General features: G+C 55.9%; 52 protein-coding genes and 2 pseudogenes. 22 read left to right on the top strand and 32 right to left on the bottom strand.

The window, feature by feature from the left end; translation table 11 throughout:
- The 4 genes from AC2FNB_RS07905 to AC2FNB_RS07890 form a co-directional block, all read left to right on the top strand.
- Positions 1–1,400, top strand: a 1,400-nt coding sequence (locus tag AC2FNB_RS07905) for an ABC transporter ATP-binding protein (protein WP_496745528.1), incomplete at its 5' end; no start/stop codon positions are given.
- 39 nt (positions 1,401–1,439) lie between these two features.
- Positions 1,440–2,672 carry a class I SAM-dependent RNA methyltransferase gene (locus AC2FNB_RS07900; RefSeq protein WP_496745527.1) on the top strand — a complete coding sequence of 411 codons (1,233 nt, stop codon included), beginning with the start codon at positions 1,440–1,442 and terminating at the stop codon, positions 2,670–2,672.
- Entirely contained in the window at positions 2,669–3,478 is an 810-nt protein-coding gene (locus AC2FNB_RS07895) for an ion transporter (RefSeq protein WP_496745525.1), read from the top strand. The genes AC2FNB_RS07900 and AC2FNB_RS07895 overlap by 4 nt, the downstream gene beginning before the upstream one ends.
- Before the next feature lie 63 nt (positions 3,479–3,541).
- A complete protein-coding gene (locus tag AC2FNB_RS07890; protein WP_496745523.1) occupies positions 3,542–4,060 on the top strand; it encodes a L,D-transpeptidase family protein in 519 nt (172 codons plus the stop codon).
- Positions 4,061–4,068: 8 nt separating this feature from the next.
- Here the strand turns inward: AC2FNB_RS07890 and AC2FNB_RS07885 are convergent, their stop codons facing one another.
- The 7 genes from AC2FNB_RS07885 to cysQ all read right to left on the bottom strand — a co-directional run bounded on the left by AC2FNB_RS07885 (position 4,069) and on the right by cysQ (position 12,063).
- On the bottom strand, positions 4,069–5,502 hold the full coding sequence (locus tag AC2FNB_RS07885; RefSeq protein ID WP_496745522.1) for a sulfotransferase family 2 domain-containing protein: 1,434 nt from the start codon (positions 5,500–5,502) through the stop codon (positions 4,069–4,071).
- Positions 5,503–5,508: 6 nt separating this feature from the next.
- Positions 5,509–7,209, bottom strand: a complete 1,701-nt coding sequence (locus AC2FNB_RS07880; RefSeq protein WP_496745521.1) for a DUF5927 domain-containing protein — start codon at positions 7,207–7,209, stop codon at positions 5,509–5,511.
- Entirely contained in the window at positions 7,206–8,192 is a 987-nt protein-coding gene (locus tag AC2FNB_RS07875; RefSeq protein ID WP_496745535.1) for a glycosyltransferase family 2 protein, read from the bottom strand. The genes AC2FNB_RS07880 and AC2FNB_RS07875 overlap by 4 nt, the downstream gene beginning before the upstream one ends.
- A gap of 207 nt (positions 8,193–8,399) precedes the next feature.
- Complete coding sequence (locus AC2FNB_RS07870) at positions 8,400–9,434, bottom strand: glycosyltransferase family 2 protein (protein WP_496745520.1); 1,035 nt, start codon at positions 9,432–9,434, stop codon at positions 8,400–8,402.
- A gap of 7 nt (positions 9,435–9,441) precedes the next feature.
- Positions 9,442–10,425 carry a UDP-glucose 4-epimerase GalE gene (galE, locus tag AC2FNB_RS07865; RefSeq protein ID WP_496745518.1) on the bottom strand — a complete coding sequence of 328 codons (984 nt, stop codon included), beginning with the start codon at positions 10,423–10,425 and terminating at the stop codon, positions 9,442–9,444.
- Positions 10,426–10,465: 40 nt separating this feature from the next.
- Positions 10,466–11,266 carry a 3-deoxy-manno-octulosonate cytidylyltransferase gene (locus tag AC2FNB_RS07860; protein WP_496745516.1) on the bottom strand — a complete coding sequence of 267 codons (801 nt, stop codon included), beginning with the start codon at positions 11,264–11,266 and terminating at the stop codon, positions 10,466–10,468.
- Positions 11,266–12,063, bottom strand: a complete 798-nt coding sequence (cysQ, locus tag AC2FNB_RS07855; RefSeq protein WP_496745514.1) for a 3'(2'),5'-bisphosphate nucleotidase CysQ — start codon at positions 12,061–12,063, stop codon at positions 11,266–11,268. Before cysQ ends, AC2FNB_RS07860 begins: the two co-directional genes overlap by 1 nt.
- Before the next feature lie 169 nt (positions 12,064–12,232).
- On the opposite strand from cysQ, the gene AC2FNB_RS07850 reads away from it, so the two are divergent.
- Positions 12,233–13,006, top strand: coding sequence for an ABC transporter permease (locus AC2FNB_RS07850; RefSeq protein ID WP_496745533.1), 774 nt, complete (start codon positions 12,233–12,235; stop codon positions 13,004–13,006).
- Here the strand turns inward: AC2FNB_RS07850 and AC2FNB_RS07845 are convergent, their stop codons facing one another.
- The gene (locus AC2FNB_RS07845; protein WP_480750101.1) at positions 13,007–13,612 is read right to left on the bottom strand and encodes an alpha-ketoglutarate-dependent dioxygenase AlkB family protein; all 606 of its coding nucleotides are present in this window, start codon (positions 13,610–13,612) and stop codon (positions 13,007–13,009) included.
- A gap of 213 nt (positions 13,613–13,825) precedes the next feature.
- Between AC2FNB_RS07845 and dnaK the strand changes: the two genes are divergently transcribed.
- From dnaK to radC, 3 genes are all read left to right on the top strand, one after another.
- On the top strand, positions 13,826–15,733 hold the full coding sequence (gene dnaK, locus AC2FNB_RS07840; protein WP_496745513.1) for a molecular chaperone DnaK: 1,908 nt from the start codon (positions 13,826–13,828) through the stop codon (positions 15,731–15,733).
- Between the two features lie 75 nt (positions 15,734–15,808).
- The gene (gene dnaJ, locus AC2FNB_RS07835; protein WP_480750103.1) at positions 15,809–16,957 is read left to right on the top strand and encodes a molecular chaperone DnaJ; all 1,149 of its coding nucleotides are present in this window, start codon (positions 15,809–15,811) and stop codon (positions 16,955–16,957) included.
- A 114-nt stretch (positions 16,958–17,071) separates the two neighbouring features.
- Positions 17,072–17,827, top strand: a complete 756-nt coding sequence (radC, locus tag AC2FNB_RS07830) for a RadC family protein (protein WP_496745511.1) — start codon at positions 17,072–17,074, stop codon at positions 17,825–17,827.
- A 9-nt stretch (positions 17,828–17,836) separates the two neighbouring features.
- On the opposite strand, the gene AC2FNB_RS07825 is transcribed toward radC, so the two are convergent.
- From AC2FNB_RS07825 to secA, 3 genes are all read right to left on the bottom strand, one after another.
- Entirely contained in the window at positions 17,837–19,396 is a 1,560-nt protein-coding gene (locus AC2FNB_RS07825; RefSeq protein WP_496745509.1) for a phosphate ABC transporter substrate-binding/OmpA family protein, read from the bottom strand.
- A 24-nt stretch (positions 19,397–19,420) separates the two neighbouring features.
- Positions 19,421–20,332 carry a hypothetical protein gene (locus AC2FNB_RS07820; protein WP_496745507.1) on the bottom strand — a complete coding sequence of 304 codons (912 nt, stop codon included), beginning with the start codon at positions 20,330–20,332 and terminating at the stop codon, positions 19,421–19,423.
- Between the two features lie 126 nt (positions 20,333–20,458).
- Positions 20,459–23,164, bottom strand: coding sequence for a preprotein translocase subunit SecA (secA, locus tag AC2FNB_RS07815; protein ID WP_496745505.1), 2,706 nt, complete (start codon positions 23,162–23,164; stop codon positions 20,459–20,461).
- Between the two features lie 175 nt (positions 23,165–23,339).
- Here secA and AC2FNB_RS07810 point away from each other — a divergent pair, with 175 nt between their 5' ends.
- From AC2FNB_RS07810 to mutT, 3 genes are read left to right on the top strand one after another with little or no spacing between them, the layout of a single operon-like run.
- On the top strand, positions 23,340–24,191 hold the full coding sequence (locus AC2FNB_RS07810; protein WP_496745504.1) for a foldase protein PrsA: 852 nt from the start codon (positions 23,340–23,342) through the stop codon (positions 24,189–24,191).
- 6 nt (positions 24,192–24,197) lie between these two features.
- Positions 24,198–25,424, top strand: coding sequence for a bifunctional glutamate N-acetyltransferase/amino-acid acetyltransferase ArgJ (argJ, locus tag AC2FNB_RS07805; RefSeq protein WP_496745502.1), 1,227 nt, complete (start codon positions 24,198–24,200; stop codon positions 25,422–25,424).
- Positions 25,421–25,819, top strand: a complete 399-nt coding sequence (mutT, locus tag AC2FNB_RS07800) for an 8-oxo-dGTP diphosphatase MutT (protein ID WP_480750110.1) — start codon at positions 25,421–25,423, stop codon at positions 25,817–25,819. Before argJ ends, mutT begins: the two co-directional genes overlap by 4 nt.
- Before the next feature lie 374 nt (positions 25,820–26,193).
- Here the strand turns inward: mutT and infB are convergent, their stop codons facing one another.
- The 6 genes from infB to pip all read right to left on the bottom strand — a co-directional run bounded on the left by infB (position 26,194) and on the right by pip (position 33,527).
- Positions 26,194–28,695, bottom strand: coding sequence for a translation initiation factor IF-2 (gene infB, locus AC2FNB_RS07795; RefSeq protein ID WP_480750111.1), 2,502 nt, complete (start codon positions 28,693–28,695; stop codon positions 26,194–26,196).
- A 4-nt stretch (positions 28,696–28,699) separates the two neighbouring features.
- Positions 28,700–29,329, bottom strand: coding sequence for an RNA-binding protein (locus tag AC2FNB_RS07790; protein ID WP_480750112.1), 630 nt, complete (start codon positions 29,327–29,329; stop codon positions 28,700–28,702).
- Positions 29,330–29,351: 22 nt separating this feature from the next.
- Complete coding sequence (gene nusA / locus AC2FNB_RS07785; RefSeq protein ID WP_496745499.1) at positions 29,352–30,968, bottom strand: transcription termination factor NusA; 1,617 nt, start codon at positions 30,966–30,968, stop codon at positions 29,352–29,354.
- Positions 30,968–31,561 carry a ribosome maturation factor RimP gene (gene rimP / locus AC2FNB_RS07780; RefSeq protein WP_480750114.1) on the bottom strand — a complete coding sequence of 198 codons (594 nt, stop codon included), beginning with the start codon at positions 31,559–31,561 and terminating at the stop codon, positions 30,968–30,970. Before rimP ends, nusA begins: the two co-directional genes overlap by 1 nt.
- A 170-nt stretch (positions 31,562–31,731) precedes the next feature.
- The gene (locus AC2FNB_RS07775) at positions 31,732–32,553 is read right to left on the bottom strand and encodes an ABC transporter substrate-binding protein (RefSeq protein WP_496745497.1); all 822 of its coding nucleotides are present in this window, start codon (positions 32,551–32,553) and stop codon (positions 31,732–31,734) included.
- Positions 32,550–33,527, bottom strand: coding sequence for a prolyl aminopeptidase (gene pip / locus AC2FNB_RS07770; RefSeq protein WP_480750116.1), 978 nt, complete (start codon positions 33,525–33,527; stop codon positions 32,550–32,552). Before pip ends, AC2FNB_RS07775 begins: the two co-directional genes overlap by 4 nt.
- Positions 33,528–33,576: 49 nt before the next feature.
- On the opposite strand from pip, the gene ubiG reads away from it, so the two are divergent.
- Entirely contained in the window at positions 33,577–34,323 is a 747-nt protein-coding gene (ubiG, locus tag AC2FNB_RS07765) for a bifunctional 2-polyprenyl-6-hydroxyphenol methylase/3-demethylubiquinol 3-O-methyltransferase UbiG (RefSeq protein WP_496745495.1), read from the top strand.
- A 72-nt stretch (positions 34,324–34,395) separates the two neighbouring features.
- Here the strand turns inward: ubiG and AC2FNB_RS07760 are convergent, their stop codons facing one another.
- From AC2FNB_RS07760 to AC2FNB_RS07740, 5 genes are read right to left on the bottom strand one after another with little or no spacing between them, the layout of a single operon-like run.
- Entirely contained in the window at positions 34,396–35,133 is a 738-nt protein-coding gene (locus AC2FNB_RS07760; protein ID WP_496745493.1) for a hypothetical protein, read from the bottom strand.
- A 40-nt stretch (positions 35,134–35,173) separates the two neighbouring features.
- A complete protein-coding gene (locus AC2FNB_RS07755) occupies positions 35,174–35,614 on the bottom strand; it encodes a MarR family winged helix-turn-helix transcriptional regulator (protein WP_496745491.1) in 441 nt (146 codons plus the stop codon).
- Positions 35,615–35,628: 14 nt separating this feature from the next.
- Positions 35,629–36,459, bottom strand: coding sequence for a carbon-nitrogen hydrolase family protein (locus AC2FNB_RS07750; RefSeq protein ID WP_496745489.1), 831 nt, complete (start codon positions 36,457–36,459; stop codon positions 35,629–35,631).
- Positions 36,459–36,716: a glutaredoxin 3 gene (grxC, locus tag AC2FNB_RS07745; RefSeq protein ID WP_496745487.1), complete on the bottom strand. Its 258-nt coding sequence runs from the start codon at positions 36,714–36,716 to the stop codon at positions 36,459–36,461. The genes AC2FNB_RS07750 and grxC overlap by 1 nt, the downstream gene beginning before the upstream one ends.
- Before the next feature lie 37 nt (positions 36,717–36,753).
- Complete coding sequence (locus AC2FNB_RS07740; RefSeq protein WP_496745485.1) at positions 36,754–37,482, bottom strand: double zinc ribbon domain-containing protein; 729 nt, start codon at positions 37,480–37,482, stop codon at positions 36,754–36,756.
- Between the two features lie 16 nt (positions 37,483–37,498).
- Between AC2FNB_RS07740 and AC2FNB_RS07735 the strand changes: the two genes are divergently transcribed.
- Both AC2FNB_RS07735 and hemH read left to right on the top strand, forming a co-directional pair.
- Positions 37,499–38,329, top strand: coding sequence for a methyltransferase domain-containing protein (locus AC2FNB_RS07735; protein WP_496745484.1), 831 nt, complete (start codon positions 37,499–37,501; stop codon positions 38,327–38,329).
- 53 nt (positions 38,330–38,382) lie between these two features.
- Positions 38,383–39,432: a ferrochelatase gene (gene hemH / locus AC2FNB_RS07730; RefSeq protein ID WP_480750123.1), complete on the top strand. Its 1,050-nt coding sequence runs from the start codon at positions 38,383–38,385 to the stop codon at positions 39,430–39,432.
- 74 nt (positions 39,433–39,506) lie between these two features.
- Here the strand turns inward: hemH and AC2FNB_RS07725 are convergent, their stop codons facing one another.
- On the bottom strand, positions 39,507–39,689 hold the full coding sequence (locus AC2FNB_RS07725; protein ID WP_480750124.1) for a hypothetical protein: 183 nt from the start codon (positions 39,687–39,689) through the stop codon (positions 39,507–39,509).
- Between the two features lie 139 nt (positions 39,690–39,828).
- On the bottom strand, positions 39,829–40,428 hold the full coding sequence (locus tag AC2FNB_RS07720; protein WP_480750125.1) for a L,D-transpeptidase: 600 nt from the start codon (positions 40,426–40,428) through the stop codon (positions 39,829–39,831).
- A 169-nt stretch (positions 40,429–40,597) separates the two neighbouring features.
- Between AC2FNB_RS07720 and dalA the strand changes: the two genes are divergently transcribed.
- Both dalA and AC2FNB_RS07710 read left to right on the top strand, forming a co-directional pair.
- Positions 40,598–41,116, top strand: a complete 519-nt coding sequence (gene dalA, locus AC2FNB_RS07715; protein ID WP_480750126.1) for a divisome-associated lipoprotein DalA — start codon at positions 40,598–40,600, stop codon at positions 41,114–41,116.
- Positions 41,117–41,233: 117 nt separating this feature from the next.
- Positions 41,234–41,324: pseudogene (locus tag AC2FNB_RS07710) on the top strand (IS6 family transposase); the annotation flags it as partial.
- 28 nt (positions 41,325–41,352) lie between these two features.
- On the opposite strand, the pseudogene AC2FNB_RS07705 reads toward AC2FNB_RS07710, so the two are convergent.
- The 8 genes and pseudogenes from AC2FNB_RS07705 to fliF all read right to left on the bottom strand — a co-directional run bounded on the left by AC2FNB_RS07705 (position 41,353) and on the right by fliF (position 47,564).
- Positions 41,353–42,739, bottom strand: a pseudogene (locus AC2FNB_RS07705) (ISKra4 family transposase).
- Positions 42,740–42,765: 26 nt separating this feature from the next.
- Positions 42,766–42,912, bottom strand: a complete 147-nt coding sequence (locus AC2FNB_RS07700) for a helix-turn-helix domain-containing protein (RefSeq protein WP_480750127.1) — start codon at positions 42,910–42,912, stop codon at positions 42,766–42,768.
- Between the two features lie 9 nt (positions 42,913–42,921).
- A complete protein-coding gene (locus tag AC2FNB_RS07695) occupies positions 42,922–43,293 on the bottom strand; it encodes a recombinase family protein (protein WP_496745480.1) in 372 nt (123 codons plus the stop codon).
- 117 nt (positions 43,294–43,410) lie between these two features.
- On the bottom strand, positions 43,411–44,034 hold the full coding sequence (locus AC2FNB_RS07690) for a plasmid pRiA4b ORF-3 family protein (RefSeq protein ID WP_496745531.1): 624 nt from the start codon (positions 44,032–44,034) through the stop codon (positions 43,411–43,413).
- A 326-nt stretch (positions 44,035–44,360) separates the two neighbouring features.
- Positions 44,361–45,101 carry a flagellar type III secretion system pore protein FliP gene (fliP, locus tag AC2FNB_RS07685; RefSeq protein ID WP_496745478.1) on the bottom strand — a complete coding sequence of 247 codons (741 nt, stop codon included), beginning with the start codon at positions 45,099–45,101 and terminating at the stop codon, positions 44,361–44,363.
- On the bottom strand, positions 45,098–45,382 hold the full coding sequence (locus AC2FNB_RS07680) for a FliM/FliN family flagellar motor switch protein (RefSeq protein WP_480750130.1): 285 nt from the start codon (positions 45,380–45,382) through the stop codon (positions 45,098–45,100). The genes fliP and AC2FNB_RS07680 overlap by 4 nt, the downstream gene beginning before the upstream one ends.
- A complete protein-coding gene (locus tag AC2FNB_RS07675; protein ID WP_496745476.1) occupies positions 45,379–45,975 on the bottom strand; it encodes a FliH/SctL family protein in 597 nt (198 codons plus the stop codon). Before AC2FNB_RS07675 ends, AC2FNB_RS07680 begins: the two co-directional genes overlap by 4 nt.
- Complete coding sequence (fliF, locus tag AC2FNB_RS07670; RefSeq protein ID WP_496745475.1) at positions 45,975–47,564, bottom strand: flagellar basal-body MS-ring/collar protein FliF; 1,590 nt, start codon at positions 47,562–47,564, stop codon at positions 45,975–45,977. The genes AC2FNB_RS07675 and fliF overlap by 1 nt, the downstream gene beginning before the upstream one ends.
- Positions 47,565–47,682: 118 nt before the next feature.
- Here fliF and AC2FNB_RS07665 point away from each other — a divergent pair, with 118 nt between their 5' ends.
- The 6 genes from AC2FNB_RS07665 to AC2FNB_RS07640 form a co-directional block, all read left to right on the top strand.
- On the top strand, positions 47,683–48,183 hold the full coding sequence (locus tag AC2FNB_RS07665) for a flagellar basal body-associated FliL family protein (RefSeq protein WP_480750133.1): 501 nt from the start codon (positions 47,683–47,685) through the stop codon (positions 48,181–48,183).
- 10 nt (positions 48,184–48,193) lie between these two features.
- A complete protein-coding gene (locus AC2FNB_RS07660; protein ID WP_496745474.1) occupies positions 48,194–48,655 on the top strand; it encodes a hypothetical protein in 462 nt (153 codons plus the stop codon).
- A 68-nt stretch (positions 48,656–48,723) separates the two neighbouring features.
- On the top strand, positions 48,724–49,251 hold the full coding sequence (locus tag AC2FNB_RS07655) for a MotE family protein (protein WP_496745530.1): 528 nt from the start codon (positions 48,724–48,726) through the stop codon (positions 49,249–49,251).
- Between the two features lie 46 nt (positions 49,252–49,297).
- Positions 49,298–50,167 carry a flagellar motor stator protein MotA gene (gene motA / locus AC2FNB_RS07650; RefSeq protein ID WP_496745472.1) on the top strand — a complete coding sequence of 290 codons (870 nt, stop codon included), beginning with the start codon at positions 49,298–49,300 and terminating at the stop codon, positions 50,165–50,167.
- 518 nt (positions 50,168–50,685) lie between these two features.
- Positions 50,686–52,341 (top strand): hypothetical protein, encoded by a 1,656-nt coding sequence (locus AC2FNB_RS07645; protein WP_496745470.1) that lies wholly within the window; start codon positions 50,686–50,688, stop codon positions 52,339–52,341.
- A 213-nt stretch (positions 52,342–52,554) separates the two neighbouring features.
- Positions 52,555–53,523: hydantoinase/oxoprolinase N-terminal domain-containing protein (locus tag AC2FNB_RS07640; protein WP_496745468.1), on the top strand; the 969-nt coding region annotated here is incomplete at its 3' end.

Below are 53,523 nucleotides of genomic sequence, written 5' to 3'. Positions count from 1 at the left end.
AGACCTCCAGCGCTCTGACATCCGTTGTATCAGACGCGATCAGTGCCGTGGTGTTTGCGCTGGCCTCCTTGGTTGGATCATTAGCCTTGTTAGGGTCTATTCATCCGTTGGTAATGTTGCCGTTCGTCTTGTGGCTGACCGTCTATTTCGGGTTGGTTCGCTGGTATTTGCCGCGCATCCGAAAACGGTCGGGTGCGCGCGCGGGTGCGCGCGCGATGGTGTCGGGGCAGGTGGTGGATACGATCACCAACATCAAAACGGTCAAACTGTTCGCCCATGCTGAAAACGAGGATCAGGCTGCGCGAAAATCTATGGTCGAACTGCGGGAACGTTCGCTCGATTTCGGGCGTCTTTCGGCGAGTTTCCGGTTCATCCTGATGACGCTGGCAGGAATTCTGCCGGTGTTGCTTTTGGGATCGACGCTTTTGCTGTGGCAAGCGGGCACGGCGAGCGCGGGCGACATTGCGGCGGCGGGAGCCGTGTCGATCCGTATCGCCCAGATGACCGGTTGGGTCAGTTTCACGCTCATGGGCATGTATGCGCACGTGGGTGAAATCGAAAACGGCATGAAAACCCTGACGGCCCGCAGACGCATACTGGACGAAGCGAACGCAACCGAGTTGGGCGTAACCGGCGGACGGATCAAATTTGACAATGTGACCTTTGCCTATGGGCGCGAAGAGGGTGGTGTACAGGATCTTACGCTGACGATCGCACCGGGTGAAAAACTGGGTATCGTTGGTGCGTCCGGAGCCGGAAAATCCACGCTGGTTTCGCTTTTGTTGCGTCTCTATGACAGGGAAACCGGCGATATCAGCATCGACGGGCAAGATGTATCCGCGGTCACGCAGGACAGCTTGCGGCGCCAGATCGGCATGGTCACGCAGGAAACTGCGATGTTCAATCGTTCGGCTCGGGACAACATTTTATACGGGTGTCCCGAGGCAAGCGAAGACGAGTTGATCGCAGCGGCGCGAAAGGCCGAAGCTCATGAATTCATCCTGAACCTGCAGGATGCGCAGGGCCGCATAGGTTATGACGCGCATCTGGGCGAGCGCGGTGTAAAGCTTAGCGGCGGGCAGCGACAGCGGATCGCTTTGGCGCGCGCCATTCTCAAGGACGCGCCAATTCTGGTGCTGGACGAAGCCACCAGCGCGCTTGATTCCGAAGTCGAGGCCTCGATTCAGGCCGCGCTTCACCGGGTGATGGAAGGAAAGACGGTGCTGGCCATTGCGCACCGTCTGTCAACGCTTAGCGAAATGGATCGGATCATCGTACTGGATCACGGGCGGATTGTGGAAACGGGTACGCATGAGGTACTGCTGACTAAAGGCGGCCTTTACGCCCGTTTCTGGCATCGCCAGTCGGGCGGTTTTATTCGAACCGAAGCCGCAGAATAAGGCTTTTGCCTGCGCCCTCGTCCCGCTATCAGGCCATGCATGAGACAGGAATACACCATTCAGCGGCTTGGGCATCAGGGCGACGGAATTGCCGCAGGCCCTGTTTATGCCGCGCGTACCTTACCCGGTGAGGTGGTTAGCGGCGTTCTGACCGGGGCGCACCTGACGGATATCCGGATTGAGACACCTTCGGATTACCGTATCAAACCGCTGTGCCGCCACTACAAGTCCTGCGGTGGGTGTCAGTTGCAACATGCCTCGGATGAATTTGTGGTCGAGTGGAAGGTTGGCGTGGTCCGCACTGCGCTAGCGGCGCAGGGCCTAGAAGTATCGATGCGGCCGATCCATACGTCGCCTGAGCGATCGCGCCGCCGGGCCGTCATTGCTGTGCGCCGGACCAAGAAAGGAACTCTGGCCGGGTTTCATGGCCAGGCCTCGGACGTGATCACCGAGATACCGGACTGCCACCTTCTGGACCCCACGCTGATAACAGCAATACCTGTTGCCGAGGCGCTTGCGGTGTTGGGCGGTAGTCGCAAGGGTGTGCTGGCCGTGACTTTGACATTGTCAGAAGCAGGATTGGACGTGGCAGTCAGGGGCGGCAAACCGTTGGACGGCGCGTTGGAACTGGCACTTGCGCAGGCGACCGAACAACACGGCTTGGCTCGGCTGACGTGGGATGACGAAATCATTGCCACGCGCGTGTCGCCCGTACAGAGTTTCGGGTCGGCTGCGGTCGTGCCGCCGCCCGGTGCGTTCCTGCAGGCGACAAAGGACGGTCAGGACGTTTTGTTGCAGGCGGTGCAGGACATCTTGGCGGATGCCGGAAAGGTTGCCGATCTGTTTGCGGGATGCGGGACCTTTTCCTTGCCTTTGGCGCAGAAGGCCGAAGTGCACGCGGTCGAGGGCGATGCTGCTATGATCCGGGCGCTGGATCAGGGTTGGCGTAAGACGCAAGGTTTGAAAAGAGTCTCTACCGAAGCGCGTGACCTGTTCCGTCGGCCCCTGATGCCAGATGAACTGGCAAAGTTCGACGCCATCGTTCTGGACCCTCCTCGTGCGGGAGCCGAGGCGCAAGTGGCGGAAATCGCTAGGGCAAAGACACCGGTCGTGGCCTATGTTTCGTGCAACCCGGTGACCTTTGCACGCGATGCAAAAACATTGAAAAGCGCCGGGTATGTATTGGAATGGGTGCAGGTTGTAGACCAATTCAGATGGTCGGCGCATGTGGAACTTGCGGCGTCCTTCAAACTGAAAGAGGCAGGAACATGAGCAGTCTGGAAAGTGACACCATCGGGTTTCGTCAGCGTTTGGACGCATTCACAAGCGCGCCCGGATTCGGGCGGTTCATCACCGTTGTGATCATTTTCAATGCCATCCTTTTGGGGATGGAAACCGCGCCTAGCCTGATGGAGCGGTTCGGCCCGGTAATCGACACGCTGGATGCGCTGTGCCTTGGGGTTTTCATCTTCGAAATCGCCATGAAGCTTGCGGCACGCGGGCGACGGTTTTTTCTGAACGGGTGGAACCTTTTCGATTTCACCATCGTCAGCATCGCCCTGATACCAGGTGCGCAGGGTTTGTCGGTGTTACGAGCCTTGCGGATTTTGCGGGTTCTTCGGGTCATATCCGTAGCGCCAAGCCTGCGCCGCGTTGTCGAAGGATTTATCAAGGCGCTTCCCGGCATGGCCAGTGTGTTCTTATTGATGGCGATTATCTTTTATATCGGTGCAGTGATAGCAACCAAGCTGTTCGCCAATTCCTTTCCGGACTGGTTCGGTGATCTGGGTCTGTCGGCCTATACGCTTTTCCAGATCATGACGCTGGAAAGCTGGTCGATGGGAATCGTTCGCCCGGTGATGGAGGTTTATCCGTATGCCTGGGTGTTCTTTGTGCCATTCATCATGGTGACGACTTTCGCGGTGGTGAACCTGCTGGTCGGCCTGATCGTAAATTCAATGCAGGATGCCCATCACGCCGAGGATGAAGAGAGAACCGACGCCTACCGTGACGAGGTGCTGGAACGGCTGGAGGCGATAGAACAGCTGATCACAAGCCAAAACCCGACAAAAAAGTGATTTTGGATTTTGGCTTTTGTGGCATAATGGATGACAAAACAAAAAAGAGCAGGCAGTGAAACAATGGACCGTCGAGCATTTGGATTGGGCGCATTGGCAACGTTGGGTGTTTCAGCGTGTGGCGCGTCTCCATCGAAATTTCGCACCTATCATGGGCCTGAGGTAACATCTCTGGTCGTCAATAAAAGTGCGAGAAAACTCTATCTGTTGCACAACGAGCAGATCCTGAAGGAATACAAGGTCGGTCTTGGTTTCGCCCCGGATGGGCACAAGGCCATCAAGGGCGATGGCAAGACGCCCGAGGGAACCTATCTGATCGACCGGCGCAACCCCCGCAGCAGGTACCACCTGTCGATTGGAATTTCCTATCCGAACTCGCAGGACGTAGCGCTGGCCAAGGCGGCGGGAGTTGATCCGGGCGGTGACATTTTCATTCATGGCGAGCCGCAAACGAAAAGCGACCGTCAGCGCGCTCGCAAGACGGATGATTGGACTGCCGGATGCATCGCGGTAACCAACGAAGAGATCGAAGAGATCTATGCTATGGTCAACGAGGGTACAATTATCACCTTGCGGCCCTGAGGCGGTGCTCAGACCGGCCTGAAAGGTTCGAATCCGAAAAGCAGAAAGTCGCGCTGGTACAGGTCTTGTGCCAGCGCCTCTAGGTCGGAGTCGTAAATGTCTGATAAACCGTAGGGTGTGTCAGTGGTGCCCTGAGGAATGGGAGGTGGGTTCGGGTGTCCGAGATGTCGGGCAAGCGCGGGCAGGGCTTTGGAAGCTTCAGTTTCCCGGATCACGTGATCGGGTGGGGCAAAGCCGGAGAGAGCGGTCAGCACGCTGGATTGTGGGCTCCAGCTTCCGTCCAAACGGATCCCTGTCTGACCGGCCAAGTTCAGTTGCAAAAACCGAAGAAACGCTTCAAATGCTTCTCGGTGTCGCGTGACGGTATACCCCTTTCCTGGGCCGTCTGCAGGAATTGGTAGCTGAAACCTTCGGCGCAGCGTGTTGCGGATTTGGCTGTAGCTACCCGGACCGTTGGGCAGAATGTGGCGGCAAAATGCAGTGTGCGCGCGCGCCAGAGGGTGACGCAGGATCGTAAATCGTCGGTGACCGGGGTGTTCACGCATCCACTGTCGCGCGTTTTTCTGCGTCATTCCGTGTTGAAGATCCGGAACCGTGACACCATCCAGATCGGCCAGCCATTTTGCCACATCATCTTCCAGGCCGCACTTGACGGGCTGGAACATCAAAGGCGTATGCAACCCGGCGACGTAGCTTGGAACTGCCGGGCCGCGACGCGGCTCGAAGCTCGGCGTCCAGGACAGGTTGAAGATGTCGAGGTCGGCGACAGCTTTTGACATGACTTCGGGATTGGCAACCTTGTCGGATATTTGCCCCGGATTTTGCCGTTTGAGACCGTCATCTAATTTGTCGATCCGGGAATCAAGGCCCAGCCAATGCACCAACCCATTGATGACCTCGACATCCTGCAGATCTTCGTAGTCAAGATAAAACGCGGATTGGCCGCTGCGTTGCATGCTGTTCAGCAGAAAAACCTGAAAGGCCTGCAAGTCATGAACACGCCGCGTGAACTCAGCGGTGTCGAAATTCGCTTTGGCATCCTTGCGGCGTTTGGCATTGGTCAGCTTCCACTGGCCGGTCTCGCGTGCGATTTTCCAGGAAACGTAGCTGTCCAACGGATTGCGGGTCAGGATGATCTTGGCGCAATGTAGGTCGGGCAGAGTCAAGTCCAGTACCCTTGAATCGTGGTCATGAAAAAACCGGAACCCATTCAACTTGCCGGGCGCTTTTTTTACCGCTTCGATCAGTGACAAGGGGTTTTCGTCGCGCATTTCCTGCGTGATCCCAAGAATATTTTCGCGGTTCGGATAGCCGATGAAATGCGGATTGAACGCTTCGCCATGGCAGTGCAGCCCATCCACCGTGTTCAGATTGGATTCGAGAAAATTGGAGCCGGTCCGCATTTCAGCGAATACGACAAAGTAATCGAATTTGGCGTTCATACCGGACTACTGTACCAGATAGGGTTTTTTTGCGGGCATGGATGAGGGTGTCGGATGATGATCGACCGGAAAATCGCCCATCAGATAAGGATGCATCCCTTGGTTCTTGAGGTTTTGCAGGAACCGCCCAAACCCGGTGAGATCGGTCATGGTTGGCGCTTGAGACAAATGTCGGCGGTTGGAATGACCAATTTCGTCAACAAGCATTTGCAGAGGTTCCATCGGCGATTCCACGAATTCTGCCATTGTCCAGATGCGAACACGTGCCTTGACGTTATTTTCCCGCAGAAGATCCAACTGCTTGCTTTCGATCTGCTGTAATCTGGCCGCTTCTTTGCGCAAATCGGCGAAATCCCGATTTGATTTGAACAAGGGCACCGCCCATGCACCGGATATGACCGAAACCTGGGCGTTCTTGTCACGTGCGATGAAGGGGTTGATCTTCTGGTTGTCGGCTGGGCCGAATTGAAAACACTGGTATTCCCCTCGGGTGTTCCAGATCAGGTTTGTTAGGAATGCGGTGGGATTATAGTCGCGCTGGGCGGCACTGTTAGTTAATGCGCCGTTAATGATAGTTTCGCGGTCCGCGAATTCCGCGTGGTCAGGATCATAAAGATGACCATGTACTCGGGCGCCGGTCACTTTGGCGAGCCAGTTTTCGAAATCTTCGAACACATCCGAAAACCCCTGAAACACTGAATATGGACCAGCCGTCATCCCGTTTTCGCGCCCTGGATGTGGAAAGCGGCTTTGCATGTAAAGCCCGCTGCGCCCGCGCGTCCGGCGCTCGACCGCTTTGACAAAAACCCGGTCGATCTTACCAGGGTTGGGTTCTGCGGGCTTCATGGCATTTGTCTGATCGGTCAGAAATGCCTGATACAGCCGATTGGCGTGCGGCCAGATTTTGCGGGCGACAAAGCAGTCCGACCGGCGTAGCAGTTGCAGGTGATCGTCATAGAAGACGTGCGGCTTGCCTTGGTAATCGAACTTGGACAACGTCAGCGACCTACTTTCGATATTGGATGAATACACCCGGGCCAGAGTTTGGAAATAGCTTTCATCCGGAATCCAGACCTTGCGAAAATACCGGTCGTGGATCTTGCGGCCTGGATCTTGAAGGATGGCGGACAAGGTTTGACGTGTCAGACACCACCACTGGCTGCCCATGTGTGGTGTCAGACCATCCGGAATGTTGCGCCGGATTTTCAGGCGGCGCTGCAGATTAACGTAGCTGTCGAATAGTCGGCGCTGTTTTTTCCAAGAAAACGGAAATCGCAGAGTGAACCGCTCGGATTCCAACCCGCCAACAGTCCAGGGTACATCGGCGGTGGTTGCACTTTCGATGAAATCGGTTCTGGGGCGGGTCGCCAAATAGTCGATCAGTTCGGAGACCGGTCGTAATGGTAGGCAGGCGCCCGACGCCAGGTAGATATGGCTCACGTCCAGATTTTGCGACAGCATCAGTTCCGCAGCTGATTGCGAGGCCGCGACGATGCCCCATCCGCCCCATTCGCAAAGATGGCGTTTGGAAAAGGAGATCAGAGGGTCATTGGCGCAGGACGTTGCAAACCGACTATAAAACTCGGATGGAACTTTCTTGTCGACATGAATGACAACAGGACAACCGGAAGCCGTCCAGTGCCGCGCGACCTGCTCGGCGCGGTCGAGATCGGTGTGAACCAGCATGATGACACCCAGTGAACTCATGCCCAGTTTCCTTTGGACATGAGGCCCAAAATCTCAAGCTGACGCCAGTTGATATATTTCTCGGACCATTGACACCAGAAATCTGTCTGGCCTAGCGGGTCTGTGGCATAGCGCTTGTATTCGCTGGATTCGGCATAGTGTTGTCCGCGTTGCAACTCCTCCTGCGCCTTGGCGCCGAATGTATCGATCAATTTGGCGTGCAGCAGCGCGCCACTTGGCTTTTCTCCGCCCCAGTCATCATAAACCTGATTCAGGCCGCGGGGCATAAGGGAATGAGTGGAACTGACATAGGTGTTCCGTCTTGACCACTTGACCAGCGGTATCTTGTTCAGTGCGGGCGCTTTTCTTGGAGTGTCCGCAAAAAACGTCCGGGCGCGGGGACCTCCCTGGATCCACAGATTTCCATACTGGGGGTTTTTGGAGATTGTATAGTTACCGGGGTCGAACCAGTTGGCAATTTCCAGCGGGTTCTGCCCTTCGGTATAGGGCGTCTGGTTGATGGGGCCTTTGGGATAGACGTCAATCAGCATGGCGCTGAAGCTGCGGATCGCGCTGTTGTCCAGCCAATCAGTTAGGGCGCGGATGGGGCGCGAATCGCAGAAGGGGTAGACAAAAAACTCATCCGGGTCGACCGTCAAAGCCCAGTGTTCGCGGGCATAAGTGCGAAGCAGATAGTTTATCCAATCCACGCCAAACGTGGCGCTCTTGTAGCTGCTGGACGTGTGCCAGAGTGACACGTCCGGTTGTTCGGAAAGGAACTTGGCAGTGCCGTCATCACTGTCATTATCGACGAACAGGAAATGATCGATCCCAAGGCTGCGGTAGTATTTCAGGAAATATGGGAGCCGGATTTTTTCGTTCCGGACCACACTGGCCAACAGCACCGCACCGGGGCGAATGTTGGATGTGTTGTTTCGGATGGGCGCCAATTCTCGGGACTTGCGAAGGCAGCGCAAAACCCGGCGCTTGCGCCGCAACCTCATGCGATAAGAGTCCAATAAACTCACGCGTCCATCCAACTATTACATACGCGAGCATGTTCAGGCGAAAGTCCGGGATTTGAGCGATCCGGACATTTGCAGTGTTATGTCACCTTTTCCTTCATGCGATCAATGAATTTAGAAAAGGTTATGCCTGGGCTGACATTTCAGCCACGCGTCGTTCTCTTTATTGTTGTAGATCGATTCATTTTACCATCCACCTGAGGACATCAAACCCAATTCTTCCAATTGCTGCCAGTCTCGCAAGCGAGTTGAAGAATGGGTCCATAAACTCGGGTCCTGAGCGATCCCATCGTAATAGTGATCGAAAAGGTCGGGGTTGTGAAAATGTTGACCACGCAACTTTTCGACGGTCGATTTCCAGACAATTTCCGGAAGGAATTTCGTGTGCAGCAAAACACCCGAGGGCGATTTTCCTTCGGGGCCGTCATAGGTAAAGTTCAACCTGCGGGGCAGGGCCGAGTGGCAAGAATTGACATAGGCATACCGCCGGGACCACTTTACCAAAGGTATCTTGTTCAGGGTCGGAGACCGACGCGGATTGTCGCTAAAAAAGGCGCGCTCTCGCATTCCTCCCTGAACCCAAAGATTGCCCAGCGGCTGTTGGCGTTGACTGCGATAGGGGCTGGCGTCGAACCAGCAAAGCTCTTTCATGGGGTCCGCGCCAGACATATAGTTTGGTTGGCTCAGACTGCCTTTGGGATAAAGGTCCAGCAGGTGCGCGCCAAAAACATGTTGGCCCGAGGTTTCCAACCAACTGGTTAGATCGTGCAGCGACCGGGACTGGTGATGGGCATAAATCAACAACTCGTCCGCATCGATCATCAGCATCCAGTGATTGTGCCCGTACCGCATCTGCAGCCAGGTCATCCAATCCAGCCCAAAGCGCGCGGCGCGATAACTGGCGTAGGTTTGCCATAGAGATACGTCGGGTTGTTCGAGAAGCCATTCGTCGCTGCCATCGTCACTGCCATTATCGATCATCAGAAAGTGGTCGACGCCAATCCGGCGATAGTGCTCGAAGAACCAGGGCAGGCGCGAAACTTCGTTGCGCAGTGTCGTGACCGCTAGAATGTCGCCAAGTCTGATTTGCGTTGTGCGGTTCGAAAGTGTCTTGAGTTGGTGCCGGCTGCGAAACGAGCGCCACAGCAAGCGTCGTCGTTTCCAGAGCAGCTTATAAGCGCGGAGCCACCCTGGATGTTCTGGGCTATCAGCGGCAGACATCGTAGGGTTACCGTTTGTAGTGGCCATTCTGATGCCAGCGCCAGGCATCGGCGATCATAGTCTCTAACATTGACCTTTTCGGTGTCCAGCCAAGTTCGACCTCGGCCCTAGTCGAGCCGGAAACCAGCTTGGTGCAATCTCCCGCGCGGCGTGGGCCAATGTTGAAGGGCACTTCGCGGTTGGTGACAGATTTCGAATGCTTGATCACTTCCATGACCGAGAACCCCGATCCGGTTCCCAAGTTGAATACCCGGCTGCCTTTTCCCTGTTGCAACCATTTCAGCCCCAGAACATGAGCATCCACCAGATCGCAGACATGCACAAAGTCGCGGATGCAGGTGCCGTCGGGTGTGTCGTAATCGGTGCCGAACACGGTTAGCGCGTCACATTTGCCGTCGATTGCTTCCAGCATCAATGGCACCAGATGGGTTTCGGGACGGTGGAACTCGCCCACCTCGCAGTCGGGGTCGGCACCTGCCACGTTGAAATATCGAAATATGACGTGCTTCAACCCATGCGCGGCTTCGAAATCGCGCAGGATGTCTTCAATCGCTCGTTTCGAGGCGCCATAGGCGTTCAGCGGCAATTGCGGTGTGGCCTCATCCAGCACAACGTTGTCATGCTCGCCATAAGTGGCGCAGGTCGAAGAGAAGACGAAGTTCAGGCAACCAGCCGCCACGGCCGCCTCGATCAGTGACAGTGACCCGGTGACGTTGTTGGTCCAGTATTTTCCCGGTTTCGACATTGCCTCGCCCACCTGGCTTAGGGCGGCGAAATGCATGACTGCGGCGGGCTGGTATTGGGCGAATACCTCGTCAAGCTGAGCACGATCCAGCAGGTCGCCCTGCACGAATGGCCCAAACTTGACCGCATCCTGCCAACCGGTGATCAGGTTGTCATAGGTGACGGGCGTATACCCGGCCTGCCTTAGCGCCTTGCAAGCATGAGAGCCAATATAGCCAGCGCCACCGGTCACGAGGATGTTGGTCATGATAAGCTGCTCTTTTCTCCTGGTTTAGCCGGTTTCCTGTTTACTCCAGCCCCATGGCCGTCATCATTTCTTCGATCTTGGGCACGTCCTGTGGGTTGTTGAGTTCCCAGAACTGCCGGCCTTTGGCTTCGACTTCGACGCAAAGAACCTTGCGGCCATTTTCCATGAAACGAAGCTGTTCGAGCCCTTCGAGCTGTTCAAGCGGGCCAGTGGGCCAGGTGGGGTAGGCGCGCAGCGCGTCGGGGCGATAGGCATAGACGCCAACGTGGTGAAAAACTGGTGTATCTTCGGCGTCATGGTAGATCTCGGAGGTGTACGGGATCACCTCTTTGGAGAAGTACATGGCGCTGTGGTCGGCAGCGAAGACGGCAGTCGTTCCGCCGACACGTCCGTTCCTTCGGTCATTCAGCAGACTGTTCAGCGCAGCTGCGTCACACCGCAAAACCGGAGTGGCGACACCCGCATCGGGTGACGCCCGCAAACCGGCGACAAGATCTTCGACGAACCAATGAGGGGTCAGAGGCGCATCGCCCTGCAGGTTGACAACGATTTCAAATCCGCCACCCAGATTGTCATGGGCCTCGGCACAGCGTTCGGTTCCATTGCCGCAGGTTTCCGAGGTCATCACCACCTCAGCTCCGAATCCTTCCGCCACTTCGCGGATGCGGTCGTCATCGGTTGCCACAACCACACGGTCCACGCCCGACACGGCGGTTGCTGCCCGCCAGGATCGTTCGATCAGGGTTATCGAACTCCCTGTTGCCCCGGTCAGTGGCACCAGCGGCTTGCCGGGATAGCGGGTCGAAGCATAGCGGGCGGGTATGGCGATCAGAACGGACATTAGGCCTCCTTCAGGTCAACACCCGGAGCGTAGGCGATAAAGAACGGGTTGGCATAGCCTTCTTTGCCGTAGGTCAGCGGCGAATGATCGTCAAAACGCACCACCTTACCCCCCGCACCAGCCAGCACGGCATGGCCGGCGGCGGTATCCCATTCCATCGTGCGGCCAACACGTGGATAGAGATCGGCCTCGCCAGTCGCGACCAGACAGAATTTCAGCGAGGAACCGGCGCTCTTGCTGTCCCGTACTTTGTATTTGCCGATGTAATCGTCGGTTGCTTGATCTCGGTGCGATTTGGACGCGACCACCAAAAGGGCAGAATTATCCGGTTTAGAGACAGATATCGGGTTCAGATTGCCGGACGCAGCCTTGTCTAGAGCGCCCGTTTCCTCCACCGATTGACCGTCGGGCCGAGTATAGAACATGCGCCCTTTTGCCGGAGCGTAAACCACTCCGCGAGTGGGTATGCCGTTTTCCACCAAAGCGATGTTGACAGTGAAGTCCCCACGCCGGTTGATGAATTCTTTGGTCCCGTCCAGTGGGTCGACGATCAGAAACGTTTCGCCGGACTGCGAATGCGAGGCGGCCTGCTCTTCGGTTATCAGCAGGATATCTGGGAATGCGGCGCGCAAGCCGGTCGAGATCAGCGCGTCTGCTGCTTCGTCCGCTTCGGTTACAGGACTGGCATCGGATTTGACCTTCACGTCGAAATCATCGGCGTTGTATATTTCCATGATCTTGTCGCCTGCTTCCAGCGCAAGCCGCCGGATTATCGGAATTAGGTCTTCGTAAGTCACAAAAAAGCTCCGATCCTGTGATTTGTTGAACTAACGCATTGCCGACCTTATGCTGCGATGAAAACGGATCGGCAAGATTTCCGTGTCAGTTTTCAGGCAATGAAGCAATAAGGACGGTCGGGTGTTTCGCTATAGACAGAACAAGACCCTGTTGGGTGGGGCCGTCACGATGGCCGAGATCACCTTTCATGAGGTGGTCCGTCATGTCAGATCCAAGCACAACAATGCATGGGTTGCTTTGGGCCTCAACATTCTACAGGCAATGGTGTTTGTCGGCGTGTTTTATGCCATGTTCACGCTCTTGGGCATTCGGCGTATGTCCGTGCGCGGTGACTTTTTGCTGTACATCATGTCCGGCATTTTTCTGTTCATGTGCCACGTCAAGGCAGTGGGGGCGGTGTCGGGGGCGGCGGGCGCGAACAGTCCGATGATGAAGCACGCGCCGATGAATACGCTAGTAGCGATTGCCTCGGCCGCGTTCGGAGCGCTATATACACAGCTTTTGACCCTATTTGTGATCCTGTTCATCTATCAGGTCGCTTATAAACCGCTGGTGATCTCTGATCCGGTCGGAGGCTTCGGCATGCTGTTGCTGGCGTGGTTCACCGGATGTGGTGTCGGTCTGGTGTTTCTGGCAATCAAGCCATGGGCGCCGGCGGCGGTTTCGATTATGGCCACGATCTATCAACGGGCCAACATGATCGCATCAGGCAAAATGTTTGTGGCGAACATGCTGCCGCCGACGATGCTTGCCATGTTCGACTGGAATCCGTTGTTTCACGCCATCGATCAGTGCCGCGGTTTTGTGTTTCAGAACTATTTTCCACGTAACAGCAGTTGGGAATACGCGTTTTGGGTCGGCATAGTACTGATCATGCTGGGTCTGATGGGTGAATTTTATACCCGCCGCCATGTTTCGGCCAGCTGGTTTGCGCGCCGCTGACTAGTCTCCGGCCACCCGTAGGGTCAGGTTCAGCCGCCCGCCCTTTGGCAATAGTTTCGATGATCCGAATCTGATCCGGTCGACGCCATGGTAGGTCAGTCGTGCCGGGCCAGCCATGGTCACAACGTCACCTGAGTTCAGCCAGATCGACTCGGTCTTTCCGCCGCGGGTGGCATTCCCGATCCTGAACAGCGCATCGTCGCCGAGAGAAACGGACACCACGGGCCAGGAAAAATCGGCCTCGTCTTTGTCCTGATGCAGGCTCATACGGCTGCCATCTCCATAGTAATTGATCAGGCAACAATCAGGCAGGCGGCTCGCACCCGATACACTGCGCCAGATATTCAGGATCTCGTCAGGGATCGCGGGCCATGGCACACCACTAGGATGCTTGTCCTGATACCGATATCCTTGTCTGTCCGTTACCCATCCAAGAATCCCTGCCGAGGTCATGCGCACCGACATTTCCCTTCCTGAGGGTGTTGTTGGGCGCACCAGCGGCGCCAGCTTGAGTACCGGGCGTAGAACCTCGATCAAGCGGTTCTGGCGAGCGGAATCGAGATACCCTTTTCGAATGTCGAAGCCGCGCAGTATCAACCGAGTCATGGGTAAACGTCCGTTCCTTACCAAATCGTTGCCAAAAAGGTCCAAGATTCCTGAAAACCTGCGATTTACCATGCTTGCAGGCCTCCATTTCGGCCCTTATATACGCCGGGACGCGCGATGGTGTAGTGCCGTCGCGCACCACTGATCGGGGCCGGGATGCCGTAACGGGTTCGGGCCTCGGGACATCGCCTTGAAGAGAAAGGGATCGAACACATGGGAAAAGTAATCGGTATTGACCTCGGCACCACCAACTCGTGCGTTGCCATCATGGACGGATCGCAACCGAAGGTTATCGAAAACTCCGAAGGGGCGCGGACCACGCCTTCGATCGTCGCCTTCACCGAAGACGAGCGACTGGTTGGGCAGCCCGCAAAGCGTCAGGCGGTCACCAACCCGGAAAACACCATCTTTGGCGTCAAGCGCCTGATCGGTCGCCGGGTCGACGACGCAGAAGTCGAAAAAGACAAGAAAATGGTGCCCTATGCCATCGTTGATGGTGGCAACGGTGATGCATGGGTCAACGCCCGCGGCGAAAAGTACTCCCCAAGCCAGATTTCGGCCTTCACGCTGGGCAAAATGAAGGAAACCGCGGAATCGTATCTGGGTGAGGAAGTCACGCAGGCGGTCATTACAGTTCCCGCCTATTTCAACGACGCGCAGCGGCAGGCCACCAAGGACGCCGGCAAAATCGCCGGGCTGGAAGTACTGCGGATTATCAACGAACCGACGGCTGCCGCGCTGGCCTATGGTCTGGACAAGCAGGAAACCCAAACCATCGCGGTCTATGACCTTGGTGGCGGTACCTTCGACGTGACCATTCTGGAAATCGACGACGGCCTGTTCGAGGTTAAGTCGACCAACGGTGACACCTTCCTGGGTGGTGAAGACTTTGACATGCGCATCGTCAACTACCTGGCCGACGAGTTCAAAAAGGAACACGGTGTCGACCTGTCGAAAGACAAGATGGCGCTGCAGCGCCTAAAAGAGGCGGCTGAAAAGGCCAAGATCGAATTGTCGTCGACCTCGCAAACCGAGATCAACCAACCTTTCATCTCGATGGGTTCGAACGGCCAGCCACTGCACATGGTCATGAAGCTGACTCGCGCCAAGCTGGAATCGCTGGTGGGTGATCTGATCAAGAAGTCGATTAAACCCTGCCAAGCGGCCCTGAAAGACGCGGGCATCTCGGCAGCCGATGTTGACGAAGTGGTTCTGGTCGGCGGTATGACCCGCATGCCCAAGGTCATCGAAGAGGTGACCAAGTTCTTTGGCAAAGAGCCTCATAAGGGTGTGAACCCTGACGAAGTCGTTGCAATGGGTGCTGCTATTCAGGCTGGTGTTCTGCAAGGCGATGTAAAGGACGTGGTTCTGCTGGACGTGACCCCGCTATCGCTGGGTATCGAAACGCTGGGTGGTGTGTTTACCCGCCTGATCGACCGCAACACCACGATCCCGACCAAGAAATCCCAGGTGTTCTCGACTGCCGAGGATAACCAGAACGCCGTTACCATTCGCGTGTTCCAGGGTGAGCGTGAAATGGCCGCAGACAACAAGATTCTCGGCCAGTTCAACCTTGAAGACATCCCGCCCGCACCGCGTGGAATGCCGCAAATCGAGGTGACCTTCGACATTGATGCCAACGGCATTGTGTCCGTGTCGGCCAAAGACAAGGGTACCGGCAAAGAACAGAAAATCACCATTCAGGCATCGGGTGGCCTCAGCGACGAGGACATCGAAAAGATGGTCAAGGACGCCGAGGAAAATGCAGAGGCTGACAAGGCCCGTAAAGGACTGGTCGAGGCCAAGAACCAGGCTGAAAGCCTCATTCACTCGACCGAGAAGTCGATGGAAGAGCATGGCGACAAGGTCGACCCGACCACTATCGAGGCGATCGAACTTGCCATTGCGGCGCTGAAAGACGAGATCGAAACCGACAATGCCGACAAGATCAAATCTGGCATTCAGAACGTGACCGAAGCCGCGATGAAGTTGGGCGAGGCCATATATAAGTCGCAGATGGAAGACTCCGATGACGAACCGACTGCGGCGGATGCGGGTCCGGATGCAGACGACATCGTGGATGCCGAGTTCGAAGATCTGGATGACGACAAGCGTAACTAACGGGTAAACCGGGCCAAGACGGGCCGGTCCGGTTGCCGGGCCGGCCCGAATTCGTTGAGGCAGAAGGGATATCGGATGTCAAAACGTGACTATTACGAAGTGCTCGGTGTGTCCAAGGGCGCTGCGGCGGATGAAATCAAGAAGGCCTATCGCAAAAAGGCCAAGGAGTTTCATCCGGACCGAAATAAGGACAACCCGGATTCTGAGGCGAAATTCAAAGAGGCCAACGAGGCCTATGAAGTACTGAAGGACGCCGACAAAAAGGCGGCCTATGACAGGTTTGGGCATGCCGCGTTCGAAAACGGTATGGGCGGCGGTGGGCGTCCGGGCGGCGGTTTCGGTTCGGGCGACTTTTCCAGTGCGTTTTCCGATGTGTTTGACGACCTGTTCGGTGATTTCATGGGCGGTCGTGGAGGCGGTGGCGGCGGACGTCGCGCCGCACGTGGTTCGGACCTGCGCTATAACTTGCGGGTATCGCTGGAAGATGCGTATTCGGGCCTGCAAAACACGATTAACGTTCCCACGGCAGTGGCCTGTTCGTCATGTGAAGGCACTGGCGCAGAAAGCGGTGTCGAACCCGCAACGTGTCCGACTTGTTCCGGTATGGGAAAGGTTCGCGCGCAGCAGGGATTCTTTACCGTTGAACGCACCTGCCCTACTTGCGCTGGCATGGGGCAGATCATCAAGAACCCGTGCAAATCCTGCCACGGTCAAGGTCGCGTCGAAAAAGAGCGTGCGCTGAGCGTCAATATCCCGGCTGGTGTTGAAACTGGCACCCGCATCCGACTGGCGGGCGAGGGTGAGGCCGGAATGCGTGGCGGTCCTCCGGGTGATCTCTATATCTTTGTCGAAGTGACCCAGCACAAGCTGTTCGAACGTGACGGCGTGAACCTTTATTGCCGGGTGCCTGTCAGTATGTCCAAGGCAGCGCTGGGCGGCGCGATCGAAGTACCGACCATCGATGGCGGGCGTGGTCGCGTGCAGATCCCGGCTGGCAGCCAATCGGGTCGCCAGATGCGCCTTCGAGGCAAGGGCATGCCTGCATTGCGTGGGGGTGGTATCGGAGACATGCTGATCGAACTGGCGGTCGAGACGCCGGTCAACCTGACCAGCCGCCAAAAGGAATTGTTGCGTGAGTTTGATGAACTGGCAGATGATAACAATCCCGAGACAAAAAGCTTCTTTTCCTCGGTGAAATCCTTTTGGGACGGGATGAAGGGCTAGACCTGAAGTTTGCTCTCAGGCGGGAGGCGCAGAATATCGTTCTTCTGGGATGAGTTGATCGGTAGTGGAAGGCTGTTAACTTCTCAGAAACCGGTTCTGCGTCAACCTGTTTGGATGACACAGGATTCACTTCACGAGTCTCCCATGCTTTTTGACATGGATGAAGCGCAAGCGGTGCCACTACAGCTTGGACGGCTGCCATCATATATCAAAGATCACCGAAAGCGGCTGCGTGAGAGGTTCATGACCGGCGGCGCGGCGGCCATGCCAGACTATGAGTTGCTGGAGCTGATCTTGTTTCGTTCTGTCCCGAGGCAGGACGTAAAGCCGCTCGCCCGGCTGTTGCTGGATACTTTCGGCGACTTCAGCCGAGTACTGTCAGCACCGGTTGATCGATTGCGAGCCGTTAAGGGGGTTGGTGACAGCATTGTCACCGACCTGAAAATCCTGGAAGCGAGCGCTCATCGTATGGCGCGGGCGCGGGTGATGCAGAGGCAAGTTATTTCCAGTTGGGATGCTTTGCTGGACTATTGCCATACGGCTATGGCGCATCGGGAGACTGAGCAGTTCCGGGTGTTCTACCTGGATCGCAAGAACGTTCTGATCGCGGATGAAGAGCAGGCGAGCGGCACCGTCGACCATGTTCCGGTCTATCCGCGGGAGGTGGCGAAACGTGCGCTGGAACTGAATGCCTCGGCACTGATCCTTGTTCACAATCATCCGTCGGGTGACCCGACTCCCTCACAGTCGGATATCGATATGACACGGCAGATTCAGAATGCATGCGTGGCGCTGGGGCTGACCCTGCATGATCATCTGATCATCGGAAAATCGGTCGAACTAAGTTTCCGTGCTGACGGATATCTCTAACCGAGCAGGCTACTTGACCCAAACCTCGACCCGGCGGTTCACCTTTCTTCCCCAGTCGCTGTCGTCGCATGCCATTGGCAGCGCCTCACCGAATGCGTCTACTTCGATTTTCACGTTATCCGGCACCGCAGTTTCAATCGCCGAAAGAACGGCTCTGCGAACCGAATCCGCGCGCCTGCGTGCGATACGGGTGTTAGCAGCGGCCGACCCTTCGCTATCGCTGAAGCCAATGAAGAAAAGTTCGCGCCCGTCATACGATCCGGTTTCCAGCGCCTTGGCAAACTGAAGGATGTTGGAGCGAGATTGCGCGTCGGGGCGGGCTGATCCCGTCTCGAACCGGAACGAAATGGTCAGCCTTTGCATCGGAGCCAGCGTGGATATCAACCTCTGCATTTCTTGCAGAGTGACTTCGTCCCCGGCCGCCGAAATGGCGTTTGCCAACCTATCGCCCTGCGCGCCCAAGCGAATGTGTTCGGCCGTTTGATCGACGAAACCGGCGCGACGGATAACGATTTGCGCAGCAGGGCTTTTGGCATAGGATAAAAAATCGCGGGCGATCTTGGGCAATCGCCGCGCGGGGAGATAAAGGAACATCGGCGAGGACAGTGGATAGTCTTCGGTTTTTATGCTCCAACGCGAAGCAGACAAGGAAAATCCGCACTTTCCCGTTAGAGTCAATGCGCGCGTCGATCCGGTCTCAGCAAAGCTTGTCATACCGAGGCCGAACGGATCCGACGCCACTGCATGCGCCAATTGGCTGCCGCGTCCATGGCGTTGCACCGACGAGGTGACTTGTAATCCTGCAGGCTTGAGCAACTTGTCCTCAACTGCTTGTGCCAGACCTGAGCCGGAGACCGGCAAGTGCAGAGAAATCGGAGCGTCCGGGCCGCCAAGTTCGATCCAGTTTGTAATACGGCCAGCGAATACCCTTGCGAGGTCAAAGGTCGAAATACTCTGAATAGGGTTTTCCGAGGACACTACGGGAACCATCGCGTCCAAGGCTAAAACGAGGCTGCGAGCAGGATCGTTCAGATCACCGAGGCCAGTTTCGGATATCCTCTGGTGTTCATCGGGCCGAACCTCGCGCAATGCCATCACAATATCGGCCTCCAAGGCGAGAAGATCAGCGAAGCCCTCGTCTGTGGTGTTGACGTGAAATGTAAACCTCGCAAGTGGAGCTGAACGGCGCGGCTGGAACAGGCTATAGACAAAACTTGTTTCGTCCTGTGTTTCGCGTTTCGTTCGCAACCCATTGCGCGCGGCAAAACCTTCGACCAGAGGGGGCAGGAGGGATTCCGCCATTGTGGCCGAGCCAGACAGGACGATTTCGGCTACGTACTCGGTTAGATTGGGGCAGGCCGGGCCATCACAGGTGACGCCTGACCCGTCCACAGTAAGTTCTCCGAATTGCGTCTGAATACGATAGAATTCGCCGTCGAAGCCCAGAAAAGCGCCGGAAACAGAAACTTTACCATCGTGGGAAATCAACGTGATGTCCTGCGCAAAAGCGCCATCCATGGATATGCAATATGTAAGTGCGGCGATTGTCGCCGCACGAAGCCAAGTCATGTGATACCTGATGTCGCCTGTTGCCTATTTGGCCGCGATCTTCAGGTTTTGAAACAGATTATTCAACACAAGAAAATCACCGACAGACGAACAATCCGGCATTGATACCGACAGGTCGCGTGAGGTCATTGAGTCGTCACCATGCATCATGAAGGATTGAGCGTTCAACGTGCGTCCACAGTTTTCTTCTGTGACCTCAGCTTCGACTGTCATCTCGATGGTGCCAGATTTCTTTGCGCCTCTGGAAGGAAATGAATACACCTCGACCAACTGTGCGTCGCTCAAGGTTGTATTGCCAAGCCGATCGGTGTTGCCCAATCCATGTGAACTCTCGTTGGCCCAGACATGCCCGTCTTCACCATAGGCGGCACCGAACTCTAACGCGTGCAACTGCAGATCGGGACCTCCCCGCCATTGCAAAGCAACACGATCATAGGCCTTGAGATCTGGGATCACGGTTGAGGCAACCGAGCCTTTGTTGTTGGCAAACTCAACAATGAATATCGCTCTTTCCGACATTGCCGGGATCGTTACGGTCAACCGGCCTTGGGTATCGGTTTTTTCGGTAAACATCAGCCCGTTGTGATGAACCGTCAACCGTTCGCTTTTGTGACAAGGTGCGTTAACAAAGAGCGTCGCGTTTGCCAGAGGTGCAGGTTCTGCATTAGCCGTGACCTTGCAACTCACTGGCGACGCTGGTCTGGCTCGCTTTTCATTACCCAAGGTCTGCTCAGGTTCAGACGCTTCGGTCTTGGCGTCAACAGAGGTCAAAGAGATTTTTTTCAGGGCCTTGACCTGAATGTTCTGGCTTAAAGTGCTTTCGAGCGGCAGCAACGAAGCGGTGCGCGCCGAGGGCTCAGAACTGTAATCCCGGTCGGCGCTTTTTTGCATGAAATAGCCGGTCGCCAGCGCACAGCCGACGGTTCCGCCAATCATAATTAGTCTTCTCCAAAGCTCCATTGGACATCCCCTTTGTTTCCGGAGCGGAAATCAAAGTCGTCAAAAAAGGCGGCCAATCTATGGCCGCCTTTGGGAGTAATTTTGTCCGTTTCAGGGCGGGCGTCAGGTCAGCCGCCCGTGGCAATGCTTGAATTTCTTTCCGGACCCACAAGGGCATTGATCGTTGCGCGATGGGTTGCCCCAAGTCTCCGGATCGTCTTCGACAAATCCAGGGCGGGGATCACCCGAAGCCTGAGCTTCGGCAATCGCTTCTGCCTGTTTGGCGGCCTTTTGCATTTGCGCCTGCTGTTCAGCGTATTGCGCCAGCATCTGCCGTTGTTCTTCCTCGGTCAGAGGGCGAATGCGGGACAGTTGCTGTGTCACCGCCTCCCGCAATCCGTCCAGCATGCTTTCGAACAGTTGGAAACTCTCGTTCTTGTATTCATTCAGCGGATCGCGCTGTGCATAACCACGGAACCCAACCACTGACCGCAGATGCTCCAGCGTTAAAAGGTGTTCACGCCACTTTGTGTCGATGGTTTGCAGAAGCACCTGTTTTTCGATGTTGCGCATATTCTCGGGGCCGAAATCCACGGCCTTCTTGGCCATCATCTCGTCGGTGGCCTTGATCAGGCGCTCGCGAATGTCGTCATCATCGACACCTTCTTCTGCCGCCCAACTCTGGACGGGGACGTCGACACCAAGCTTTTCAATGACGGCAGAATGGAGGCCATCTGTGTCCCACTGATCGGCATATGTCTTGGGTGGCATGAACTCGTCGATCAGATCGTCGATAACCTGTTCGCGCATATCGGAAACGATTTCGGACAAATCCTCGGCCGACATGATTTCGCGGCGCTGGTTGAAGATCACCTTGCGCTGATCGTTCATCACGTCGTCGAATTTCAGAACGTTCTTGCGCATATCGAAATTGCGGCCTTCGACCTTGGCCTGGGCGCGTTCGAGCGACTTGTTCACCCATGGATGGATGATCGCCTCGCCCTCTTGCATTCCCAGCGTGGTCAGCACCTTGTCCAGACGCTCCGAACCAAAGATGCGCATCAGGTCATCTTCGAGGCTGAGGTAGAAAACCGTGCGTCCGGGATCGCCCTGACGGCCTGAACGACCGCGCAACTGATTATCGATACGGCGGCTTTCATGTCGTTCCGACGCCATGACGAACAGGCCGCCGGCGTCAAGAACCTTTCTCTTTTCTTCAGCGTGACGCGCTTCTTCGGCAGTGCGCAGTTCGGCTGGGTCGGCTTCGGGATTGGCGGCGATAGCTTCGAGCACTTTCATCTCGACATTGCCGCCCAATTGGATGTCGGTTCCGCGGCCTGCCATATTCGTGGCGATGGTCACTGCGCCCAATCGACCGGCATCTGCCACGATCTGGGCTTCCTGCTCGTGCTGGCGAGCGTTCAGGACATTGTGTCCGATGCCTTCCTTGCTCAACATCTGGCTGAGCATCTCCGATTTTTCGATTGACGTCGTTCCGACCAGTACAGGTTGCCCTTTCTCGTTCGCTTTTTTGATCTGTTCGATTATGGCGGCGTACTTTTCCGGCGCGGTTCTATAGACCTGATCGTCTTTGTCTTCACGTGCGATGGGCTTGTTCGTGGGGACCTCGACCACGCCCAAACCGTAAATTTCGCCAAATTCCTCAGCCTCGGTTAACGCGGTGCCGGTCATACCGCTCAGTTTGTTGTACAGGCGGAAAAAATTCTGGAAAGTGACACTGGCGAGCGTCACGTTCTCGGGCTGAATCTGTGCACCCTCTTTGGCTTCGATGGCTTGGTGAAGCCCATCAGACAGACGCCGGCCGGGCATCATACGGCCGGTGAATTCGTCAATAAGAACAACGTTACCGTCGCGCACGATATAGTCCTTGTCGCGCTGGAAAAGCTTGTGCGCGCGCAGGCCCTGGTTGACGTGATGCACAATGGTCGTGCTTTCTGGATCGTATAACGAATGTCCCTCGGGCAGCAGGTTGCGATCCAGCAGGAGCTGTTCAAGAAATTCGTTGCCTTCATCGGTAAAGGTCACATTGCGAGATTTCTCGTCCAGCGAATAGTGATCGTCCTGTAGCGACGGGATCAAGGCGTCGATTGCGGTGTAAAGGTCGGACCGGTCCTGTGAGGGGCCGGAAATGATCAGAGGTGTCCGTGCTTCGTCAATCAGGATCGAGTCCACTTCGTCCACGATCGCGAAATTGTGGTGTTTTTGATAAACTTCATTCAAATCTGCCTTCATGTTGTCGCGCAGATAATCGAAGCCGAGTTCATTGTTTGTCGCATAGGTAACATCGCAGGCGTAGGCGGCCAGCTTGTCAGCATCGGCCTGTCCCGACCAAATGACACCGGTGGTCATGCCGAGGATGCCGAACACTTTGCCCATCCATTCCGCGTCGCGCTTGGCAAGGTATTCGTTGACAGTCACCACATGAACGCCCTTGCCGGTCAGTGCGTTCAGATAGGCGGGGAAAGTTGCGACCAAAGTCTTTCCCTCACCCGTCTTCATTTCCGAGATATTGCCCTGATGGAGAAAGATCCCGCCCATCAGTTGTACGTCGAACGCCCTGAGACCCAGAGCCCGTTTGGCGCCTTCGCGCACGTTAGCAAAGGCTTCGGGCAGCAGGTCGTCCAGTTTTTCGCCATCCAGCGCTCGTTTGCGCAACTCTTCTGTTTTCGATTTCAGGTCGTTATCCGAGAGTTTTTCGAACTCCGCTTCCAGCGCGTTGATCTTTTCGACCAGCGGGCGTGTCGCCTTGATCTTTCGGTCGTTCGGCGTTCCGAACACCTTTTTGGCGAGCGTTCCGAGTCCCAGCATGTTCACTCCAGCGGATCTGTTCTTGTCGTGGTTCCGACAGGCTTGCCCGCCCTGCGCGCAACCCATAGATACGGGGGGTGAAAGGCGGTCCTGTCCAAGGCTTCAAGCGATGTAAGCGGCAGGCCGTAGAGTGTCAACGCCACGCACCGTCGCGGCAAAGAAATAGGATGATTCAATGCCCAAAGGCCTCACATTTCTGCCATCTCTGGCGCTTGCCGTCGGCCTGGCCCTGCCCCTGACCGCCGAGACGACAACCGACGCCGACATGGTGGTGGCGGTCGTCAATGGGGATGAAATCACTTTGGGCCACATGATCATCGCGCGTGCGACGCTGCCGAGGCAGTATCTGGAGCTTGAGGATCAGGTTCTGTACGATGCCATCCTCGACCAGCTTGTGCAGCAGACGCTTTTGAAACAACAGCAGAATGGCGAGCTTCCCAAGCAGGTGGCGATTGCGCTGGAAAATGAGAGGCGTTCGCTACTTGCAGCGGAAACCATCGAGGATATCCTGCGCTCGGCCTTGAGTGAAGAGGCGGTTCAGGCCGCCTATGACGCCGAATACGGCGACGGGTTCGGTGGCGATGAATACAATGCCTCACATATCCTCGTGGAAACCGAAGAAGAGGCCATGGCGGTCAAGGCCGAACTGGACGGCGGTGCAGACTTTGCGGAAACCGCCAAGGCGAAATCGACCGGCCCCTCCGGCCCGAATGGCGGTGAATTGGGCTGGTTCGGCCCGGGCGCCATGGTTCCCGAATTCGAACAGGCTGTTGTCGCTTTGGAAAAAGGGCAGATCTCTGAACCGGTTCAAACCCAGTTCGGCTGGCATATCGTGACGCTGAATGATCAGCGCAAGGCGGAAGCACCGGAACTGGAAGCGGTGCGCGGAGAGCTTGCATCCAAAATCCAGCAGGAAGCCATTCAGGCGCGCCTGGACGAATTGACGGATGCGGCGACCATAGAGCGCCAGCCCTTGGACGGTGTGACGCCGGACGTCCTGAAACAACTGGATCTGGTGCAGGAGTAAGCCGCCATGGCAAAGATCACCAAAGTCTCGCCACTCGCCCCGAGCAGCTTTCCCGATTTGCCGGTCATCGCGGGCGTTCGGTTTGCAACTGCTGCCGCGGGTGTACGGTATCAGGGACGGACCGATGTCATGCTGGCGGTGATGAACGCCGGCACGTCGGTTGCGGGCGTATTTACCCGGTCAGCAACGCGTGCCGCCCCGGTCTTGGATTGTCAGACCAAGATTGGTGGAGCAAGCGATGGACCGGCCGCGATCTTGGTCAATTCCGGCAATGCCAATGCCTTTACCGGGCATTTTGGACAAACCTCGGTGGTCGAGGTGGCCAAGGCGGTTTCAGACGCGACAGGGGTTCCTGCATCTCGAGTTTTCACGTCCTCGACTGGAGTGATCGGTGAACCGCTGCCGCATGAGCGGATCGTGGCAAAACTGGAAGATCTGAATGCGGCCCTCAGCCCTGATGCAATTGAGGATGCAGCCACGGCAATTATGACCACCGACACTTTCCCAAAAGGTGCCAGCAGGACCGTCGGGATCGACGGCAAGATGGTCAAAATTGCGGGAATTGCCAAGGGGTCGGGCATGATCGCGCCGGACATGGCAACGATGCTGGTCTACATCTTTACCGACGCAAAGGTGGAACAGGCCGTCTTGCAGCAGATGCTGGGTGAGATTACCGATCGCACCTTCAACTGTATCACTGTGGATAGCGATACTTCGACTTCGGACAGCCTTTTGCTGTGCGCTACCGGTGCGTCAGGAGCTGATGCTACCGGAAACCCCGGGTTCACCGAGGCGCTTGAGGCAGTGATGCTGGATCTGGCGCAACAAGTAGTCAGGGATGGCGAAGGCGCGTCCAAATTTGTCGAGATTCGTGTGACAGGCGCCGCCTCGGACGCTGATGCAAAGGTGCACGGATTGGCGATCGCAAATTCTCCGCTGATCAAAACGGCGATAGCGGGGGAGGACCCGAACTGGGGCCGCGTCGTCATGGCCATCGGTAAGTCTGGGGCAGCAGCAGACCGGGACCTGTTGAGCATTTCATTTGGCGATATTCTAGTGGCCGAAAAAGGGTGGGTCAGCCCTAACTACCGCGAGGCGGACGCAGCGGCATATATGAAAGGTCAGGAACTGGTGATCGGCGTCGATCTGGGATTGGGGGACGGTAATGCAACGATTTGGACCTGTGATCTGACCCACGGTTATATTGAAATCAACGCGGATTATCGCTCGTGAGAACGGTATTGGTATCTGCCGTTGCGCTAATTGATGTGGATGGCCGGGTGCTGTTGGCGCAGCGCCCGGAAGGTAAGTCGATGGCCGGTCTTTGGGAGTTTCCCGGGGGCAAGGTTGAAGTCGGGGAAACCCCCGAAGCCGCTCTGATCCGCGAGTTGGAAGAGGAGCTGGGTATCAACACCTGGGCTTCTTGTTTGGCCCCACTGACTTTTGCCAGCCACAGTTATGACGACTTTCACTTACTGATGCCCTTGTTCGCCTGTCGGAAATGGCAGGGCACCCCGCGGGCACAAGAGGGACAGGCGCTGAAATGGGTGCGAGCCAACGAGTTGCGTAGTTACCCGATGCCGCCTGCGGATGTCCCTTTGATTTCAATTTTGCGGGACTGGTTGTAAAATCCAATACTATCACATCGCGCGAGTTCGTTTGATCAGGCTGCTGAAAAATTAACCTTATGGGATAACAATTTAATTTTTACATTCGATTTTTCGTGTATGATGAGCCTGTCTTATTCCTTTTTGGGGAGGATTGGGCATGTTGCGGACAATTGCACTGGGAAGTTGCGTTTTCGTGCAAGGCACATTTGTTCGAAAATTGGCAGATGGGCGTATCGTGGTACGCGTAGAGAAGAAGCTTTATTTCGGGCGACCTGTCGCGGCATCGACTTGAATGCGGCAGAATACACCACTCACGTGAGAGCGACACGCGACGTCCTCTCAAAAAAACGGCGGCCACAATGGACCGCCGTTTTTTGTCAGTTCATGTCGTATCAATCGAGCGTTCTGGTAACTTCTTCACGCTCGAATATTTCGATCACATCGCCGGAGCGGATATCGTCGTAGTTCTCGAATGCCATTCCGCATTCCTGACCTGACTGAACCTCGGCCACCTCGTCCTTGAAGCGCTTGAGCGTCTTGAGCGTCCCTTCGTGGATGACCACGTTGTCGCGCAGCAGACGGACGCCGGCCGAGCGGCGTGCTACCCCTTCGGTCACCAGACAGCCCGCAACTTTGCCGACGCCGGAAACCTTGAACACTTCCCTGATCTCGGCGTAACCGATGAACTTTTCGCGGATCTCGGCGCTCAGCAGGCCAGATGCGGCCGCTTTCACGTCATCCACAAGGTCGTAGATCACTGAATAGTAGCGGATTTCGACGCCTTTCTGGTTTGCGGTATTCCGTGCCGAAGCATTGGCGCGGACGTTGAAGCCAAAGACTGGCGCACCAGATGCTTCGGCCAGGCCGATGTCGGTTTCGGTGATTGCACCAACGCCAGAGTGCAGAACGCGTACGCGAACCTCGTCGTTACCGATCTTTTCCATCGCCTGGACGATGGCCTCGGCCGAACCCTGCACGTCCGCCTTCACCAGGATCGGAAGTTCCGAGACGTTTTCGTCTTCCTTGGCCTTGGCCATCAACTGTTCCAGTGTGGTCGCGGCTCCGGCCGCAGCGCGTTTGTCCTTGGCGGCTTGTTCGCGGTATTCGGCAATTTCGCGGGCCTGCGCTTCGGTCTCTGTTACGTTCAGAACGTCGCCTGCTTCGGGCGTGCCATTGAGGCCCAGAACTTCAACTGGTACCGACGGACCCGCCTCTTTCACCCTCTCACCCTTGTCGTTGATCAGTGCGCGTACCTTGCCGTATTGCTCACCCACAACGAAGATATCGCCCTGACGCAGCGTACCTTTCTGAACCAGAACGGTCGCGACGGGACCGCGGCCCACGTCAAGCTGCGCTTCGATCACGGCGCCCTGGGCGGCGCGGTCGGGGTTGGCCCTGAGTTCCAGAATCTCGGCTTGCAATGCAATCGCTTCGAGTAGGTCATCCAGACCCTGACCGGTCATGGCGGACACTTCGACATCTTGGACTTCACCCGACATCGCTTCGACAACCACTTCGTGTTGCAGCAGGTCGGTGCGAACTTTCATCGGGTTCGCGTCGGGTTTGTCGATCTTGTTGATCGCCACGATCATCGGCACCTTGGCCGCCTTGGCGTGATTAATCGCCTCGACGGTCTGCGGCATCACCGCGTCATCCGCAGCCACCACCAGCACCACGATGTCCGTTACCTGCGCGCCGCGCGAACGCATCGAGGTAAAGGCGGCGTGGCCTGGTGTGTCGAGGAAGGTCAGAATAACACCGTCGTTGGTTTCCACCTGATAGGCGCCGATATGCTGGGTGATTCCCCCGGCCTCGCCCGAGACGACCTTGGTGTTGCGAATTGCATCCAGCAGCGAGGTCTTGCCGTGGTCCACGTGACCCATGATGGTGATCACCGGTGGACGTGGCAGGAGATCCTGTTCTTCGTCCTCGATATCAGCGATGACGTCCTCGACATCCGCATCCGAGACGCGCACAACGTTGTGGCCGAATTCCTGAATGATCAGTTCGGCGGTATCGGCGTCGATGGTCTGGTTCTGCGTGACCATCATGCCCATTTTCATGAGTTCCTTGACCACATCCGAGACCCGTTCGGCCATACGGTTGGCCAGTTCGGAAACCATGATGGCCTCTGGCAGTTGAACGTCACGGATCACCTTTTCCCGCTCGACCGAACCACCCATCGCTTTTTGACGCGCACGCTCCTGCTTGCGTTTCATCGCGGCCATCGAGCGCTGACGCCCGCCTTCGCCGCCTGAGAGAGCCTGATTGAGGGTCAACTTACCGGAGCGACGGCCATCGTCGCGGCCTTTGCTGCCGCGCGTGTTGCGTTGATCGCGATCGCGGTCAGCCGCGCCACTCCGGCGCGAGTCGTCGGCAGGCGCGGTTTGCTTGGGCGCAGGCGCTTTGGCCTTGGGCGCTTCTTTGGCCGCAGCGGCCTCTGCCGCCGCGCGTTTGGCGGCCGCTTCGGCTTCCAGCCGCTGACGTTCTTCGTCTGCGGCTTTCTGGCGAGCCTTTTCTTCGGCCTCTCGCTGTTCGCGTTCCTTGGCCTCTTGTTCCGCACGGCGGCGTTCACGCTCTTCCGCACGGGCTTTTTCTTCGGCCTCACGCTGCGCGGCTTCTTCGGCCTCGCGGGCCTTTGCGGCCTGAAGTGCCTTCAGGCGTCGCTCCATCTCGGCGTCCGAAATCCCGGCAGGGCGCCGCGAAGGATCACCCGCAGATGCAGCGCTGCTGGCACCCGGTTTGGTCGCACCCGGCTTGGGGACCACCACGCGTTTGCGTTTGGTTTCCACCACGACATTCTTGGTCCGTCCGTGGCTGAAACTTTGTTTCACATTCCCGGGGCGCGCCCCGCCACGCAGACCCAATGTCTTTTTGCCGTCATTATCGCTCATAAAGCTACTTACCCTTCCGAGCGGCCCCGTTGCCGCCGTCATCCGTTTCGCGCACACCACGCAAGCGTTGCGCTTCCTCTACAACACGTTTGGCGAGTCCACCAGAGGCCAGCGCCGCATGTATCACTGTTTGGCGTCCAAATGCCATGCCCAATTCGTCAGCCGTGAGCCAACCGATGTATTTTCCAAAGTGCGGCGTGCTCAATTTCGATTTGCCACGCCCGGACCCATCGGCTGCCTGAAGCAGAACCTGCGCCTCTTCCTTGTCGAGCCAGGTCTTAACTTTCTCATAGCCAGCCACCGCGTCGCCCGATTTCCGAGCGAGGCTGATCAGTTCGACCACGCGTCGCGATATTTGGCGTTCGACCTCGTTGATAAGGTCATCCGAGGCTTTGACCTGTGCCTTGAACGCGCGGCTGAACAGTTTCTTGCTGATCGCCTGCTTTAAAGCAGCCCGATCCGCAGCCACATACACGCCCCGACCCGGCAACTTGCCCGCGACGTCAGGAAAGACCTGACCGTCAGGCGACGCCACGAACCGTATCAACCCATACCTAGGTTGAACCTCGCCCGTGGCGATGCACTTCCGCTCGGGCCCCTCCGAACGATCCTTATGGACGCCACCGCGACCCATGAGCGCCACCCAAGGCCTGAGATCAGGCCTCGGCCTCCTCTTCAGAAAGTTCATCGTCTTCTTGGGCATCGGCTTCGAGATCGGCAGGATCAACCCAGCCTAACATGACGCGGGCAGTCATCACCAAATCCTGAGCCTCTTCCAGCGACACACCGAAGGGTTCCAGAATACCGTCATCCTTGACACGCTGTCCGTCAACCGTGGTCCAGCCGCCAGCCAGTTCCCAGTCGGCGCAAGTGGCAAAATCCTCGAGTGTTTTCACGTCATCCTTTGCCAGTACTTCTACCATCTGGGGCGTCAGTCCCTCAAATTCAATAAGGCTGTCCTCAGCGCCCAATTCGCGGGCACTATCCAGTGCCGCCTTGGCTTGTGCCTCCAGATAGTCGCGGGCGCGAGCCTGCAATTCGTTGGCGGTCCCTTCGTCGACACCGTCGATGACCAGCAGTTCGTCCAACTCGACATAGGCAACCTCTTCGAGGTTGGTGAATCCTTCGGAGACCAAAAGCTGGGCAAAGAACTCGTCCAGATCGAGGCTTTCCACGAACAGTGTGGTACGCGCCTCGAATTCTTTCTGACGGCGAGCCGATTCCTCGGCTTCGGTCATGATGTCGATGTCCAGACCGGTCAGTTGGCTGGCGAGACGCACATTCTGACCACGGCGACCGATGGCGAGGCTCAGTTGCTCTTCAGGAACCACAACTTCGATTTTGCCAGCTTCTTCGTCCAGAACCACCTTGGAAACCTCGGCGGGCTGCAGCGCATTCACCAGAAACGTTGGCTGATCTTCGTTCCACGGGATGATGTCGATCTTTTCTCCCTGCAATTCGTTCACTACGGCCTGCACCCGGCTGCCGCGCATACCAACGCAGGCACCGACCGGATCGATCGAACCGTCATATGAGATCACGGCAATTTTGGCGCGGGACCCGGGGTCACGGGCTACGGCCTTGACCTCAATGATGCCGTCATAAATTTCCGGCACTTCCATTTTGAACAACTCGGCCATGAACTCCGGTGCGGTGCGGGAAAGGAAAATCTGGTGCCCGCGTGGTTCGCGGCGGACTTCCTTGATATAGGCGCGGACGCGATCATTCGGGCGATAACTTTCGCGCCCGATCTTGTCGTTGCGGCGCAGAACAGCCTCGGCCCCACCCAGGTCGACTATGACGTTGCCGAATTCTTCGCGCTTGACGACACCGTTGATGATGGTGCCTGCGCGATCCTTGAAATCTTCGTATTGGCGGTCCCGCTCTGCTTCGCGGACTTTCTGCAGAATCACCTGCTTGGCCGATTGCGCGGCGATTCGACCCATCTCGACCGGCGGCACCTCTTCGACAAAGACGTCGCCGATTTCGGGGCTTTCCATATACTGACGCGCCTGTTCCACGGTCATCTCGGCCTGATAGTTTTCAAGCTCGTCATCGGCGACCACTGTGCGCACGCGGGTGAACGTCGCTTTGCCGGTTTTGCGGTCGATTGACACACGAATGTCCATCTCGGCGCCATATCGGCTCTTGGCGGCGCGGGCGAGGGATTCTTCCATCGCCTCGACCACCAGACCGGGGTCGATCATTTTTTCGCGGGCCACGGCCTCGGCGGTTTGCAACAGCTCCAGCTGGTTTGCAGAAGTGATTGCCATCAGTTCGTCTCCTCTTCGGACCCTGCTTCGGTCACGATTTCGTCGAATTGGTCTTCGTTAAGGGCGCCGCTTGCTTTGCGCTGGCGCAGCATTTCCTTGATCAGGTCATCGGTCAGCACGAGCTTGGCATCGCTCAGCCAGTCGAACTGTAGGCCGATGGTGATGGTCTCGCCATCCTGTGGGATGTTGATCAAAACCTCGTCGCCTTCGACGCCGGCCAGTTCACCTTTGAAGCGGCGGCGGCCGTCAATCAGTTCGGCGGTTTCCAGCTTGGCCTCATAGCCTTCGAACATCTCGAAATCCTTGAGTCGGGTTAGGGGCCGGTCGATACCGGGGCTGGAAACCTCAAGCGTGTAGGCGTCAAGGATCGGGTCTTCGACGTCCAGTGTGGCGCTGACCGCGTTCGAAATCTCGGCACAATCGTCCACTTCGATTCCGCCGTCAGGCTTGTCGGCCATGATCTGAAGTGTGGTCGTCTTGCCGCTCATCAGGCGAATGCGGACAAGTTCAAATCCCAGATCTTCGATCACGGGAGAAATGATCTCGGCCAGTCGCCGGTCGATGGCGGCTTTTGCAATCAGGTCGTTGGTCATGTCGTCCAAACACAAAAAAACGGGCGCGCGGCCCGTCGATCTTAATCGGTGGAGCCCCGAGCCTTTGGCCCGACGCGCCGCTGTTGCAAGGGCATATACGCGCAGGAAAACGAATCCGCAACCCCCGCCTTGATCCAAGCCGAATTAATTGAAGTCAGACAGCCGAAAACCTACATCAGCCACCATCGCTCGGCGATGCGACCGTCGTCGAGGTCGCATCGTGTGCCAATCTGGCGGGGAATACCTACGTTTGGGCCAGCGGCCAGCGCCATATCCCTGTCTGATGGGAAAAAGTGCAAGCTGCGGCGACTGCGCAGACCGTCGGGCAAAGGCGCAGCGGCCACATCAACATACCCGTCCTGCAACGCTTCGGCGCGAACGCGTGGGTCGGAGATCACGATGATCTCGATTGCATCGGCCCATCCGGCACGGCCAGCCTTGTAATGTCCGGCCACCTTGCGCCCCAGAAAATGGCGCCCATCCTGCGCTCGTTCGACCCGGTAGCAACCGGTGCCGTTTGCATCGTGAAGCGGTGAAACACTTTGTCCCACACGTGTGATGGCATGGCGATTATCGGCAAGCACGAAGGGTAGGCCGTGATTGCCCTCGACAAGTTCAAGATGCAGGCGATTCGGGCCCAGAACTTCAACATGACCGAAATTGGCCAGTGTTCCCGACACGTCTTGCGCGTGCAGTGGGGTGCCATCATGGAAGATCACGTCGTCACGCAAATCGAACGTCCAGACCCGAGCCGCCGAATCCGTTTGCCAACCGCTTGCGAGTTCTCCACGCAAGGTCCCGTCTGGTGCGACTTCGGTCAGCGTGTCGAATACGGCGCCTCGGACGATCTGTTCAAGACTGTCATCGCGGGGAACAGCCAGTCGCATAGTGCCGCCTGACTTGGGTAATCCCGCATGAGATACGCCAGTCGCAGCCAGCAGCGCGGCGGCGGCACCCGAGGCAAACAATGCACGGCGGTCGATTCGGGTCATGCCACACCCTCCGCAACGCTATCCATTATGCGGACAAGTTCAGCACTGATGCCCGGTTCGGACAACGCGTGGCCCGCGTTGCGGACCATTCTAAGCTCGGCGTTTGGCCAGGCTTCGCTGAGGTTCCACGCTGAAGTGGGCGGGCAGATCATGTCGTAACGTCCCTGAACGATATGGCCGGGAATATGGGCGATTCGATCCATATTGGCCAGAATCTGACCATCGAATTCCAGAAAACCATTGTTCAGGAAATAGTGATTCTCCAGTCGGGCAAAGGCGCGGGCATAATCCCCGGGGCTTTCACCTGTCACGCCATTGGTATGAATCGAAGCCAGCGCGTTTTCCCAGTTCGACCAGGCGCGGCCATAAAGGATTTCGGTTGCCCGGTCGCCTGAGAACAGACGCTTGTGATAGGCGCTGATAGCGTCGTTCTGTTCATTATCCGACAGAAGTGAAATGAATTTCTGCCAAGGTTCTGGCCAGAACTTGCCTGCACCGCCACCATAGAACCAATCAAGTTCGGATTGGGTCATCAAGAACACGCCGCGCAGAACCAGGCGAGTCACACGCTCGGGATGGGTTTGCGCATAGATCAGAGCCAGAGTCGCCCCCCAGCTGCCACCAAAGGCAATCCAGTTGTCGATATCAAGATCGCGGCGAATTCGTTCGATGTCGGAGACAAGATGCCATGTCGTGTTGTGCTCAACAGCGGCATGAGGACGCGACCGCCCGCACCCCCGTTGGTCAAAGAGAATCACCCGATACACCAAAGGGTCGAAATACCGTCGCATCGCAGGGCTGCACCCCCCGCCTGGGCCTCCATGAAGAATCACGACCGGAATACCGCTGGGATTGCCGCATTGTTCCACGTAGATACGATGCCCGTCGCCAACATCGAGCATTCGCTGGTCAAAGGGTTCAACCGGCGGATAGAGATATTGTACTGCGCGCTTTTGGTCCGGGTACTTGTCCATTATGGGCCTATATAGTCCTTAACGGTAAAAAGAGCATACGGAGACAGGAATGCAAGCGCATCCGAACACGGTTGACCCGTCAGAGATCGCAAAATTCGAGGCAATGGCCGCTGAATGGTGGGACCCCCACGGGAAATTCAAACCTCTGCACATGCTCAACCCCTGTCGGTTGGATTATATCACACAGCAGATCGCGGGCGAGTTTGATCGCGATCTAAAAGCCCTGCGCCCTTTCGAGGGCCTGCGCCTGCTGGATATCGGCTGCGGCGGCGGGTTGCTGAGCGAACCCATGGCGCGTTTGGGGGCCACGGTGGTAGGGGCCGACGCCGCCGAGGGCAACCTGCCCGTCGCGCGCATCCATGCTGAGCGATCAGGGTTGCAGATCGACTATCGCCACACCACAGCCGAGGACATGGTCGCCGCAGGCGAACAGTTCGACGTGGTGCTGAACATGGAGGTGGTCGAACATGTGGCCGACCCCCTTGGCTTTCTGACCGCATCGCAGGATTTGCTGAAACCGGGCGGCTTGCTGATCTGTTCGACCATCAACCGCAACCCGAAATCCTATGCGATGGCCATCTTCGGGGCCGAGGTCGTCATGCGCTGGCTGCCGCGCGGCACCCATGAGTGGAACAAATTCATCACCCCCGATGAGCTGTTCGACTTGCTGCGTCAGGCCGGGCTGGAACCGGTGGATCGCAAGGGGTTCGTATTCAACCCGATCCTATGGAGCTGGTCGATCTCGGACCGGGATTTAGGCGTGAACTATGTGACGGCGAGCGTGAAGCCGGGGTAGGATGGGTTTTCAACCCATCTTGCAAAGGATTTCGATCTTGAGCGATGGGTTAGAAACCCATCCTACGATCTCTTAAAATTCCAGACGCGTCAGTCCAAAAGCAGAGCCAAAACCAGCAGCTGTTAGTTCGCTGCCAAGTGCGTCACTAAGGAAAAAAAACCTGAACATATGGGGATCAATCCAGACTGCCGGACCATTTACCGCTCTGGTGTCCGGCACAAGGCAATCTGCAAGAGAGGCATCTGGCTTAGGCTTAAACACCTCGCGCCCAGGCCATACAGGCTCCACATCGCTCTTTGCTATATCGATAGCATGGCCTTGATTCTGGAAAATCAGAGCATAGGCGACATAATCAAGCGGTGCTTCCGCTTCATAGCCAAAAAGCTGCGTTTCTTGCAGACGTGCTTGACCTAAATCATGATGCTTAAAAATCTCCGCGATATCCGCACGCAACATTGGGTGCCCTGCGCTGAAAACCGGCGGAATAGTGCTAGGCGGTACCTCGCTTAGGTTCCAATATAGTTCACTCGGCACCGCGCCTGGATCGACATGCTCGCCGCGGGAATTTTTTCTATCTCCATCACGATGTTTCTTAGCGATTTCGACATCTTCGTCGCGAAACTTGATCGAAGTGATCTTGTTTCGCATTGGTGCAGTCACAAAACCAATGCTGAGTTCATGTCTTTGGTAAACATCGCTGACCCAGATTGCACTACTCGGTTTTGCAGTCTTGAGGTGAGATCGATTTTGTTGATCTTCGTTAGCGGATGCCGCCGAAGAGGTTGGCGAAGTCACGTTCTCTGAAAGCACACTGGATTTCCGTCGCTTCCTAAACCAACGCATGACCTTCCTACTCCCCCTCCAACTGCAACCGCAAATCCCGCAGTACGGGCAATGTGCTGCGGACTCGCTCCAGCCCCAGCTCTCCGACTACCTGATTGATTAGCGGCGCGATGGAGGAGATCGCCTGATCCCGCGCCCTGCGGCCAGCCGGACTGATCGCCACCATCTTGCGGCGGGCGTCGTCCCAGTCGGGGCGGATGTGGATGTATCCGGCCCATTCCAGCTTGGCCAAAGTGTTGGTCATCGCGCCTCGGGTCACATGGAACGTATTGGCCAGTTGTGCCGGGGTGCGCTCATCCCCGACAAAGGCCAGATGGTTCAGGACCGAGAAGTGCGAAATTTCCATGCCCTTGGGCAGAACGCGGCTGAGCCGGTTCCGCAAAAGTTGGTCTGCGGTCAGAATCTCGCTGAACAGCGCAACCGCCAGGGCATTGGTATCGTCAGGCATAGTTCCAATCTGGATCAGGGGCCGTCGAATGGACGGACGTGAGTCAGAGAAGGCACGCGATGTCGTGCTTCTGTAACAGCATTATCATCCAGATCAAAATAGTGAATGCCGGGTTCGGTACCTGCGTCGATCAGTACCTCGCCCCATGGGGCGACAACCATGCTGTGCCCGTGTGTGACGCGTGTCTTGCCGCGGGTTTTGGGGTGCGTTCCGGTTTGACCCGGTGCGATGACCCAACACCCCGTTTCGATGGCGCGGGCGCGCAACAGCGGCCGCCAATGCGCGGCCCCGGTTACCGGCGAGAACGCCGCCGGCACGGTCAGAATATGTGCTCCGGCTTGGGCAAGAGCGGCATAGAGTTGCGGAAATCGGACGTCGTAGCAGACGGTCATCCCGATCTTTCCGAAATCCGTATCAGCGAGCACCGCTTGAGCACCGGGCCTGTAGTTCGCCGATTCGCGAAAGGTTTCCGATTCGGTCACCTGCACGTCGAACATGTGGATTTTATCGTATCGGGCGATCACCTTGCCCGTAGGGTCGATCAAGAAGGACCTATTGGCAAATCGGCCATCCGGATCGTGCGTCTTGAGTGCCAACGACCCGACTAACAACCATACGTTCAGGTTAGCGGCGTGTTCGCGCAAACCTGTGAGGGTCGTGTCGTCTTCTTCGTGCTGCAGTACCTCACGCTGTCGTGTGGTGCTGGTCGAAACGCAATTGGTGACTTCAGGCGTCAGAATGAAATTTGCGCCCTGTTGTGCCGCCTCCGTCATCATGTCGCGTACCATAACGAGGTTCGCAACAGGATCGTCGGACGAAGTGATTTGCAGCAGGGCAGTTTTCATCAGGCGGCCAAGAGCGGATCGAGCTTGCCTTCACGCTCAAGATCGTAAAGATCATCACAGCCGCCGACATGAGTGCCTTCGATGAAGATCTGCGGCACCGTTCGACGACCGTTTGCCCTCTGGATCATCTCGGATTTTCGATTTGGGTTGGCTAGCACATTGATTTCGGTGAACGAAATCCCTTTTTGATTCAAAAGTCGCTTGGCTGCATGGCAAAAGCCGCAGAGCGGCGAGGTGTAGATTTCAACCGTTTTCATTTCCGTTCCCCAAGGGTTTGGTGCAATCTAGGGGCAATTAGGCAGTCTTGGCAACGCGCGCTAGTACCAACACAGAAATATGATTTGCTCCCGCCTCAACGCAGGCCCTCGCACAGGCGCTCAATGTTGCACCCGATGTCATGACATCATCAACCAGTAACACGTTCCGATCCACCAGTCCGATTTTCCGTTTGGGGTGGGCAGAGATGGCGGATGAAAGGACTTGGGCGCGCTCCGCGCTCGTTTTGCCATCAAGTATTGGGGTTCGCCGTACGCGTATCAGAAGATCGGGGCATACGGGCAACCTTGTTTCCTGACCCAGATACTGAGCTAGTAAGGCGGATTGATTATAGCGGCGCTTCACCAGTCGCGACCAGTGCAACGGAACGGGCGCAATCAGCATGTTTGGCCTCAGGACTTCGCGGCCCGCTCGTGCCATCCAAAGTGCTGCAGGACGCGCGAGTTCCGGCCGGTCGCCATGTTTGAGTGCGAGGATCATTTTCCTTGCTCGGCCCTGATAGAGCAGTGCCGCGCGGCCCTCTGCCCATGGCCGGGGAGCTAGCATGCAGTCGTCGCATTCGATCCGATGACCGTCCGCCTGCCCAGGCAGCGGGACGCCGCAGCTTTCGCAAATGGTCCCGCCGATAAAAGACGTGTCTCGCCAACAGGGACCGCACAGGCCGAAATCCGAGGTGACGAGATCACCGCAACTAAGGCAACGGGGTGGATAAATCAGTTCGATAGCGGTTTGAATTCGGTTCCACATGCGTTAACTGCGCCTCATGAAGATGCCATCGCTCAACGCAACTGCCCTGTTCGACCGCAAGGTCCTGGATGCCCATCGCGCCCGTGCACAGGATGAAGCTCTGTTCCTGCACCGTGCCGCAATCAACGAAGTGCAGGATCGGTTGTCGATGGTTAACAGGACATTTACGCGTCCAGCAGTCGTGACACCGTTTCCGCATCTTTGGCAGAACGTGTTTCCCGGTGCAAAAACGGTTGCCGACCACGAGCTTCTAGAGCTGGAACCCGGATCGCACGATCTTGTTGTTCATGCCATGGCCTTGCACTGGGCCGATGATCCGGTTGGGCAACTGATTCAGTGCAGACGAGCGTTGAAAGCGGACGGTTTATTGCTGGCCATTTGTTTGGGTGGCGACACATTGAAAGAATTGCGCGCAGTCCTGGGGCAGGCAGAAGTCGAAAAGACAGGTGGCCTCAGCCCGCGCATAGCGCCAATGGGGGAAATCCGGGACTTGGGTGCATTGCTACAACGGGCGGGTCTGGCCTTGCCGGTGGCGGACAATTTGGCGCTGACGGCGGAGTACCGGGACATTTGGCACCTAATGAAAGATCTGCGAGCCATGGGCGAATCCAATGTCATGATCGGGCGGTTGAAACACCCGACGCGGCGTGCCGTGTTCGAGCGTGCCGCAACCTTATATGCCGAAAATTTTTCAACGTCGGATGGCAATCTGAATGCGACTTTTGACATGATCTGTCTGACCGGTTGGTCACCCGACGAGAGCCAGCAAAAACCACTGCGACCGGGATCCGCAAAGGCCAGTCTGGCCAAAGCGTTGGGCGCAACCGAGAACAAACTGTCCGATTGACCGACCGGTAATTCCCATTATCTCAAGCCGAAACGAAATTCAGGAAGCTCGATATGTTTGACGCCACCCGACCAACTCACGCTCCGGCGGATCATCCCAAGGTAAAGATGGGTCGTGTCGGGATTCTGTTGGCAAATCTGGGCACACCAGACGATTATTCATACTGGCCGATGCGGCGGTATCTCAACGAGTTTCTATCGGACAAGCGGGTGATCGATTATCCGTCGTGGAAGTGGCAACCTATCCTGCAATGCATCATATTGACCAAACGTCCGTTTAGTTCGGGGGCCGCGTACAAGTCGATCTGGAATAACGACAAAGGCGAAAGCCCATTAATGACGATTACCAAGGATCAGACGGCAAAGCTGCGTGCCTCGATGGAGGTTAGATATGGCGACCGTGTGATGGTGGAATTCTGCATGCGCTATGGAAATCCGTCAACGAAATCCAAGGTACGGGAAATGGTGGCGTCAGGGTGTGACCGTATCCTCTTCTTTCCTCTGTATCCGCAATATGCCGGGGCGACATCGGCGACCGCGAACGATCAGTTCTTTCGGGCTCTTATGGAAGAGGTTTGGCAACCAGCCTGCAGAACCGTTCCGGCATATTTCAGTGAACCAGCCTATATCGACGCTCTGGCGAAATCTGTTGAACGGGCCTATGAGGCGATGGAGGAGAAACCAGAAATACTGGTGTGCTCCTACCATGGTATGCCCGAACGGTATCTTCAGCAAGGCGACCCGTACCATTGCCAATGCGTCAAAACCACGCGACTGTTGAGAGAGCGGCTTGGCTGGTCGGACGATCAACTCGTTTCAACGTTTCAGTCAAGGTTTGGTCCGGAAGAATGGTTGAAACCCTATACTGTCGATCATGTGGCCGACTTGGCGCGTCAGGGAAAAAAGAAAATTGCGGTGATCGCGCCGGCATTTTCTGCGGATTGCATCGAGACGCTGGAAGAGATCAACGAAGAGATTCGCGAAAGCTTTGAGGGGGCAGGCGGAGAAAAGTTTACCTATATTCCGTGCCTCAACGCGGATGATACGCATGTCACGGCGCTGCAAACTGTCATTGAGGCAAATTTGAAGGGTTGGTTGGACTGATCCATCCAGAATCGCGGGAACAAAAAAAGGCGGTGGAATCTCCACCGCCTTTTCTTCAGATGACTTGCGTCGTCTTAGCTTGCAGCAACAGCTGCGCCAACCAGAACCAGCAGGATCAGGGGCAGCAGGATGCCGCTCGACGAGCCCTGTGTCTCTTCGACAACTACAGGTGCTTCAACAACCGGTTCTTCCAGGTTGCCAGCAAATGCGGTCGAAGCAGCAGCAGTCAGAGCAGCAGCGAGAACGAGTTTTTTCATGTTAACCTCCAGTATTCGCGCGATTCTCAAAAAATGAACCACGCACCCAAGACTTACCTCGTGGCTTTTTCTAAGCAGCAAAGCGCGGGGATTGCAAATGCTACTTGCTGGTTCAGCAACTTAGCAGGCGGAAATGTCGTCAAATTAGCAACACCTGCGAACCCACTTTTGCCATGCTGAACAGTTCTTGAATATGTTCGTTGTAAAGCCCGATGCAACCATTCGAGGAGCGGCGCCCAATTTTGCGCGTATCATGCGTTCCATGAATTCTATAATACTTCCAGCTTAGATATAATGCGTGTGTTCCCAAGGGGTTGTCCGGACCCGGCGGGATGTAGTCGGGCCATTCGGGGTTGCGTTTCTTCATTGACGGCGTCGGCGACCAGCTGGGCCCTTCGACCTTGCGTATGACGCTTGTTCGGCCGCGTCGGGTCAACTCGTCGGTTAATGGCACTGAAGAAGGATAGAGTTTGTAAACCGTTTGATCTTCGGACCAGTAGTGCAATGCCCGCGAAACTGTGTCGACCAGAATCGCGCCGTTCTTTGTATTGGAGAAATACGGTTGCCAGCTAAGAGCTCGGAAACCCGAAATATTGCGGCGCACAGGCGTCTCGGGCTCGGGGGCGGGCCGCAGCGGATCTCCCGGAATATATTGCGCGATTGCAGGTGTCGCCAGTAACGAGGCTGCTCCAGTTAGGAAGCAACGCCGAGATGCCAGATTGGGCGCTTTTTTTACCATGGTTCAGGACCTTTTCGAGTTCTTGTCATGGAAATCTTGGGCAGTTTATTGCCAGAAAGCCTCAGTCGCAAATCAAACCGGCATGTTTCGGCCATATTATTCAACAGGGTGTTTGCCCAAGCTCGTTTACCACGCTATTTGCATTCCGATGTAATGAACCGGATTGATCATGGCGCGACTACTTTCTCTTTTGTTGGTGTGTTTCGTGGCGCTCGCCGCCTGTACGGAAACGGTCGAAACCCGGCTGGGTGCCGATGGTAGACCATTGCCGAAACCCTATAAAATTCGGGGAAGCGCGGACAAGTTGCAATTTCGCATGCTTGATTCGGTCAATGCGTTACGGCAGGCTTCGGGATTGCAGCCTGTGCAATTGAATGCGCAACTCAACGCTGCAGCCGAAACCCATGCGCGTGATATGTCGCGACAAAATCGGCCCTGGCATTTTGGGTCGGACGGATCATCGCCGTTGGACAGGGCGATGAGGGTTGGATATACAGGGACATTTCTTGGCGAAGCGATTTCAGAGACCTACGAGACAGAATTGGAAACCCTTGCAGCCTGGATGGACGCTCCTGGCCCGCGTTCGGTGATCATGAACCCCGACGCGACAGAGATGGGGTTCGCATGGCATCAAGAACCAGGCGGCAAGCTTTGGTGGACACTTGAAATGGGGGCGTTGTCACGCTGAAGGTCGTTCGGTTGGTCATGTCCGCGGTTGGACGTAAGTGACATCGATGAGGTCATCGTCGATTAGCTACAAGCGCCACCGGTTTCCATCTCAGATCATTGCGCATGGTTATGACCGCACGTCCGTTTCAATCTGAGCTTGCGGGAAGTTGAAGAGATGCTTCTGCAGCGCGAGATTGACGTGTCTTACGAGACTGTCCGGCTTTGGGTCAGCGAGTACCGCAACGTGCGGGGCAATTACGCCACCAAGTTGCCATCTGCGCTCAGTTTCATGCCCGGATACCATTGCTCGAACTTGGTTCTGAGCGTTCCATCGAGGGTGCGGGCGCGGGTTTGAAGCATCAGGAGGGCGCCGCGTTTTGACAATCGAATTTGCTGGCGTTTGTCGAAGCGTTTTCCGACAACGGTGTTGACGGTGCTTTCAACGAAGCCGGTTGAGACGCGCTCGCCGTAGCGTCGTCGCTCGGCATAGTTCGGGATCATGTGTTTGCTGTTGGTGATGTATGGCTCAAATTCGACGGCTGATTTGCGCAGCGCCTTTATTGCTGGCGTAGTCCGTTTCGACCCTATCCAAATCCATGACCAGATCCTCGATCCCTAGTTTCCCTTCACGCAGGTTCCCGTTCCACAGGAAGCACTTGATCTGGCGAAGCAACCTGGCCAGCTTCTCGGCTTCCTCCTTGTTATGGTGGGCCGGTCCTGTCACGTATTGCTGCATGACGGTGAGGCGCATGGTGATATGGAACCAGTCCAGGATGTGCTCGGATGCCGGAGCCATGTGGCGGTAATGTTGATGACCGTATTTCCACCATCGGTCATGAATGTGACCGGCTGGTTTTCCTGCCAGCCCTGTTCTTTCAGTACCTCGTGCAGCCGCCGCTTGGGATTGGTATCATGGATTTGAACCAGTCCAAGATAGTGGCTCGGGCGGTCCGTAGGGATAGATTTGCCCACGGTGACTTCAAAATGGGATTGGCTTTTGTCACGTGAGCGGACATAGCCACCATCGATACCGACGGTGAAAGGCCCTTCCGGATTGGGAAGCCGCTCCCGCAAAACGGCGCTGGTCTCGATGAAGCTGAACTGCTCTTCGACCATCTCACCTTCCATCCGTGTCGCCACGCGGCCAAGGTGCCTGCGGATCGTGCCCGGGCTGAGCCGCGCATCAATCGGCAAGACATCCTTCAGAATGTCAGCCGTCACGCCGAATGACACCAGAGATGCCCACTTCGTTTCCAGTCAAAGCAGTTCTGGCGCTACATGGTCCGGCAGAAGTTCCGTCAGCGGGTTGAACGTTTTGAAAGCCCTATCATGACATTTGCAGTGATAAAAACGCGGGCTTGGTATGGTGACATCACCAAAGACAGTGCGATATCTGATCTGGTCCCGCGCCTTGGCGCGAAGTTTTCGTCGGCAACGCGGGCAGCAGGACCGCGCCGCACAGGATGTTGCGCATTGCGCGGACACAATTTCCTGCTGCAGTTTCAACATTAGGTTTTTTGCTTTCAGCGATGGAGAGACCAATTTCGCCAATGGTGTCAGAAGCTTTGGTGATCGCGCCAATCTGTTCAGTGTGGGTTGCGTCGTCCGGCGCGGTAAGCGTTACCGTGATTTTGGTGTCCATTTGCCTGTTGTCCTGCCTGCTTGTCGTTATGTGTCTGCATCTCGCGTCTGCATGATCGTCTGTCGGCTGGTCCCCATGTCGCGGGCAATGGCCGAGACCGTTTCGCCCTGCGTGATCCGCGTACGGACCTGCGCCTTGGCTCGCGCCAATCCGGACTGGGTGCGCTCGATCAAAAGATCGCGTTAGAATTGAGCAACCGCATTGATCACGCCCATGGTCAGTTTACCCGCAGAGCTCGTGAGATTGACGCCGCCAAGGGCTAGGCAGTGCACACAGATACCCAGATTTTCCAGCTTGGCAACGGTGGTGCTGACATCGATGGCATCCTGGCCAAGCCGGTCCAGCTTGGTCACAATCAGCACATCGCTCCTCTCCATCTTATCCAGTAGACGGATGAAGCCTTTGCGCCGTGTGATGGCGACAGAACCGGGCACGGTTTTTGTGGCGACACGATGCGGCTGCGCCTTGAAACCTGCCGCCTTGATCTCTTGAAGCTGATTTTCCGGGGTCTGCTCTGTGGTTGAGACTCTCGTGTAAGCAAAGGTTCTGGACATGTCCGCTCATTGTAAAGAAATGGGCGTCCAGGATCATTGGTATGTTCAATAGGTCGTCAAAATAATTTTGGGACATGCCTGAAGCGCCTGTCCGTAATCGCTCCTTTCTGAACACCCCTACCACACCTGTTGGCGCATCAGATCGCGATGATCGCCTGTCCTAAACCGCCTGTTCACCGCAACCCGTGAAAACTTGCCCTCCACCAACCGCTTGCGTGCCGCTATTTGTGCCATTGCAGCTTCCGCATCATCAGACAAGAAATTCGAAACCTGCCTGCCGGGAGCATCTGCCGAAACAACGTCTTCGAGAAAGCCACTCATGATGTCCATGTCCCTCCAGGCATCGTAGTTCTTCGTTTCATCCCGGCGCTCAATATATCCATGCGGCCCGCCGCAATCCTCGGGCGGGCAAACGCCGGAACCGCCAATGCAGGTCGGATTGAACTTTTTTGGGGGTGGGTTAATTGCCCCAACGCGGATCTCGTGTTCCAAGTGATCGCCAATATCGTAGGTGTACGAAAAAAATTCTACCCGCAAACCAAACTCCTGCAATGGCACAGCAGGGTCTGTTGCGTGCAATTCAAACGAGCCGTATCGTACCGCAAGGATATCGAAGGGAAAGAGATGAATGCCCTCCCTGCCCATCGCCACCTGCGGAATGCCATGTAGCTCGCGCAGGGTCGTCGACGTCGCCACCAGCACTCGCCGCCAGATCATTGGGCTGATCCCCAAAAGGCGAATTTTTAACTAGTAGATTTGCGGTGCGGCGGACATCAAAAAACCTTCCCAGCATCAATACCAAAACTCAACTACCCCGCACTTTGGGGTACTCTCCTTGTAGTCGAGGAAAGCACTGCGGACCCGACTGTTTCGGATGTCGAAGCACTTTTGGTGCATTCCAACGCGCCTCCGATACCGGGTCGATGGATGGATTCGGCCTTGGGCGGATCATAGCCGCGACATTTGCCGAACAGCATAAGGGATATTACTTTCGAAGCCTGGTGCCACGGGTTACAAGCCTGCTTTCGTATTCAACCGGCACAGAAGTTACAGAAGGTTCTATGACCTCACAACGTATAGCTACGAACCAATGCTCCGGCGATCAAAGACCATCCATCAGCGATGACAAAAAACGCAAGTTTGAATGGCAGGGCCACTGTCGCCGGCGGAACCATCATCATCCCCATCGACATCAGCACTGCTGCTACCACCAGATCGATGATCAGGAACGGAAGAAAAATGAGAAAGCCGATCTGAAAAGCACGAGCGATTTCAGACAGCATGAACGCAGGAATCAGTGCCGAAACTGGTGCTTCAGGGGACAAAGCAACATCCGCATTTGCTGGCCGGAGAGTAGAGATCGCATAAAATGTTTCAGGGTCGACACGAGATGCCATGAATGTCTTGAAAGGGATCAAAGCCTTTTCAATTGCAGGCTGCACTTCCAGTTCTTCGTTCATCATGGGATGTATTCCGGTAGCCCAGGCTTCGGTGAAGACCGGTTCCATGATGAAATAGGTCAGGAATAACGCGAGGCTGACGATCAACATATTGGGTGGCGATTGTTGCAGACCGATGCCTTGCCTAAGTATGGCTAAGACAGTTATCAAAAAAGGAAAACAGGTAATCATGATTGCCAGACCGGGCGCGATGCTTAGGACTGTGATCAGCAAAATAAGCTGGATGGTTCTGGCCGACAACGACCCGCCTTCGCCCAGAGACAGCGTGACTTCTTGCGCGATCGCCAGTTGTGGCAGCAGAATAAGGCATACCGCCAGTGTCGCAAACCGGATCGCCATTCGCTTCATCCCAGACCGTTCCGGAACTCGGCAATTTCAGTCAACCTAACAGCCAACTGACCAGAGTTTTCACCATCCAGCTCCTCCAGTTGCCCACGGGCAACCAATCGGTCTCCGACATAGAGTTCCACAGGGTCCTCCACTCGTTTGTCCAGTGTCAGAACTGCGTTTTCCCCCAGATTGAGTAACTCTCGAATGGCTGGGCGTGCGCGGCCGACCGAGACGGTAATTTCGATGGGAACTGAATCAAACGGGGTCTGGGCATCTGTGGTTTTGCTGTCTTCGATCATTTTTTTGAAAACTCTTTTGCCTGGTGAAGAAAGGCGGTGAGGGCGTCGTCTATCGATGCCATGAGTGAATTGAAATCCAGTTCCCGTTCGGAGGTGCCGATGGATAATTGTGCTTGCCCAGGCAGAAGTCTGGCGTCTTCGATCACCTCTACAGGCATTTGGAATTCGTGATCCAAAAGCGATGAGAGGCTGTAGCTGACGCCTTCGGGCACGACAACTTGAACAGGTTGAGCGATTTCTGCGCGCGCTATGTCTCGAAGCTGATCTGCGATATGATGAACGAGCCCCTTATCAATGGTTTGTGGAAGAACCAATGTCATCAGAGTTTGGAACATCGGTTCCAGTGACACGGTCATCTGAGTGAGAGCTTCTTGATAAGTAAAGGACAAGTCTTCGAGTGAATGAATCAGCTCGGCATTCAATTGAGCTTTGTCGTCTGACTGCGCCTTGATCGCATCTTCCCAGCCTGCGCTATAGCCACGTTCAAAAGCTTCCAGCCGCTGTTCCTCCAAGGCTTCGTCGGGCAGAACGTGCAACTCCGTTCCGATTATTTGGTGAGAGTCGAAATGCTCCAGTAGATGCGCGATGGACATCAGGCGTTTTCCTCATTCTCTTCTAACCAACTGCGCAGGATTTCGACTGTTTCTTCTTGTTTGTTTCCGATCATCGCACGCAGGCGCTCTACGGCGTCCGCAGGATTTTGGCCGGCGATGGCGGGAACTTGCCTTGCGTCGGCATTTTGGCCTGCGAGAGCCGCGACAGGATAGTTGCCGTCCTCAATCTCGCCGGTCAGCAACCGACTATCCGCATCCGATTGCGGTGGCGTCAATAAAGCTGCCGATGAGGCTTGTTTTCTAAAAATGGGTCGTACGACGAACAGACCAAGAAATAAGATGACTAGAACCAATGTCGCTAATTGAATCAGAGACATGATGTCGAAACTCACCTGATGCCAGAAGGAAGGCGCTGCAAGTGTCCCGGTCGGTTCAACGGCGGGCATATCCAATGATTTCAGTGTGATTACATCACCCCTTTCAGCATCAAATCCGACGGCCGAAGCAACAAGCTCCTTAAGCGCGTCAAGTTCTGCTTCGGGCAGCGGCTCGAAAGTCACAGCGCCGGATGTGTCGACAGATCTGGTTCCATTGACTAGAACGGCGACAGTCAGGCGTTTGACGGCACCTGGAACGCGCAGAATTTCGAGTTCGGTTTCCGATACCTCGTAGTTCACCCGCTCTCGTGTCTGGCTGGCTGTCGAGTTCGATTGGTCCCCTTCTGCAGCATCTCCGTCCGGAAGGTTCGAAGCGACCGTCACCTCCGAAGATTGGTTGCGCGAAGTGTCAGAACGCTCCTCAACATCGGTACTGATGGCGACCTTTCCATTCGGGTCGAACCGGCGCTCGCGGATGGACTCGGTTTGTGTCACCGCGTCTACACTAACCTCGACCACTGCATTGCCACTGCCAACACGCGCTTCGACCAGCCTCAGTATTTTTTCACGGAGTTGTCGCGCACGATCGTCCGAGGCGACAGTTGGTGAAGCGTCCTCCTGGGTTCCTATGATTGTGCCGTTGGCGTCAATTACGGTGACATTGTCCACCGAAAGCCCGCTGACGGCAGACGATACGAGGAATTTGATCGCCTTTGCTTGCTCTGTCGAAATCTGGGTTCCTGCGGGCAGCACAGATACCGAGGCGGTCGGTTTGATCTCGCGCTGGAAAGGGTTTGCGATCCCGTTTGCGATATGCACACGCGACTGTCTGATATGAGGGCTTGCGATGATTGTACGGGCCAGTTCTCCCTCTTTCGCGCGCCAATAGGCTGCGTCGAACATCTGTGATGTCGTGCCGAAACCAGTTAGCGAATCAAGCAATTCGTACCCTTTACCACCGTTGGTAGGTAGACCATCGCTGGCCAGGGTCATTCGCAATTCGTCGCGTTGTGCGTTGGGGACATAAATCGAACCACCGCGGATCTCATAAGGTATGTTTCGCTGATCCAGCGCGCGAACAACTTCGCCGGCTGCGCCTGTTTCTAACCCAGCGTAGAGCAGAGCCATCGGCGGTGTGGCTGCGATTCGTGCAATCGCTACGATGCCCAAAAAAATGCCCAAAACGGCTGCAATGACCGCAATTTGCTTTCTTTTGTCTAAACCTGTCCAGACAGTTTTTACCGGCTGCACACTCACCTCCGTTCCGCCGACTTTCTGTTCAGCGCAGCATCTGTTTGGACGATTGACCTTAACAATCGGTTAGTCCCTCACCGGTTAAGAGTCTGGTACGCAGACCGAGAGGACCGTCATGAGCGATGTGACCGCAAAACAGCGTGATACAACAAAACCAAAGGGAAAGTTGGGCCTCGTTTTGGCCGGTAGTCTCGCGTTGACAGGTGCGGCAACGGGCTACTTCATCACGTCATCCGGGTTGTTGAATAGTAGCGGGATTACGGCAAAAGGGGTTGAGAACGCGGGCGATGCCGGTACGGAACTCTCGGCTATACCGGAGATCGGATACATTGATCTACACCCAATTGTCATCTCGGTCGAGACGGGAGGAGATACCAGGCACCTTCGGTTTCATGCCCAGTTGGAGGTAGACGAGGCCTATCTGGCAGATGTGGAAAAACTCCGCCCGCGTATCCTTGACCTGCTCAACGGTTATCTGCGAGCTATCGAGCTTTCTGATCTTCAAAACCCGCTGGCCTTGACGCGGCTGCGTGGACACATGCTGCGCCGGATTAATATCGTCGTGGGTGATGGACGTGTCCGGGACGTGCTGATCATGGAACTCGTTTTGACTTAGGAGACCGAATTTGGAACTTATTGCGGATATCTTGATGGTCGCCGGTGCTCTGGGTGCCGGTTTGTACTGTTTCATTCTGGCCCGGCGCCTTAAACGTTTCAACGATCTGGAAAAGGGCGTTGGAGGTGCGGTTGCTGTCTTGTCATCTCAGGTAGACGAGTTGAATAAATCACTGGTTTCCGCGCGATCAGTTTCGGATCAGTCGAACTCAACGCTCCAAGATCTTACCGGTCGCGCCGAGGCAGTGGCGCAAAGATTGGAATTAATCATGGCGTCGATGCACGATATAGCTCCTGACGCCAAGGCCCCGGAACCTCGAGACGATAGGCGCGAACTCACGCCATCAGTTATTCCCGAGGGTGATAAGCAAGACGGTCGGAATGAGGTGCCGATCACTCACGAAGTTGGACCGTCGCCGGTCGGGCTAATGTTTCTTCGTCATGGGCGTACGATGGGCGGAACGGCACCATGAGATCGGTAGTGCCGCACAACGAATCCACTAACGGTCGAGGGGGCGCTCTTCTTCTGATTTCTGTGCTGATGATAGGCTCGGCCATCATTCGATTTGCAATGGAAGCTGGGCCTGCTCTCGCTAGGGAAATATCTGAGCAGACGGAAACCCCCGAATTGTCCGTAAACTCGGAGAATGAGACAGGCGACGAGGAGTTACGTCTGCTTCTTCGGGAATTCTCGAGACGTGAAACTGAACTTGAGAGGCGAGAGCGCACCTATCAGGATCGGATGAAAGCGCTCGAGATTGCAGATAAGGCAATTGAAAAGCGGCTTGAAGCACTGATCGAGGCAGAAGAAAAACTAAAGCAAACACTAGCTTTTGCGGAATCTGCATCCGAAAACGATCTGACCCGGCTTACGAGTGTCTATGAAAACATGAAGCCGAAAGAGGCCGCTGCGCTTTTCGAAGAGATGGACCCAACTTTTGCTGCCGGTTTTTTGGCACGAATGGCCCCAGAAAACGCTGCAGGGGTGATGGCCGGCCTCAGCCCTCAAGCTGCCTATACTATCAGTGTCGTTTTAGCCGGGAGAAACGCGGCTGTGCCAAAAGAATAACAGGCAGGTCGACGATGTTGTCAAGCGTTTTCAAGGGAGTATGGACGTGATTGGAATCATCGGAATTGCCGTGATTTTTGCGATGGTTTTTGGTGGCTACCTAGCTGCCGGTGGGAAAATGGCCATCATACTGAAATCGTTGCCATTTGAAATAATGATGATCGGAGGCGCCGCGGTCGGGGCATTCCTGATCGGCAACGACATGAGCGCAGTCAAGTACACGGTCAGGGATATCGGAAAGGTCTTCAAGGGACCGAAGTGGAAGCCGCAGGACTATAGCGATCTTTTGTGCTTGCTGTTTTCGCTTATCCGAATTGCCCGCAGCAACCCGGTCGAATTGGAGCAACATATCGAGGACCCTGAAAACTCAAGTTTATTTTCGAGCTATCCCAAAATACAGGCCGACCGCGAAGCCGTGGAGTTGATCTGCGACACACTACGGTCGGCGTCGATGAATTACGATGATCCGCACCAAGTAGAAGAAGTGCTGGAGAAACGGATGGAAGCCAGCTTTCATCATGCCATGCATTCCAGTCATGCGTTGCAAACTGTGGCAGATGGATTGCCCGCTTTGGGTATCGTTGCAGCGGTGCTTGGCGTGATCAAGACGATGGGATCAATCGACCAACCACCAGAAATTCTGGGAAAACTCATAGGTGGCGCATTGGTTGGCACTTTTCTGGGTGTGTTCTTGGCCTATGGGCTGGTCGGGCCTTTTGCAGGAAAACTGAAGGCCGTCGTCGAAGAAGACAACCATTTCTACCAGTTGATCAAAGAGGTGCTCGTTGCAAATCTGCACAATCATACCGCCGCCATGTGCATTGAAGTTGGTCGTCAGAATACGCCGACCCACAACCGGCCCGGGTTTTCCGACCTGGAAGAGGCGCTCAAGGAACTCAAAAAGACGGCGGCATGATGAGAGGACTGTTGTGTTTCGTAGCGTTGGTTTTGCTTTCCTCTGCGGCGTTTTCTGAACCCGTCACCGTGAAATCAGGTGAACACGGTGCATATACTAGATTGGTGGCTACAGTGCCCGCGGGAACGGAGTGGAGACTGGACCAGCAGGGGCATGTGGCAAGATTAACTGTTGAACTTGACACTGTGACTTTTGATCTGAGCGGGGTTTTCAAACGCATTTCCCGCACACGCCTGACTGAACTGAAACAGGAAAAACCGGGCAAGCCGTTGGAATTGGAATTAGGATGCAAATGTGTCGTGAATTCTTTTCTACATGCCGAAACAATGATCGTGATGGACATCGCGCCGGGAGATGCCGATAGACAAACCACCTCCGTTCTACCGCAAAAGCCGTCTGTATTGGCCGTTGCAAGCATGTTTGGTGAAGAGGAACTCCTTGGAAACACCGTACCACCGTTGTCTTTTCCGCTACTCAAAAAAGAAGCGATTCAGCTGAGATCCGGATCGGAAACAGCCGTGGCATCCAGGCTGATACGAGCGGCCGACCAGCAGGTTCTCGACCTTAATCTTGCCGACATAGGCCCGCGCAACACCATCGCCGCGGCTATCGGACAAGGCTTGTTGGTGGATTCTACTCTGTCCAATATATCGATCTCCACAGCGTTGGATCTCGAGTTGGACGCGATATCAACGGAGCAACGCTCGATAGCGCAACACCAGAACTGCGTTGACGACATTGAGTTCGGATTTGAACAATGGAGCGATGGGGCGCCATATGCCGATCAAATTGCGAATTCACGGTCGCGCCTCTATTCAGAGTTTGACCGGGTAAACTCGGAGCAAGCGCTGCAGCTTGCCCGCATCTACGCTTATTTTGGCTTTGGGGCCGAAGCCGAGCAGGTATTGCAGCTGGCCAGTACCGAAATTTCAGATCACCGGTTTGTCACCGCAGTGGCTTTTTTGACTGAGGGCAAATCGCTGGAACCGCCACATCCATTTACTAACCAACAAGGGTGCGACACAGGAGTAGCGTTGTGGGGGTTACTGGCCGATGGATTCCTGGCAAGTGATGCCAGACTTCCCGCAATTGAATTGGCATTTGCCCGATTGCCGCATCACTTGCGCAACCTCTTCGCGGATGACGTGGCCAGAATTTTCGCCGAAGCAGGCAAGGTTGAAGCGGCTCGGCGCGTCCTGACGTTGATTGAAGGACAGGGATTGTCAGGCGGCGCGGAACTGAACTTGGCCAAGGGCGAGATGGCGCGTGTGGAGAGGGATCTCCATAAGGAGGAAGCTTTCTTGTCAGCTGCCGCTACAACGGAGCGCCAGGTTGATGTCGCTCCGGTCGCACTGATCAAACTAATTCAGAAACGGTGGGCTGAACGTAGCGCCGCGACCGAGCAGGATGTCGAGTTGGCGGCCTCCTTTGCACTGCAATACCGCCAGTCTGAACTTGGTCAGAAACTGGCGTTGACGCATATTCTGGCGTTGGCTTTGAACAATCAGTTTGACCAATCATTTGCCAAGTTGCCAAATATCGTTGGGGGAAAGGGTGAATCTGAAGACGTGCGAACGCTTGATCAAGTTGTGACCTTGCTGGTCGAACGCGCCGAAGACTTGACTTTTTTGCGCCACGTACTGAGGTTGTCCACCGATCAGATCGGCGTGTTGTCCAGTCAAACGGTCTCCGATATTGCCGAACGGCTGACAGACATGGGATTTGCCCACGCGGCCGTCCCTTTTGCCAAGTATCTCGGGCAAGGGCGAGAACCTTCGAAACACTCGACTACACTGGCGCGAGTATCCCAGGGAATTGGACAGCCGCACAGATCGTTGTTGGAGTTGGACGGTGAAGAAGGTGAAGCTGCAGACTGGTTGCGGGTTCGTGCCTATTCGGACGTCGGAGATGCCGATCGGGCGGTTGAAATCCTGAGGCGACTTGGCGATACCGAAGCGATGGCACGCCTGCTTTGGCTGTCCGAGGATTGGACACAGGCACAAGATTTGGACGCAGAGAAATACTCCAGACTGGCGGAAATGGCCGCAAAACTGGGGAGTGCGGAACCGTCTTCTGATGAACCACCATTGGCGAGTGCAAGAACTATGTTGAAGGCGAGTCAACAAGAACGCGCGGACATCGCTGATATGCTGAATGCTCTGGAAAAAAACTAGTCTATTGAGTGTCCGACTCGCCGCAAATGCAAGTCGCTAACTGAACAACCTGTCGCCTTTGGAACAGAAAGTGCGCTGACCCGGTGCAACCGTTTTACCATGACCGGGATCATTCCAAAGCCAATTCACCGTCGGGCGACAGGTACGGATCTTGTCGCGATATGAGCGAATGAAACCTTCGCTTTTCTTGATACGCGACAGACGGAATACACAATGACGGGAAAATCTGTGCTGCGGCTGGCCGTGGACATTGGTGGAACCTTCACCGATACGGTGCTGGTTCAGGGGACCGATCACATCCTTGCCTCGGCTAAAACGCTGACAACCCATACCAACCCAGCCCAAGGAGCGATGCAGGGTGTGCAGCGGGTTTTAACCTTGGCTGGGCGTCAGCCGGTAGAGGTGAAAGGGTTCATTCATGGAACCACTTTGGCGACAAACGCCCTGATTGAAAAACGGGGTGCACGGGTTGTAACGGTAACCACCCAAGGGTTTCGCGATATTCTGGAAATCGCCTATGAACGGCGGTACGCACAATATGACATCAACCTTGAAAAACCTGATCTTCTGGTTCCGCGCGAACGCGCCTTGACGATACAGGAGCGCACGTCTGCAGATGGTGGCGTTCTGGTTCCGCTCAAGGCGCATGCGATCGACGCATTGGCTGAGCAAATTGAAGCATCAGGTGCCCAGGCGGTGGCAATCTGTCTTTTGCACTCCTATGCCAATCCAAGTCATGAACGAAGGTTGCGCGATGCTTTGCAACAAAAGCTCCCGCACTTGGCGGTGTCGCTGTCAAGTGATGTCAGCCCAGAGGCGCGAGAGTTTGATCGGCTCTGCACGACGGTTGCCAACGCGTTTATCCTGCCACTAATGCGGACGTACCTGGACGAGTTCGCCAAGAGTTTTGCCTCAGAAGGGATTGTTTGCCCGATATTGATGATGACAGCTGGCGGTGGCATGTGCTCGCTCGACAGCGCCAGAAGGTTTCCAATCCGCCTGGTGGAATCCGGTCCCGCGGGGGGCGCAATTCTCGCAGCCCGAATTGCGGCGCAAGCCGGGTTGGACCGGGTCGTATCGTTCGACATGGGAGGCACCACCGCGAAACTTTGTTTGATCGACGAGGCCCGGCCCCAGACTGCTCGTCAGTTCGAAATCGCGCGGGCGGCCCGGTTCGTCAAA

This window comes from Ruegeria sp. BHSB058 (genome assembly GCF_059613285.1).
Note: the sequence above shows the minus strand (reverse complement) of the source record. Positions and strands in the feature narration are given on the sequence as shown.

What these genes read in the sequence shown, in the direction of transcription:
- AC2FNB_RS07820 (WP_496745507.1), bottom strand. Translation starts at nt 20,332, where the DNA reads ATGATTGGCGGAACCGTCGGCTGTGCGCTGGCGACCGGCTATTTCATG.
- dnaK (WP_496745513.1), top strand. Translation starts at nt 13,826, where the DNA reads ATGGGAAAAGTAATCGGTATTGACCTCGGCACCACCAACTCGTGCGTT.
- AC2FNB_RS07875 (WP_496745535.1), bottom strand. Translation starts at nt 8,192, where the DNA reads ATGAGGTTGCGGCGCAAGCGCCGGGTTTTGCGCTGCCTTCGCAAGTCC.
- AC2FNB_RS07675 (WP_496745476.1), bottom strand. Translation starts at nt 45,975, where the DNA reads ATGTCCATCGCGCATCTACTGGAGCATTTCGACTCTCACCAAATAATC.
- fliP (WP_496745478.1), bottom strand. Translation starts at nt 45,101, where the DNA reads ATGAAGCGAATGGCGATCCGGTTTGCGACACTGGCGGTATGCCTTATT.
- AC2FNB_RS07810 (WP_496745504.1), top strand. Translation starts at nt 23,340, where the DNA reads ATGCCCAAAGGCCTCACATTTCTGCCATCTCTGGCGCTTGCCGTCGGC.
- AC2FNB_RS07680 (WP_480750130.1), bottom strand. Translation starts at nt 45,382, where the DNA reads ATGATCGAAGACAGCAAAACCACAGATGCCCAGACCCCGTTTGATTCA.
- AC2FNB_RS07890 (WP_496745523.1), top strand. Translation starts at nt 3,542, where the DNA reads ATGGACCGTCGAGCATTTGGATTGGGCGCATTGGCAACGTTGGGTGTT.
- AC2FNB_RS07740 (WP_496745485.1), bottom strand. Translation starts at nt 37,482, where the DNA reads ATGTGGAACCGAATTCAAACCGCTATCGAACTGATTTATCCACCCCGT.
- AC2FNB_RS07825 (WP_496745509.1), bottom strand. Translation starts at nt 19,396, where the DNA reads ATGACTTGGCTTCGTGCGGCGACAATCGCCGCACTTACATATTGCATA.
- AC2FNB_RS07885 (WP_496745522.1), bottom strand. Translation starts at nt 5,502, where the DNA reads ATGAACGCCAAATTCGATTACTTTGTCGTATTCGCTGAAATGCGGACC.
- AC2FNB_RS07880 (WP_496745521.1), bottom strand. Translation starts at nt 7,209, where the DNA reads ATGAGTTCACTGGGTGTCATCATGCTGGTTCACACCGATCTCGACCGC.
- AC2FNB_RS07755 (WP_496745491.1), bottom strand. Translation starts at nt 35,614, where the DNA reads ATGCCTGACGATACCAATGCCCTGGCGGTTGCGCTGTTCAGCGAGATT.
- AC2FNB_RS07750 (WP_496745489.1), bottom strand. Translation starts at nt 36,459, where the DNA reads ATGAAAACTGCCCTGCTGCAAATCACTTCGTCCGACGATCCTGTTGCG.
- AC2FNB_RS07725 (WP_480750124.1), bottom strand. Translation starts at nt 39,689, where the DNA reads ATGAAAAAACTCGTTCTCGCTGCTGCTCTGACTGCTGCTGCTTCGACC.
- pip (WP_480750116.1), bottom strand. Translation starts at nt 33,527, where the DNA reads ATGGACAAGTACCCGGACCAAAAGCGCGCAGTACAATATCTCTATCCG.
- AC2FNB_RS07850 (WP_496745533.1), top strand. Translation starts at nt 12,233, where the DNA reads ATGGCCGAGATCACCTTTCATGAGGTGGTCCGTCATGTCAGATCCAAG.
- AC2FNB_RS07895 (WP_496745525.1), top strand. Translation starts at nt 2,669, where the DNA reads ATGAGCAGTCTGGAAAGTGACACCATCGGGTTTCGTCAGCGTTTGGAC.
- grxC (WP_496745487.1), bottom strand. Translation starts at nt 36,716, where the DNA reads ATGAAAACGGTTGAAATCTACACCTCGCCGCTCTGCGGCTTTTGCCAT.
- AC2FNB_RS07695 (WP_496745480.1), bottom strand. Translation starts at nt 43,293, where the DNA reads ATGTCCAGAACCTTTGCTTACACGAGAGTCTCAACCACAGAGCAGACC.
- AC2FNB_RS07655 (WP_496745530.1), top strand. Translation starts at nt 48,724, where the DNA reads ATGATAGGCTCGGCCATCATTCGATTTGCAATGGAAGCTGGGCCTGCT.
- radC (WP_496745511.1), top strand. Translation starts at nt 17,072, where the DNA reads ATGACACAGGATTCACTTCACGAGTCTCCCATGCTTTTTGACATGGAT.
- argJ (WP_496745502.1), top strand. Translation starts at nt 24,198, where the DNA reads ATGGCAAAGATCACCAAAGTCTCGCCACTCGCCCCGAGCAGCTTTCCC.
- secA (WP_496745505.1), bottom strand. Translation starts at nt 23,164, where the DNA reads ATGCTGGGACTCGGAACGCTCGCCAAAAAGGTGTTCGGAACGCCGAAC.
- dnaJ (WP_480750103.1), top strand. Translation starts at nt 15,809, where the DNA reads ATGTCAAAACGTGACTATTACGAAGTGCTCGGTGTGTCCAAGGGCGCT.
- galE (WP_496745518.1), bottom strand. Translation starts at nt 10,425, where the DNA reads ATGACCAACATCCTCGTGACCGGTGGCGCTGGCTATATTGGCTCTCAT.
- AC2FNB_RS07870 (WP_496745520.1), bottom strand. Translation starts at nt 9,434, where the DNA reads ATGTCTGCCGCTGATAGCCCAGAACATCCAGGGTGGCTCCGCGCTTAT.
- AC2FNB_RS07665 (WP_480750133.1), top strand. Translation starts at nt 47,683, where the DNA reads ATGAGCGATGTGACCGCAAAACAGCGTGATACAACAAAACCAAAGGGA.
- rimP (WP_480750114.1), bottom strand. Translation starts at nt 31,561, where the DNA reads ATGACCAACGACCTGATTGCAAAAGCCGCCATCGACCGGCGACTGGCC.
- ubiG (WP_496745495.1), top strand. Translation starts at nt 33,577, where the DNA reads ATGCAAGCGCATCCGAACACGGTTGACCCGTCAGAGATCGCAAAATTC.
- AC2FNB_RS07860 (WP_496745516.1), bottom strand. Translation starts at nt 11,266, where the DNA reads ATGTCCGTTCTGATCGCCATACCCGCCCGCTATGCTTCGACCCGCTAT.
- dalA (WP_480750126.1), top strand. Translation starts at nt 40,598, where the DNA reads ATGGCGCGACTACTTTCTCTTTTGTTGGTGTGTTTCGTGGCGCTCGCC.
- AC2FNB_RS07735 (WP_496745484.1), top strand. Translation starts at nt 37,499, where the DNA reads ATGAAGATGCCATCGCTCAACGCAACTGCCCTGTTCGACCGCAAGGTC.
- AC2FNB_RS07900 (WP_496745527.1), top strand. Translation starts at nt 1,440, where the DNA reads ATGAGACAGGAATACACCATTCAGCGGCTTGGGCATCAGGGCGACGGA.
- hemH (WP_480750123.1), top strand. Translation starts at nt 38,383, where the DNA reads ATGTTTGACGCCACCCGACCAACTCACGCTCCGGCGGATCATCCCAAG.
- AC2FNB_RS07720 (WP_480750125.1), bottom strand. Translation starts at nt 40,428, where the DNA reads ATGGTAAAAAAAGCGCCCAATCTGGCATCTCGGCGTTGCTTCCTAACT.
- infB (WP_480750111.1), bottom strand. Translation starts at nt 28,695, where the DNA reads ATGAGCGATAATGACGGCAAAAAGACATTGGGTCTGCGTGGCGGGGCG.
- AC2FNB_RS07845 (WP_480750101.1), bottom strand. Translation starts at nt 13,612, where the DNA reads ATGACTCGGTTGATACTGCGCGGCTTCGACATTCGAAAAGGGTATCTC.
- AC2FNB_RS07790 (WP_480750112.1), bottom strand. Translation starts at nt 29,329, where the DNA reads ATGGGTCGCGGTGGCGTCCATAAGGATCGTTCGGAGGGGCCCGAGCGG.
- AC2FNB_RS07775 (WP_496745497.1), bottom strand. Translation starts at nt 32,553, where the DNA reads ATGACCCGAATCGACCGCCGTGCATTGTTTGCCTCGGGTGCCGCCGCC.
- nusA (WP_496745499.1), bottom strand. Translation starts at nt 30,968, where the DNA reads ATGGCAATCACTTCTGCAAACCAGCTGGAGCTGTTGCAAACCGCCGAG.